The sequence below is a fragment of the Riemerella anatipestifer genome (assembly GCF_009663465.1).
Classification (GTDB): Bacteria; Bacteroidota; Bacteroidia; order Flavobacteriales; family Weeksellaceae; genus Riemerella; species Riemerella anatipestifer_C.
Window position 1 is genome coordinate 389296 of the sequence record NZ_QXHU01000002.1, and the last position, 57671, is coordinate 446966.

49 protein-coding genes, 1 tRNA gene and 1 pseudogene (2 of these 51 only partly in view) are annotated in these 57671 nt (G+C 35.0%); 28 read left to right on the plus strand and 23 right to left on the minus strand.

Annotation, left to right across the window (positions count from 1 at the left end; all coding sequences use genetic code 11):
* The 10 genes from D1003_RS04190 to rpsO form a co-directional block, all read right to left on the minus strand.
* Nucleotides 1-267, minus strand: the 5' end (the start) of a protein-coding gene (locus D1003_RS04190) for a hypothetical protein (protein ID WP_153935838.1). It extends 366 nt beyond the left edge of the window; the window shows 267 of its 633 coding nt (coding positions 1-267); its start codon is at nucleotides 265-267; the stop codon falls past the left edge of the window.
* A 40-nt stretch (nucleotides 268-307) separates the two neighbouring features.
* Nucleotides 308-937 (minus strand): hypothetical protein, encoded by a 630-nt coding sequence (locus tag D1003_RS04195; RefSeq protein ID WP_153935839.1) that lies wholly within the window; start codon nucleotides 935-937, stop codon nucleotides 308-310.
* Entirely contained in the window at nucleotides 934-1347 is a 414-nt protein-coding gene (locus tag D1003_RS04200) for a hypothetical protein (protein WP_153935840.1), read from the minus strand. The genes D1003_RS04195 and D1003_RS04200 overlap by 4 nt, the downstream gene beginning before the upstream one ends.
* A gap of 64 nt (nucleotides 1348-1411) precedes the next feature.
* Nucleotides 1412-2227: a glutamate racemase gene (gene murI / locus D1003_RS04205; protein WP_153935890.1), complete on the minus strand. Its 816-nt coding sequence runs from the start codon at nucleotides 2225-2227 to the stop codon at nucleotides 1412-1414.
* 81 nt (nucleotides 2228-2308) lie between these two features.
* Nucleotides 2309-3262: a methionyl-tRNA formyltransferase gene (gene fmt / locus D1003_RS04210; protein ID WP_153935841.1), complete on the minus strand. Its 954-nt coding sequence runs from the start codon at nucleotides 3260-3262 to the stop codon at nucleotides 2309-2311.
* Nucleotides 3259-5163: an ATP-dependent DNA helicase RecQ gene (locus D1003_RS04215; RefSeq protein WP_153935842.1), complete on the minus strand. Its 1905-nt coding sequence runs from the start codon at nucleotides 5161-5163 to the stop codon at nucleotides 3259-3261. The genes fmt and D1003_RS04215 overlap by 4 nt, the downstream gene beginning before the upstream one ends.
* A 115-nt stretch (nucleotides 5164-5278) precedes the next feature.
* Entirely contained in the window at nucleotides 5279-6205 is a 927-nt protein-coding gene (locus D1003_RS04220) for a malate dehydrogenase (protein ID WP_153935843.1), read from the minus strand.
* Between the two features lie 89 nt (nucleotides 6206-6294).
* Entirely contained in the window at nucleotides 6295-7311 is a 1017-nt protein-coding gene (locus tag D1003_RS04225) for a nucleoid-associated protein (RefSeq protein ID WP_107046061.1), read from the minus strand.
* A 500-nt stretch (nucleotides 7312-7811) separates the two neighbouring features.
* Nucleotides 7812-9947 carry a polyribonucleotide nucleotidyltransferase gene (locus tag D1003_RS04230; RefSeq protein ID WP_014938187.1) on the minus strand — a complete coding sequence of 712 codons (2136 nt, stop codon included), beginning with the start codon at nucleotides 9945-9947 and terminating at the stop codon, nucleotides 7812-7814.
* A 211-nt stretch (nucleotides 9948-10158) separates the two neighbouring features.
* Nucleotides 10159-10428, minus strand: a complete 270-nt coding sequence (gene rpsO / locus D1003_RS04235) for a 30S ribosomal protein S15 (RefSeq protein WP_004918697.1) — start codon at nucleotides 10426-10428, stop codon at nucleotides 10159-10161.
* 180 nt (nucleotides 10429-10608) lie between these two features.
* Between rpsO and dnaE the strand changes: the two genes are divergently transcribed.
* Both dnaE and D1003_RS04245 read left to right on the plus strand, forming a co-directional pair.
* The gene (gene dnaE / locus D1003_RS04240) at nucleotides 10609-15261 is read left to right on the plus strand and encodes a DNA polymerase III subunit alpha (RefSeq protein WP_153935844.1); all 4653 of its coding nucleotides are present in this window, start codon (nucleotides 10609-10611) and stop codon (nucleotides 15259-15261) included.
* 63 nt (nucleotides 15262-15324) lie between these two features.
* Nucleotides 15325-15681, plus strand: coding sequence for a hypothetical protein (locus tag D1003_RS04245; RefSeq protein ID WP_014938189.1), 357 nt, complete (start codon nucleotides 15325-15327; stop codon nucleotides 15679-15681).
* A 70-nt stretch (nucleotides 15682-15751) separates the two neighbouring features.
* Here the strand turns inward: D1003_RS04245 and D1003_RS04250 are convergent, their stop codons facing one another.
* Both D1003_RS04250 and D1003_RS04255 read right to left on the minus strand, forming a co-directional pair.
* Complete coding sequence (locus D1003_RS04250; protein ID WP_153935845.1) at nucleotides 15752-15961, minus strand: hypothetical protein; 210 nt, start codon at nucleotides 15959-15961, stop codon at nucleotides 15752-15754.
* A gap of 4 nt (nucleotides 15962-15965) precedes the next feature.
* A complete protein-coding gene (locus D1003_RS04255; protein WP_153935846.1) occupies nucleotides 15966-16571 on the minus strand; it encodes a DUF3575 domain-containing protein in 606 nt (201 codons plus the stop codon).
* Nucleotides 16572-17399: 828 nt separating this feature from the next.
* Between D1003_RS04255 and D1003_RS04260 the strand changes: the two genes are divergently transcribed.
* From D1003_RS04260 to D1003_RS04305, 10 genes are all read left to right on the plus strand, one after another.
* Entirely contained in the window at nucleotides 17400-19556 is a 2157-nt protein-coding gene (locus tag D1003_RS04260; RefSeq protein ID WP_153935847.1) for a TonB-dependent receptor, read from the plus strand.
* A gap of 102 nt (nucleotides 19557-19658) precedes the next feature.
* On the plus strand, nucleotides 19659-21536 hold the full coding sequence (locus tag D1003_RS04265) for an ABC-F family ATP-binding cassette domain-containing protein (protein ID WP_153935848.1): 1878 nt from the start codon (nucleotides 19659-19661) through the stop codon (nucleotides 21534-21536).
* A 128-nt stretch (nucleotides 21537-21664) separates the two neighbouring features.
* A complete protein-coding gene (gene upp, locus D1003_RS04270; RefSeq protein ID WP_153935849.1) occupies nucleotides 21665-22315 on the plus strand; it encodes a uracil phosphoribosyltransferase in 651 nt (216 codons plus the stop codon).
* 103 nt (nucleotides 22316-22418) lie between these two features.
* Nucleotides 22419-23219 carry an enoyl-CoA hydratase/isomerase family protein gene (locus tag D1003_RS04275; protein WP_153935850.1) on the plus strand — a complete coding sequence of 267 codons (801 nt, stop codon included), beginning with the start codon at nucleotides 22419-22421 and terminating at the stop codon, nucleotides 23217-23219.
* Nucleotides 23220-23262: 43 nt separating this feature from the next.
* Nucleotides 23263-24111, plus strand: a complete 849-nt coding sequence (locus tag D1003_RS04280) for a YicC/YloC family endoribonuclease (protein WP_153935891.1) — start codon at nucleotides 23263-23265, stop codon at nucleotides 24109-24111.
* A gap of 22 nt (nucleotides 24112-24133) precedes the next feature.
* Complete coding sequence (gmk, locus tag D1003_RS04285; protein WP_153935851.1) at nucleotides 24134-24694, plus strand: guanylate kinase; 561 nt, start codon at nucleotides 24134-24136, stop codon at nucleotides 24692-24694.
* The gene (gene nadA, locus D1003_RS04290; RefSeq protein ID WP_052911669.1) at nucleotides 24694-25143 is read left to right on the plus strand and encodes a quinolinate synthase NadA; all 450 of its coding nucleotides are present in this window, start codon (nucleotides 24694-24696) and stop codon (nucleotides 25141-25143) included. Before gmk ends, nadA begins: the two co-directional genes overlap by 1 nt.
* 9 nt (nucleotides 25144-25152) lie before the next feature.
* Nucleotides 25153-25515 carry a dihydroneopterin aldolase gene (folB, locus tag D1003_RS04295; protein ID WP_052911670.1) on the plus strand — a complete coding sequence of 121 codons (363 nt, stop codon included), beginning with the start codon at nucleotides 25153-25155 and terminating at the stop codon, nucleotides 25513-25515.
* A 108-nt stretch (nucleotides 25516-25623) separates the two neighbouring features.
* Nucleotides 25624-26001 (plus strand): glycine cleavage system protein GcvH, encoded by a 378-nt coding sequence (gcvH, locus tag D1003_RS04300; protein WP_153935852.1) that lies wholly within the window; start codon nucleotides 25624-25626, stop codon nucleotides 25999-26001.
* Nucleotides 26002-26029: 28 nt separating this feature from the next.
* A complete protein-coding gene (locus tag D1003_RS04305; protein WP_153935853.1) occupies nucleotides 26030-26362 on the plus strand; it encodes a VanZ family protein in 333 nt (110 codons plus the stop codon).
* 172 nt (nucleotides 26363-26534) lie between these two features.
* Here the strand turns inward: D1003_RS04305 and ribB are convergent, their stop codons facing one another.
* Complete coding sequence (ribB, locus tag D1003_RS04310) at nucleotides 26535-27656, minus strand: 3,4-dihydroxy-2-butanone-4-phosphate synthase (protein WP_153935854.1); 1122 nt, start codon at nucleotides 27654-27656, stop codon at nucleotides 26535-26537.
* Between the two features lie 52 nt (nucleotides 27657-27708).
* Here ribB and D1003_RS04315 point away from each other — a divergent pair.
* Nucleotides 27709-28191, plus strand: a pseudogene (locus tag D1003_RS04315) (transposase); the annotation flags it as partial.
* A gap of 206 nt (nucleotides 28192-28397) precedes the next feature.
* Here the strand turns inward: D1003_RS04315 and D1003_RS04320 are convergent.
* The 3 genes from D1003_RS04320 to D1003_RS04330 form a co-directional block, all read right to left on the minus strand.
* Nucleotides 28398-28473: transfer RNA gene (locus D1003_RS04320), tRNA-Phe, on the minus strand.
* 116 nt (nucleotides 28474-28589) lie between these two features.
* A complete protein-coding gene (locus D1003_RS04325) occupies nucleotides 28590-30413 on the minus strand; it encodes a lysophospholipid acyltransferase family protein (RefSeq protein WP_153935855.1) in 1824 nt (607 codons plus the stop codon).
* 14 nt (nucleotides 30414-30427) lie between these two features.
* Nucleotides 30428-31672, minus strand: coding sequence for an aspartate kinase (locus D1003_RS04330; protein ID WP_153935856.1), 1245 nt, complete (start codon nucleotides 31670-31672; stop codon nucleotides 30428-30430).
* Between the two features lie 190 nt (nucleotides 31673-31862).
* On the opposite strand from D1003_RS04330, the gene fbp reads away from it, so the two are divergent.
* From fbp to D1003_RS04380, 10 genes are all read left to right on the plus strand, one after another.
* Nucleotides 31863-32879 (plus strand): class 1 fructose-bisphosphatase, encoded by a 1017-nt coding sequence (gene fbp, locus D1003_RS04335; protein WP_153935857.1) that lies wholly within the window; start codon nucleotides 31863-31865, stop codon nucleotides 32877-32879.
* Complete coding sequence (locus D1003_RS04340; protein WP_153935858.1) at nucleotides 32879-33886, plus strand: o-succinylbenzoate synthase; 1008 nt, start codon at nucleotides 32879-32881, stop codon at nucleotides 33884-33886. The genes fbp and D1003_RS04340 overlap by 1 nt, the downstream gene beginning before the upstream one ends.
* Before the next feature lie 53 nt (nucleotides 33887-33939).
* The gene (locus tag D1003_RS04345) at nucleotides 33940-35151 is read left to right on the plus strand and encodes an HD domain-containing protein (protein WP_153935859.1); all 1212 of its coding nucleotides are present in this window, start codon (nucleotides 33940-33942) and stop codon (nucleotides 35149-35151) included.
* 83 nt (nucleotides 35152-35234) lie between these two features.
* Nucleotides 35235-36269: a UDP-3-O-(3-hydroxymyristoyl)glucosamine N-acyltransferase gene (lpxD, locus tag D1003_RS04350; RefSeq protein ID WP_153935860.1), complete on the plus strand. Its 1035-nt coding sequence runs from the start codon at nucleotides 35235-35237 to the stop codon at nucleotides 36267-36269.
* Nucleotides 36262-37656 carry a bifunctional UDP-3-O-[3-hydroxymyristoyl] N-acetylglucosamine deacetylase/3-hydroxyacyl-ACP dehydratase gene (locus D1003_RS04355; protein ID WP_153935861.1) on the plus strand — a complete coding sequence of 465 codons (1395 nt, stop codon included), beginning with the start codon at nucleotides 36262-36264 and terminating at the stop codon, nucleotides 37654-37656. The genes lpxD and D1003_RS04355 overlap by 8 nt, the downstream gene beginning before the upstream one ends.
* A gap of 7 nt (nucleotides 37657-37663) precedes the next feature.
* Nucleotides 37664-38452, plus strand: a complete 789-nt coding sequence (gene lpxA / locus D1003_RS04360) for an acyl-ACP--UDP-N-acetylglucosamine O-acyltransferase (protein ID WP_153935862.1) — start codon at nucleotides 37664-37666, stop codon at nucleotides 38450-38452.
* A 27-nt stretch (nucleotides 38453-38479) separates the two neighbouring features.
* A complete protein-coding gene (efp, locus tag D1003_RS04365) occupies nucleotides 38480-39043 on the plus strand; it encodes an elongation factor P (RefSeq protein ID WP_004918666.1) in 564 nt (187 codons plus the stop codon).
* A 65-nt stretch (nucleotides 39044-39108) separates the two neighbouring features.
* The gene (locus tag D1003_RS04370) at nucleotides 39109-40011 is read left to right on the plus strand and encodes an LpxD N-terminal domain-containing protein (RefSeq protein WP_153935863.1); all 903 of its coding nucleotides are present in this window, start codon (nucleotides 39109-39111) and stop codon (nucleotides 40009-40011) included.
* 102 nt (nucleotides 40012-40113) lie between these two features.
* The gene (gene sucD / locus D1003_RS04375; RefSeq protein WP_004918657.1) at nucleotides 40114-40986 is read left to right on the plus strand and encodes a succinate--CoA ligase subunit alpha; all 873 of its coding nucleotides are present in this window, start codon (nucleotides 40114-40116) and stop codon (nucleotides 40984-40986) included.
* 95 nt (nucleotides 40987-41081) lie between these two features.
* Nucleotides 41082-41750: a PorT family protein gene (locus D1003_RS04380; protein ID WP_260393315.1), complete on the plus strand. Its 669-nt coding sequence runs from the start codon at nucleotides 41082-41084 to the stop codon at nucleotides 41748-41750.
* Nucleotides 41751-41809: 59 nt separating this feature from the next.
* On the opposite strand, the gene D1003_RS04385 is transcribed toward D1003_RS04380, so the two are convergent.
* The 5 genes from D1003_RS04385 to D1003_RS04410 form a co-directional block, all read right to left on the minus strand.
* The gene (locus D1003_RS04385; RefSeq protein ID WP_153935865.1) at nucleotides 41810-44320 is read right to left on the minus strand and encodes a M1 family metallopeptidase; all 2511 of its coding nucleotides are present in this window, start codon (nucleotides 44318-44320) and stop codon (nucleotides 41810-41812) included.
* A gap of 45 nt (nucleotides 44321-44365) precedes the next feature.
* Nucleotides 44366-45160 (minus strand): thymidylate synthase, encoded by a 795-nt coding sequence (locus D1003_RS04390; RefSeq protein WP_153935866.1) that lies wholly within the window; start codon nucleotides 45158-45160, stop codon nucleotides 44366-44368.
* A 145-nt stretch (nucleotides 45161-45305) separates the two neighbouring features.
* Nucleotides 45306-46868: a hypothetical protein gene (locus D1003_RS04395; protein ID WP_153935867.1), complete on the minus strand. Its 1563-nt coding sequence runs from the start codon at nucleotides 46866-46868 to the stop codon at nucleotides 45306-45308.
* A gap of 162 nt (nucleotides 46869-47030) precedes the next feature.
* Nucleotides 47031-47414, minus strand: coding sequence for an HU family DNA-binding protein (locus D1003_RS04400; RefSeq protein ID WP_153935868.1), 384 nt, complete (start codon nucleotides 47412-47414; stop codon nucleotides 47031-47033).
* 655 nt (nucleotides 47415-48069) lie between these two features.
* On the minus strand, nucleotides 48070-48912 hold the full coding sequence (locus D1003_RS04410) for a T9SS type A sorting domain-containing protein (RefSeq protein ID WP_260393317.1): 843 nt from the start codon (nucleotides 48910-48912) through the stop codon (nucleotides 48070-48072).
* A gap of 183 nt (nucleotides 48913-49095) precedes the next feature.
* Between D1003_RS04410 and D1003_RS04415 the strand changes: the two genes are divergently transcribed.
* Complete coding sequence (locus D1003_RS04415) at nucleotides 49096-52281, plus strand: hypothetical protein (RefSeq protein WP_153935869.1); 3186 nt, start codon at nucleotides 49096-49098, stop codon at nucleotides 52279-52281.
* 131 nt (nucleotides 52282-52412) lie between these two features.
* On the opposite strand, the gene D1003_RS04420 is transcribed toward D1003_RS04415, so the two are convergent.
* Nucleotides 52413-53069, minus strand: a complete 657-nt coding sequence (locus D1003_RS04420) for a hypothetical protein (RefSeq protein ID WP_153935870.1) — start codon at nucleotides 53067-53069, stop codon at nucleotides 52413-52415.
* 315 nt (nucleotides 53070-53384) lie between these two features.
* Between D1003_RS04420 and D1003_RS04425 the strand changes: the two genes are divergently transcribed.
* Nucleotides 53385-54245, plus strand: coding sequence for a hypothetical protein (locus D1003_RS04425; RefSeq protein WP_153935871.1), 861 nt, complete (start codon nucleotides 53385-53387; stop codon nucleotides 54243-54245).
* A 104-nt stretch (nucleotides 54246-54349) separates the two neighbouring features.
* Nucleotides 54350-55207 carry a hypothetical protein gene (locus tag D1003_RS04430; RefSeq protein ID WP_052910126.1) on the plus strand — a complete coding sequence of 286 codons (858 nt, stop codon included), beginning with the start codon at nucleotides 54350-54352 and terminating at the stop codon, nucleotides 55205-55207.
* Between the two features lie 56 nt (nucleotides 55208-55263).
* On the opposite strand, the gene D1003_RS04435 is transcribed toward D1003_RS04430, so the two are convergent.
* A complete protein-coding gene (locus tag D1003_RS04435; RefSeq protein WP_107046078.1) occupies nucleotides 55264-55833 on the minus strand; it encodes a hypothetical protein in 570 nt (189 codons plus the stop codon).
* A 199-nt stretch (nucleotides 55834-56032) separates the two neighbouring features.
* Here D1003_RS04435 and dusB point away from each other — a divergent pair, with 199 nt between their 5' ends.
* A complete protein-coding gene (gene dusB, locus D1003_RS04440; protein WP_153935872.1) occupies nucleotides 56033-57010 on the plus strand; it encodes a tRNA dihydrouridine synthase DusB in 978 nt (325 codons plus the stop codon).
* A 15-nt stretch (nucleotides 57011-57025) separates the two neighbouring features.
* Nucleotides 57026-57671: the 5' portion of an exodeoxyribonuclease III gene (locus D1003_RS04445; RefSeq protein WP_153935873.1), read on the plus strand. It continues 116 nt past the right edge of the window; only the first 646 of its 762 coding nucleotides appear in the window; it begins with the start codon at nucleotides 57026-57028; its stop codon lies off the right edge, out of view.

Here is a 57671-nt window from a genome sequence, read left to right on the forward strand (position 1 = left end):
TTTTTTCCACTTGTGTCGCCTTATTATACCAAAAATTCTTTTGGGTAAATTTTCATCCTCTTCTAAAGGTTCTACAATCGTATAAATGTAAGAACGAAAAGAGTCTATATCTTGTGGCTTGTTTCTAAAAAAACCATTATCATACTTATAATAATTATTTTTAGAAAATGGCTTGGTTTCGATAAATCCTAAATCTTGATTTTTCTTTCTCTCTTGACAGGAGATAACAAGAATAAAGATGCTGATATAATGGATAATGGTTTTCATTTTATCTCAATAGCTGGCTCTTTTGTATTAGATTTTTCATCTAAAAAAAAAGAGTTAAAGTATTTCGATATATATTAAAATTTACAGTATCTTTTTTGTCGTAAAAAAGGAAACTCTCACCTAATCTTTCATTCAAAATAACTTTGTAGAACTTTTTTTGAATTTCAATGTCAATTTCATCAGTATCAAGTACATTTATTGAATTTATTTTTCTAGATTTTATAACTTTATAATCTAGTTTTTTTGATTTTAAATATTTTGTAAAACTCTCTAAATTAGTAAATTTATCAAACTCAGAATCAAACATGTATTCAAAATAAAACCTTCTAACGACAATTTTATTATTCACTTCTAAGTAAGATAAATCTTTACCTTTTAACTCATTTTTAAAATAATTAAACCCTTCTTTCCATCTTCTATCAAACGAAAGAGCATAAATTTTCTTAGGTAGACTTTTATTTTTTTCTGAGGGCTCTACAGTTGTATAAATATAAGAACGAAAAGAGTCTATATCTTGTGGCTTGTTTCTAAAAAAAACATTATCATACTTATAATAATTATTTTTAGAAAATGGCTTGGTTTCGATAAATCCTAAATCTTGATTTTTCTTTCTCTCTTGACAGGAGATAACAAGAATAAAGATGCTGATGTAATAGATAATCGTTTTCATTTTATTTCAATAATTGGTTCTTTTATATTTTTAATATGCCCCGCTACAACTGTCTTTAACTCTAGAAAGTCTCTTAATGCAGAATCACCGCTATTACTATCATAACTAGAGTCTTTTACAGGTACTGGTATAATGTTATTATATAAATTAAGATGTTGATTTATATAAACTTCATCATGTACTTCGGAGATTACCACAGGACCTCTAAAGTCGAATAGTTTGTCCGTGAGCTTCATCACATCATCTGCCGTGCACAAATAGCTAATTAGAGAAATACTTTCTTGTAAAGCCTTTAACCAAGGATAGGCTTTTATAGCTATCGGAATAGATACAATCCCTACAATTTTTTTAAAATTATCCAACATAGCCTTTTCTCCCTGAGCGATAGAATACACAAAAGACATATCCATACTGCGATTGTAGATAGACACCGTTTGTAAAAGCTTATAAAATTCGGATTGGGTATTTATTATTTTAAAGTACTTTAAGTTCTAAATCTATACTCTTCCCAAAAAACTTTTTAGATATTTTTTCAAAGTTTTTAGTCAAATCCGAAAGATAAAACTTCATCTCTGTTGTTTTCTGTTCAGAATTAAGTAAATGATGTTTTTCTAAAGAAATTTTAATATAATTTGCTACAATACTAGGCGAATCAATCACTCTTACTCTACTGCCGTAATATTGCTTAATTTCCTCTAATAATAGCGGATAATGTGTGCACCCTAAAATCAGTGTTTCAATGTTCTTTAGCTTACTATTACTCAAATAATGATATAAAATAGAATGAGTAATAGGGTGATTTTTAAAACCTTCCTCTATTGCGGGAACTAAAAGTGGTGTGGCTAGCTCATCTACCTTTATAAATTTGTTAAAGCGTCTGATGCTTTTCTTATAAATTCCTGCATTTACGGTAGCTTTAGTTGCAATAACGCCTACATTGGTATGAATTTCATAAGCTATCTTTTCCGCAACAGGATTAACCACATCAAAAACAATCGCTCTATTTCCTACCAATTCTTTAACTTCTTTCAGTGCATTAGCCGTGGCAGAGTTACAAGCGATTACGATGGCTTTACAGTTTTGCTCTAGTAAAAACTCGGCTATTTTTTCTGAAAATCTAACAATGGCTTCTTTAGATTTATCTCCGTAAGGTAAATGTTTGGTATCCCCAAAATAGATGATGTTTTCGTGAGGCATTTGCCTTTTGATTTCTTTGGCTACGGTAAGTCCTCCCACACCAGAATCAAACACGCCTATAGGTTGCTGAGGAGAGAGGTTATCTACCAACATTAAATGATTCGTATGTTTCAATGCTAATTCTTTAGATTACAAAAATAAGGATTTTTGGGGTTGAATATTGTTTATTGAAAATTATGAGAAGAGTTTTATATTATCAAAATCTCTAAAACCGTTGAGAAAATCTTTCACAGGCATTCTTTTTTTACCTTGCAGTTGTAGTTCTTCGGGGAAATAGATGCCATCTTTAGTATAGATTTTAAAACTATTTTTAGTTATTTCAATCTCTCCGGCTTGGTGAGAATGTTCAGATGGTTGAAAGTAACCTTTGTAAATTTTAAGCGATTTTTCTTCTTCTCCAATTTTGATGTTGGTAAAAGCAGTAGGGTAGGGAGATAGACCTCGTACAAAGTTATGCAGATTCACTCCTGTGTCGTTCCAATTGATTCTGGTGTCTTCTTTAAAGATTTTGAAAGCATTTTTAGGTTCGGCTACAATGGGTTGAGGTTGCTCTGTAATACTATTAGCAGATAAGCCGTCTAGGGTTTCTACAATGAGTTCGCCACCTATGGTCATAAGTCTGTCGTGTAGGCTTCCTGCGTCTTCATCAGGAGCAATACTTAGTTCTTTTTGCAGGAGAATGTTACCCTCATCTATTTTTTCGTTGATGAAAAAAGTAGTAACACCTGTGGTGGTTTCTCCATTGATAATAGCGAAATTGATAGGAGCTGCACCTCTGTAATCAGGCAATAATGAAGCGTGCAGGTTAAAAGTACCCAAACGAGGAATTTCAAACAAAACTTTCGGCATCATACGGAACGCCACCACTACGAAAACATCGGCTTCTAGTTGTTTCATTGCTTCTAGAAAGTCAGGATTTCTAAGTTTTTCTGGCTGATAGATGGGCAGACCTTGCTCTAGTGCATATTCTTTAACAGGCGAAGCTGTTATTTTTTGACCTCTTCCGCTGGCTTTATCGGCTACTGTAACTACACCTACTACTTGATGTTGAGAGTGATGTATGGCTTCTAAGTTATGTTTAGCAAAATCTGGTGTTCCGAAGAATACTACTTTTAAAGGTTTTGTCATTGGTTTATTGTATAAGTTTTATAGTTAAGCATTTTAATTTTATCGGTATCTAGCAGAAGAATCACTTGTTCTAATAGCTTTTCTCTCGATAGATGTGGTATCTGTGCCGAGAGGTCTTCTAAAGTACAAGGTCTTATTGCTAAAACTTTAAGTATCGGGTTTTGGGCAGAAGATAGCGAGGTTTTACGAGACAAACAAACCGAGCATTGCCCACAATTTTGAGCCTTTTTCTCTCCGAAATAAGATAATATCATTTTCATTTTGCAATACTTTTCGGATTGAACAAAAAACTTCATTTCTTCCCATTTCTGAACTTTGTTTTTTTGTATTTCCAGAAAAAGATGCCACCATTTACCACCAAAACTTGCATTATCTCTAGGAATAAGAAATCTAATACTAGCTAAAGCCCCATCTATATAGTTAATATAGTCTTTGTCGGCAAGTTCTAGGAGGCGTTGCTTTAGTACGGTAGGGTTGGTGTTGATTTTATGAGCTAAATGCTCTTCTCTAAAGCTAACTTTATGATGCGAAAATCCAGATAGATGTCTTAACAACATTTCTATAAAATAGGCATCTTGAGAAGCTAGACTTTCAAAGTCTTCCACCTCTATGTTTAACTCTATGCTAGATTTAGATTTAAGGTTGTTATAATAGATGACTTCTTGATTATGCAGGAAGCTCAAAATATTTTTAAGCGAGGCTAAAGGTATTTTGGTAAGCCGTTGCCATTGTCTAATATTAAACTGAAAAGTCTGTTCAGGAAGTTCAAAATCAGCTATCTGAAATAAAGAATAGAGGTAAGATATAGCCTTTTTAAAACTCTCTTTGTTAGGAATTTGTTGTTTGAGTATTTCGTCAGAATTAGAAAGTTCATACTTGTTCCATAACAAATAAGCGAAGGCTGGTTCGCCATCTCTACCTCCTCTCCCGATTTCTTGGTAATAGTTTTCTACCGAACTAGGTGGAGATAGGTGTATCACATATCGTACATTATCTTTGTCTATGCCCATTCCAAAAGCGTTGGTAGCCACTAGAACTCCATTGTTAGAATGTAGCCACTGATTCTGTTTTTGGTGTTTTTCTTTAAGTGGCAGTCCAGCGTGGTAAAAATCAACATTAGGAATTCCATTATGTTGCAGGAACTCGGTGAGTTGTTGAGTTTCCTTTCTCGTAGAAGCATATATAATTCCCGAATAAGGGTGGTTTTTTACTAAATTTAAAATTCTAGAATACTTGTCGGAACATTCTTCTGTGTGTATTTTAATATTCGTCCGTTCAAAACTCTTTTGAAATATCTGTGGTGTTTTTAGATTGAGTTTAGACTTAATATCCTCTAATACCTTTGGAGTAGCCGTAGCTGTAAGAGCTAAAACGGGCAAATCTTTCAGTCGGTCTTTTCTAAATTTATAGATGTTTTGGTAGCTTGGGCGAAAGTCTTGTCCCCACTCGGAGATACAATGGGCTTCGTCCACCGCTAAAAAAGAGACTTTAATTTCTTCTATTTTTTGAAGAAAAACACTGTTGGTAAGCCTTTCGGGAGATACAAATAGTATTTTGGTAGTTCCCTCAATACAAAGTGAATAGATTTGTTCTGCTTGGGCTTCGTCTAATTCTGAACTTAGGTATTCGGCTTCTATCCCTTTGCTTTTTAGTTGATATACTTGGTCTTTCATTAGAGCCAAAAGTGGAGAAACCACAATGCAAGTACCTTCTAAAACTAATGCAGGGAGCTGATAACACAAAGATTTTCCGCCTCCTGTAGGCAAGAGAGCGAAAGTATCCTGCCCCATAATGATAGAGCTGATAATTTCTTCCTGTGGTTCTCTAAACTCTTGATAGCCCCAAAAATGGGCAAGTGTATCATAGAGTAGTTTAGTGATATGTTCGGGTAGGAGAGGCATTGTGTAATCTATTCTGCCTCAAAATTACGCTAAAATACCTACTCTTACAAAAAATATAAGGATTGAAATTACTAGAACTTCAATCCTTATATTAAGAAAATTTATACTATGAGATTTAGAACTTTAAATCACCATTGACTTCTCTTACTGCATTAGCTGCCGTAACGAATTTTTCTTTTTCAGCGTCTGTTAAAGATATTTCCACGATTTTTTCAACCCCATTTTTACCAATAATTACAGGTACGCCTAGGCAGATGTCGTTTTGTCCGTATTCTCCGTTAAGCATTACAGAACACGGAATCATTTTTTTCTGGTCGCAAGCAATAGCTTGAACAATGGTAGATACTGCCGCTCCTGGTGCATACCAAGCAGAAGTTCCTAATAATTTAGTAAGGGTAGCCCCACCTACTTTAGTTTCTTCTACTACATAGTTTTGTTTTTCTTCGTTTAAGAATTCAGAAACAGATACTCCGTTTCTTGTTGCTTTACTCATTAGAGGAAGCATACCTGTGTCAGAGTGAGCTGCGATAACCATACCATCTACATCAGAGATAGGGCATTCTAGGGCTTCTGCCAATCTGTATTTGAATCTAGCACTATCCAAAGCACCACCCATACCGATGATTCTCTCTTTAGGAAGACCAGAAGTTTTGTGAACAAGGTAAGCCATAGTATCCATAGGGTTAGATACTACGATAATAATTACATTAGGAGAGTGCTTAATTAAGTTTTCTGTAACTTCTTTAACAATACCAGCATTGATGCCGATAAGCTCCTCTCTCGTCATACCTGGCTTTCTAGGAATACCAGAAGTGATTACAGCCACTTGAGACCCTGCTGTTTTAGAATAATCAGAAGTAGAGCCTGTAATTTTAGTATCAAAACCATTAAGTGATGCGGTCTGCATCAAATCCATTGCTTTACCCTCTGCAAAACCTTCTTTGATGTCCACTAATACAACTTCTGAACAGAAGTTTTTCATTGCGATATACTCAGCACAGCTAGCTCCTACAGCTCCTGCTCCTACTACGGTAACTTTCATAATATTTTTATTTTTGATTTATAATTTGTTCTTTTTGATAGTTCCCAAATTTACAACTATTAGTTTTTATAGCCAAAAAATAAAGAGGCTTATTGTTCTTCCTCAAAGTAAAGGCGGTAGAATTTTCCTTTTTCATCTTGCCCTGTTTCTATCATTTTACGGTCGCCGTGTACATAGATATGGAAGTTTTTATCCAGTTTTATCACACTTTTAAAGTGTCTTTGTTGTTTTTTTACAGCGGTAGGATTGATAGGGAAAGCTTCGGAAATAGACATTTGGGTGTCTTGTTCATAGTCGGTTTTAAAGTTGATGAAACTCTCTACAATGTTTTCGTCTTGCAATACTTCTTGACTGAATTCTTCAAAATCAAATTGCTCCTTTTCTTTAAAGAAATTGATGGATTTGTTAAGGAAATCGGCTTGGTCTGCTTTAGTTACTTCAAACTCTTGAGGCAGTTGTTTAGTAATGTAATCTTTGTAGACGGAAAGCGTTTCTTGAGTATGAAAATAGTCGTCTTCTCTTTGTCTTACCTTTAAAAAATCTTCAAACCAATAGTACAAATCTCCATTTTTGTTGTTATCCACTACAGAAACTACATAGCCTAATTCTTTATTATTGTTGTAGATAATGGCTCCTTTGTCTAGTTTAGAAAGTCCGATGCCGTAGTCTTTTTCAATGAGGTAGTCATCGTCTTCGTTAGCATTTATTTTAAGGAAAGGCTCTTTTCGTTCTGTTTTAAAAATCCCTATGGAGTCTATTTTTCCTGCATCGGTTTCTTCGCCTTCAAAATAAACAATAAAGAGTTCGCCACTTTGTACACGAGGGTTTTCAGTAATTTCGTAGAGGTGTTTTGCTATATTTTCGGATTCCCACTGAAATTTTGCAGGGTCTTCAAAAATTTCCGAAATAGAACTGTATATAGGGTTGTTAGAAAGATAAGTATCACTATAAAACTGAAATTGCTCTTCGGATTTAAAAGCCTTTAAAAAAAACTCTTCTAATTGTTCTTTCATATCATCTTCTAGCTCCAAACACTGCGAAGATAAAAACAGATTTTCCTGATTGATTTTATTTCCTACTTTATGAACAATAATTTTTGAAAACATTCGCTCTAATTTTTAATGCAAATATACACTTATAGAATTAGAGTTTCTCAGCCCATTGCTTATTTTAAAATAGTTTAACTTTAATGAGATTGAGATATAGGTATAATATTTCCCTACTAATGACTTATTTTAAGATGGTTTTGGTAAAACCCAATGCTCTTTTGTACCGCTAAATAAGCCTGTATCAATTAAAATCGGCTTTATTTATATTAAAATCTCTTGGTGAGAAAGTTAAAATAAGACAGATTGTCCTAAACCACAATAGAGGGAAAGTTAAAACAACCTTGTGAGAACTAAATACCACTTGTGAAAAAGCTAAAACAAGACAGATTGTCCTAAACCACAATAGCGGGAAAGTTAAAACAACCTTTCGAGAACTAAATACTACTTGTGAAAAAGCTAAAACAAGATGATTTATTCTAAAAAAACTCTTGAGGTAACTTTTTTCTAACGAAAAAACGGCTACTCTAGAGCAGCCGTTCAGTATAGATGTATTATTATTATTTAGATTTCTCTTCTCTTGGAGGTTTTGGGAGGAGTACTTTTCTAGAAAGTTTCATTTTCTTACGGTCATCGTATCCCATAAATTTCACTTCTACCACATCTCCTTCTTTGTAAGGTACTTTGTCGGTTCTCTTCCAATCAATCTCCGAAATGTGTAAAAGTCCCTCTGTACCTTTGGCTAGCTGAACGAAAGCACCAAAATCCATCACTTTTACTACTTTACCCTGGTAAACTTCTCCAACTATTGGAATGAAAGTGATTTCGTTGATTTGAGCGATAGCTGCATTTATCTTTTCTCTATCAGTTCCAGATATTTCTATGTAGCCTATTTCACCCTTTTCCTCTATGGTAATTACAGTGCCTGTTTCTTTTTGCATCTGCTGGATTACCTTACCACCAGGTCCTATTACAGCACCAATGAAGTCTTTAGGGATTTCCATCATTACCATCTTAGGTGCGTGAGGCTTAACATCTGCTCTAGGTTCAGAAATTGTTTTAAGCATTTCCCCAAGGATATGAAGTCTTCCGTTTTTAGCCTGCATTAGAGCCTGCTCCATAATATCCATTGTAAGCCCTTGGATTTTAATGTCCATTTGACAAGCAGTAATACCGTTTTCTGTACCAGTTACTTTAAAGTCCATATCTCCTAGATGGTCTTCGTCGCCTAAAATATCAGATAGTACTGTCCATTTTCCAGACTCTTTATCGGTAATAAGCCCCATAGCGATACCAGAAACAGGTTTTCTCATCGGGATACCTGCATCCATAAGCGCTAGTGTGCCAGCACATACCGTAGCCATAGAAGACGAACCATTAGATTCTAAAATGTCCGAAACAATACGAATAGTATATGGCGTTTCCTCTGGAATCATCACTTTTAAAGCTCTTTGAGCCAAGTTACCGTGTCCAACTTCTCTTCTAGAAGTACCTCTAAGTGGTCTAGCTTCACCTGTTGAAAATGGTGGGAAGTTATAATGTAGATAAAATCTTTCGTCGTGTTGAGTGATAACGCTGTCAATTCTGTTAGCGTCCATAAGAGAGCCTAAAGTAACCGTAGTAAGCGATTGAGTTTCGCCTCTAGTAAATACAGAAGAACCGTGTGCGGCAGGAAGATAATCTACTTCACTCCAAATAGGACGAATTTGTTGGTTGTTTCTCCCATCTAAACGTATGTTCTCGTTTAAGATAAGTTGGCGTACAGCTTCTTTTTGTACATCGTGGAAGTAAACTTTAGCTAAATCTGCTTTTTCTTCTAATTCTTCTTCTGTATATTGTGCTAAAAATTCCTCTACTACTGCGGAGAATTTCTCTCCTCTTTCTTCTTTTGCACTAGGGTTTTTAGCAATGTCGTAATACTTTTGGTAAGCATAGTCCCAGATTTGTTTTTTTAATTCTTCATCGTGGGTTTCGTGGCAATATTCTCTTTTTGGGAAGGCTTTGCCCACTTTTTGAGCCAATCTTTCTTGAGCTTCTACTTGTGTTTTAATTTCTTGATGAGCAAAAGTAATAGCTTCTAGCATTTCCTGCTCGGTAATTTCGTCCATCTCACCTTCTACCATTACGATAGAGTCTTTAGTAGCTCCTACCATAATATCTAGTTCCACGCCACTTTGTAAAGTTTCCCAGCTAGGATTGATGCTAAGAACGCCGTCTTTTTTGATGACTCTAACTTCCGAAAATGGTCCGTTGAAAGGAATATCTGTAATCGCAATAGCGGCTGATGCAGCAAGACCAGCTAATGAGTCTGGCATTACTTTTTCGTCGTAAGAGATAAGAGAAATCATTACTTGAACTTCCGCATGGAAATCGCTAGGGAATAATGGTCTGATAACTCTGTCCACTAGACGCATTGTGAGGACTTCATCATCAGAAGGTTTTGCTTCTCTTCTGAAAAAGTTACCAGGGATTCTTCCTGCCGCTCCAAATTTTTCTCTATAATCTACAGTAAGAGGCAAGAAATCTACGCCAGGATTAGCTTCCTTAGCGGCTACTACCGTTGCTAGTAGCATAGTGCCTCCCATTTTTACAACTACGGCTCCATCAGCTTGTTTAGCTAATTTACCTGTTTCAATAGTGATTTCTCTGCCGTCTTTCAGCAGAATGGTTTCGGTGATTGCTTGTGGTGCATTCATAAAAATTAAAATGTTAATGTATTGGAGCGTTATCTCCAATGTTTATCTGCGTTACTTCTTTAGGCAGATATGGTTAATATTCTTTTAAACGTCTTGTTTGCAAAGTTAATACTTTTTTTACAGACTAATATTACAAGTTCTTAGAACTTTAGTTATACTAAAAACAAAAGCAACTCAAATAAGAGTTGCTTCTGATGTCTTTTTGGACTGATTATTTTCTTAATCCTAGTTCAGCAATAATTGCTCTATATCTTTCGATATCTTTGTTTTTAAGATAATCTAATAATCTTTTTCTTTTACCTACCATTTTAACAAGTGATTTCTCAGTAGCGAAGTCTTTGTGATTAGACTTTAAGTGCTGAGATAGGTGGTTAATTCTGTAAGTGAAAAGAGCGATTTGCCCTTCTGCACTACCTGTGTCCTGTGCAGATTTTCCGTGCTTTGCGAAGATTTCTGCCTTTTTTTCTTTAGTTAAATACATTCCAATATTATTTAATGATTATTATGTATGAAGTTGCAAATTTAGTATTTTTTTTTGTATCCCACAACAAGTATTTGTGGTAGTGCCCTTTTGATTTAATAAAATCCCTTTTCAGCCCTAAATTCTATACTCTATTTTTATTTTATTTTCTCTATTTTTACGCTCTAAAAACAAAGGTGTATGTATCTTATTTTTGACACGGAAACTACGGGATTACCAAAGAATTTTAATGCTCCATTATCAGATTCGGATAACTGGCCGAGAATGGTGCAGATAGCTTGGCAGCTGCACGATGAAGAGGGTAATTTAGTGGAAAATCAAGATTATATCATCAAGCCAGAGGGTTATGATATTCCGTTCAATGCTACTAGGATACACGGGATTTCTACTAAAATGGCTCACGAGCAAGGGCGAGATTTGGTGGAAGTTTTAGAAGAGTTTAGAGAAGTCCTAAAAAAAACAAAGATAGTCGCTGGACACAATATTGAGTTTGATTATAATATTGTGGGAGCGGAATTTTATAGAAAGTCTATAGAAAATGTGTTAGAAAAAATTCCATCTGCCGATACTATGGCACTTGGGACAGACTACTGTCAGCTTGGAGGAGGTAGGAACGGAAAGTATAAACCGCCCAAATTGGAGGAGCTTTACGAAAAACTCTATGGTGAAAAATTTGATGAAGCTCACAATGCTGCTGCCGATGTAAATGCCACGGCACAAGTCTTTTTTGAAATGATGCGTGTTGGGATTATTCCTGCGGAAACGCTTAAAATTTCGGAAGAGCAGCTTAAGGTTTATCAAGAAAACCACCCGAGTCCTATTCGTCCGTTTGCGATTGTTATCAGGAGGCAAGTAGAGGACTTTAATAAAAAGAAAAAAAGAACCGATTTTGGCGATATTAGTGAGATTGAACTTGGTGATTATTTCAATTTTCATAATCATAGTATCTTTTCATCTTTACAGTCTACCACTTCCATAGGAGATTTGATTGATAAGGCTAAAAATAATCAGTTTCCTGCTGTTGGTATGGTAGATTTAGGTAATATGATGGGGGCTTTCAAATTCGTTTCTGATGTAGAAAAATACAATTCTGGCGTTAAAAAAGCTCATCAAGAATATTTAGTTAATAAACAAAAAGCGGAAGAAGAGGGTGTAGATTTCAATGAAAATGCTCCAGAATCTAAAGAACTTATGGCGGTATTGGGCTGCGAATTCTATATTTCTGACCGTCCAGAGCAAAAACAATTTACCAAAGACGACCCTGACAGAAGAACTAATGTTGTACTTCTCGCTAAAAACTTTAATGGTTATAAAAATTTAGCGAAGTTGTCCAGTTTAGGATATGTTAATGGTTTTTATTTTGGTGTACCTAGGGTGTCTAGGGAGATGGTGGCACAGTACAAAGAAGATGTTATTGCGGTAACATCGGGTATTTATGGAGATATTCCAGATGCTATTTTGAATTTTGGTGAGCAAAAAGGAGAAGAACGATTTAAGTGGTGGAAGGAAACTTTCGGTGGGGATTTCTATGTTCAGCTTCAAAATCACGGTTTGCAAGAAGAGGAGCATTTGAATGAGGTTTTGCTAGATTTTGCAGATAGATACAATGTGAAAATTTTAGCCCAAAATGAAACTTTTTATACTGATAAATCTGATGCTAATATTCAAGATATTGTAAGTTGTATCAAAGATGGCGAAAAGCTATCCACACCAGTAGGGAAAGGCTTTGGCAAGAGAAAAGGATTGAGGTCTCAAGAGTTTTACATCAAAGATGCAGAGGAACTTAAGCAGTGCTTTAGACAGTATCCAGACGCTTTTGAGGCTTATACAGAATTGTTGTCAAAATTTGAACCTTATACTCTTAAAAGAGATGTTTTGTTGCCTAAATTTGATATTCCAGAAGAGTTTCAATCTGAGGAAGATTTGAAAGACGGTGGCAAAAGGGGAGAAAATGCCTATCTGCGACACCTTACCTATGAAGGAGCTAAGAAGCGTTATGATGAAATTACTGATGATATAAGAGAAAGGCTAGATTTTGAGCTAGAAATTATTGCTAATACAGGCTATCCAGGGTATTTCTTGATTGTTCAAGATTTTTGTAACGAAGCGAGAAAGATGGGCGTATGGGTAGGTCCTGGTAGGGGTTCGGCGGCAGGTTCGGCGGTGGCTTATTGTATTGGGATTACCAATGTAGACCCTATAAAATATGACCTCCTTTTTGAGCGTTTTTTAAATCCTGAAAGAATTTCAATGCCCGATATTGATATTGATTTTGATGATGAAGGAAGGGATAGAATCATTAAATGGGTTATTGATAAATACGGTAAATCTAATGTAGCACAGATTATTACCTACTCTGTTTTGGGTGGAAAGTCGGCGATTAAAGATGCGGGTAGGGTGCTAGATGTTCCTATTCCAGAAACCAATAATATTGCGAAACTTGTGCCTTCTGTACCAGGAATGAACATTGCTAAGGCTTTGTCTAAATACGATAAACTTAAAGATGAAGATAAAGTTTTGGTTGATGAAATGAAGGCGGTTTTAGACAATCCTAACGACCAGCGTTTCCCCGTGTTAGATTCGGCGAAAAAAATGGAAGGTTGCATTAGAAATACAGGAATCCATGCTTGTGGAGTGATTATTACACCTGAAGATATTTCTAATTTGGTGCCTATCTCGATAGCAGCTAAAGATGCCGATATTTTGGTCTCTCAGTTTGATAACTCGGTGGCAGAAAGTGCGGGGCTTTTAAAAATGGACTTTTTAGGGCTGAGGACTTTAACTATCATTAAAGATGCGCTTAAACTCGTAAAAGAAAGGCACGGTATAGACATCAATCCAGATGAAATTTCTTTAGATGATGCTAAGACTTATCAACTTTTTAAAGAGGGAAGAACCATAGGGATTTTCCAATACGAAAGCCCTGGTATGCAAAAATATATGAGGGAATTAAAGCCTACCGTTTTTGCGGATTTAATTGCGATGAATGCTTTGTATCGTCCAGGACCAATTAAGTATATTCCTAACTTTATCAATCGTAAACACGGCATTGAAGAAATTATTTACGACCTCCCAGAGACCGAAGAATACCTTAAAGAAACTTACGGAATTACTGTTTATCAGGAGCAGGTAATGCTTTTGTCTCAAAAATTGGCAAACTTTACCAAAGGTGAAGCAGATACTTTGAGAAAGGCTATGGGGAAAAAACAGATAGATGTTCTTAATAAGATGTACCCTAAGTTTATAGAAGGTGGTAAAAAGAATAATCTAGACGAAGAAAAACTCAATAAAATTTGGAACGATTGGAAGGCATTTGCAGAATATGCATTTAACAAATCTCACTCTACTTGTTATGCACTTATTGCTTATCAAACGGCGTTTTTAAAGGCAAATTATCCAGCCGAGTATATGGCGAGTGTGATGAGTAATAACATTAACAACACGGCACAAATCACAATGTTTATGGAAGATTGTAGAGCTATGGGTGTAGATGTTTTAGGACCAGATGTTAATGAAAGTCAGTATAAATTTTCGGTGAATGATAAAGGACAGATAAGGTTTGGTTTAGGGGCGATAAAGGGTATTGGTGAAGGTCCTAGTGAAGCAATTAGCCAAGAAAGAGCGAAAGGAAAATTTAAAAATATCTATGACTTCTTTGAAAGAGTAACCCCGTCACAAGTGAATAAAAGAGTGGTGGAGAGTTTGGTAATGGCAGGAGCGTTTGATGAGGTGGATACCTACCATAGAGCACAATATTTTGATATTGATAACTCTGGTAAAACTAATATAGAGAAACTCATTAGATATGGACAAAGTTTCCAGGAAAGTAAAAATGAGGTGGAAAACTCTCTTTTTGCGGATTTTGCAGAGGAAATACAAATAGAACAGCCTAAAATAGCACCAGCTATGGAGTGGCAAAATATGCATAAACTTAATAAGGAGAAAGAAATTATAGGATTCTACTTATCAGCTCACCCGTTAGATGAGTATAAATATCAGTTTCGCTTTATACAAGGTGAATTGAGTAAAAAAGAAGTCTTATCTCAAAAAGATGAAATCTTAGAAGAATTGCAATCTATCCCAAAAGAATCGGTTTTAATAGAAGATACGGAAGATGAACCAGATTTAGCGGTAGACTTGGATTTGGTAGAAGGTGAAGATGGAGAAATAGTGGAGGAGGAAGTTAAAAATGTAGAACCTAAGGGGAGTTTTAATTTTTTAAATTTAGATGAAGTAGAAGCCTTTAAAGATAATATTGCAAGTAGCATCAATCCTAATTTATTCTCGGAGAAAGAGGCTTGGAAAGAACTAAGAAAAATTAATGATGCGGCTAAAGAATATACCGTGGCAGGGCTAATTACAGAATATACCATAAGAGATGGTAAAAATAGTGGAGAAAAAATTGCATTTTTGACCTTGGAAGATTATAGTGGGTCGTATGGTTTTCGTTTAGGAGATAGAGATTATATGCGTCTTAGAGAAAAGTTAGCTTTACAAAGATTTGTGATTGTTAAGATAAAAATGGTAATTTCTAAGGACGGTAGAGTTTTTGTGAATATAAATGAAGTGATAGACCTTAAAGATGCCTTTGAAAAATATGCAAAATCACTATCTATTGTAGCAGATATTACTGATATTAGAAGAGCTGATATTGATTTCTTCCAAAACGATTTACTCTCTCATCACGGAGAGCATAAGTTAAGTTTCTATCTTAAAAATCCTAATGATGAAACGGAGCTAGAATTACCATCAATACAGAAGAAAATCAATATAAGTGCAGAACTTTTGTATAAAATTCAGCAGTATAATAAGTATCAGATATTTCTTAACTAAAATGATAGTTATAAATTCATTCGCTTGATGTTTATTTATTCAATGTTGTATTAAAAATAGAAGATGAAGAAAGTAAAAGAGAATGAAAAAATGGAGCCATTAAATTTACAAAATTGGAGAAATACTCCTTCAACTAACAATAGAGTTGCAACAATAGAAGATGTTGAAAAAGGAAGAGCAGTATTTGTTATTGAAAATGTAAGCCCAAGTAGCCTTAAGCCATATAAAATTGAATTACCAAAACTGGCGTATTGGAATGATGTTGAGTTAGGTCAAAGAAAATTGGTTGTAATAATTCAAGTAGAGGAAACACCAGATGGAATAATCACTGGTTATAAAGATTTTGAAGGGAAATATGGAGTGGGATTTTTTTATGAATTTGAAATTTTGAGCGAGTCGCAAGTTAAAACCCTACGATAGAAATACAAATACAGTCTTACCTGATTAGAGGACACTATATAGTCTTTTACTTTTATCTATATTTTAAATTCTAATCAAAATTGTGATGAGTATCATCGTTTTTATTTTTGTTCCAAATCCATAGACCTATGGTAATGCCTGCTGCTCCAGCAATCCCGTTCATTAAAGCTCTCTCTAGTTGGTCTGGAGCATTAGAGTTACCAAGATAGTTCATTAAAAATACAACAACAAATGTAATGATAACGATGAGGTAAAATTTAGGGTTTTTATTAAAATCCATATTTTTATCTTAATTTGTATGAAATCATAATACCACCTCTATAAGGAATCCATTCTCCACTTTTATTCCAATAGTCTGGATGGCTCTCATATCTTTTCAAGAAATGTGGTGGTTCTTCTGTTGGTTCGTAGCCGTGATAAAAACCTTGTGAAGTTCCTCCACCTAAGAAAAAGTCAATATTCCATTTATCTTTCCATTGGTACTGATATCCAACTACAGCCCCTATCATATAATTAAACCCTCTTTGAAATTTTTTTGTGTCAAGGTAATTCCATTTGGTCATATCAAAAACTCCGACTCCAGCGTTTGCTCCAATATACCAACCATTAAATGCTTCCTTAAAATAATATCTACCCTCTAAATGTCCCATATAAATTTGCATATGATTGCCGAACGCAGATTTCCAAGGTGAAATAAGGATATCCCCTTGTATGGTGTACTTGGGTGCTAATTGATACTCTAGCCCTCCATTGATAATAGATAAAGGTAAAGTAAGGAGGTTTCCTTTAATATATATGGATTTAGATCTTGGTAAGAGTTCTTCTTGTGTAGATTGGGCTGATGTTAGAGTCATCAAGCTCAAAAAGAATATAAAAACTATATTTTTCATAACGCAAATATATAATAAATAAAACAAAAACCACTCCGTATGAGAGTGGTTTTCTATAGTGGTGACTACCAGTACTTAGTGGGAGATGAAACTAAATATCTAGAAAAAATAAGAATAGACCGTTTATTCTCCGCTTTGCGGGGATTTGGCATTTAACCTATTATTTAGGGGCTTACATTTACTACAGACTATCCTAATATCATTATGTCAGGAGAGTATGATTGGATTTTGGATAGAGGGAAGGAAAATGAGTAGAAAGCAGATGAAATATCCTCTGCAAATATACTTGGACTGTAATTTTTTTATTTGTTCAAAAATAGTCATTTATGAAAATGAGCGTCGTGAATAGGAGTAAGGCGAATATAAATACTGAATAACGCTACTTAAAGAAGTAACCATATATAGTTTATAGTTTTAAGAAATGCATAATATTTACTATTAAGGGGAGAAAAATCAAGTTCTTTGTAAATTTTTGAACGAGAACGATGAGTATTTTGTATATTCTTATCAACTATTAAAAATACCTTAAAATTGACTGGATTCCTTTGTGATATGTTATTTAAGAGATTTTATATCAATGGGTGCAAATTTGTTTTATTTTTCTATAATGTTTTATATTTTGTTAACTAAAGAATTATACATAGTCCTAAATACTTGTAATTTATATCAATACTTAGAATATTAAAATTTATTAGCTCTAAATCATTCATTTTAGGCTTTTCTCTTTGATAATTTAAAATTTGAAGGTTAAGCAAAATGCCTAAAACTTCTAAAATTTTTCATACATTTGTCCCGAATTTACACGGATATTTCTACATTTAATCAAGGATGAATAAAATAACCATTTTTATTACTTTTATATCAGCAACAAATATCGTTGCACAGAATACAGAAAAAGAAAAATTAGTAGATAGCATTGTGATAAATGCTAGAGCTAAAGTAAAACAAGAAAGAAAGGAATTCTTTAAACAAGCTCAATCTACGGAGATTATATCCGCTTATGAGGTGGAAAGGAATAATCCTCACTTTATAGAGCAATCACTAGGAACAATGGCAGGAGTTCAGGTAGAAAAAAGAACTCAATTTGGTGGACAAAGAGTTGTTTTGAGAGGTTATGGTAACGACCAGAAATTCAATAACTGGGGAGTGAAGTTTTACCTCAATTCGGCACCAATTACTAATGCCGATGGTGTTACTATTTTAGAAGATATAGATTTTTCTCTTATCAATAATATTGAGGTCGTTAAAGGCCCTGCTTCTACACTTTATGGTGGAGGTACAGGTGGAGCTGTAAGGTTCTATATGCGTCCAGAAACTAAAAAAGGCACTCATTTGTCAGAATCTTTGGCTTTTGGTTCGTTTGGTTTGTTTCAGTCTAATACTAAGGTAGAAACAGTAACGGATAATGCAAATATTATGTTCAACTATGGGCATATAGGGAGTGATGGTTATCGTCCTAGAGGTAATACTAGGAAAAATAACTATGCTTTTATGGGAAACTTTAAATTGGCACAGGCTCATAGTTTGATGGTGTATGCGAGTCATAACAATTCTTATGAAGGCGTTACAGGACAGATTTCTCTTCAGGATTATTACGATGGAAAAGACCCTGGTAATGCAGCCTATGCTAGGAAGAACGCAGAAAACCATTTCATTGCAACCAGAACGATTATAGGTCATCAATGGAAAATCAATCCTAATATTACCTATAATACCTCTTTATTTTATCATCATTTAGATACTAAGCGAACGGCTGCAGGAGCGGCAGAAAACTCTCAACAACCAAGCTATGGTGCAAGGTCTGAGCTAAGATGGAGTTATCCTATTTCCGAAGATTTTAAAAATGAAATGGAAACAGGTGGAGAATATCTTATTTCTAGAGCTTTAATCTCTAATTATCGTTTTGACGGTAGTTTGGATAAACCAGATTTACAGACTCGACCGTTATCTAAAAGAGGTACTTATTTTAAGTATGATAATTATAATTTCTCGGTATTTCTTACCAATAGATTAACCTATCAACCTTTAGACTTATCTCTTCTTCTAGGTGTGAGTGGTAACAAGCAAGGTTATGATAGAACGGACTTGTTGGCTTACCCTGGACTGTTAGAAGGCTACAAACAAGATGCGTCATTCAAGAAAGATTTTTCTATGGTTTTAACCCCTCATATAGCATTACAAAAAAAATGGAAGAATCAATTATTTAATTTAAGTTATAGTGAGGGTTATAATGCACCTACGGCTTCTACGGCATTCGTTTCTGCTACGGGAAAAGCTAATGATTTACTCAAAGCAGAGCGTGCTAAAATGTGGGATTTTTCAGTACACGGATTGCTAGGAAAAACGAAATTTGATTATCAAATATCCTTATTTGACATCAGAGTTCAAGATAAGCTAACTCAACTTTGGGCTAGCGATGGTGCTGGAGATGTGTACTCTTATTGGGGGAATACAGGAAATCAGTTTAATAGAGGGATAGAGTTAAGTCTAGGTTATGCTTATACATCTAATAGTTTAATAAATAAAGTATTACCTTATTTCAATCTTTCTAAATATGATTTTAAATATCAGTCTTTTAGTATGTTAGGCGAAGATTACTCTGGTAAAAAGGTGGTAGGTATACCATCAGTAAAATATTCTTTTGGATTGGATTTTGATACGCGTTTTGGGCTTTATGTTAGAAATACATTTAATTATTTAAGTGATGTTTATACTGATTTTGCCAACGAAATCAATGTAAAAGGTTTTCATCAATACAATGCCAAGATAGGCTACAAAAAGGAGTTTGGTAAGTGGAGTTTAGACGCTTATGTAGCAGGGAATAATTTAACGAATAGAGTCAACTATGCCTTTCTATTTGTAGGGAATGCGGTAGGCGATACAGACTTAGGTAATGGTTATCCTGTTGGGGTAACTACCGATGTTAACCCTGGTCCAGCAAGAGCTTATTTCTTCGGAGGAACTACCATTAAGTATAGCTTTTAGTAGAATATTCCATACTATTTTTAGAACCGTTTTAGAAGGGAAATGCCCAACTGAAACGGTTTTTTTATGCTATCTTTGCACTCAATTTCAATTTTCTAGAGAATGAATTACATCACTGCTGAAAATCTTACCAAATCTTACGGAATTAAAACTCTATTTCAAGATATTTCTTTTAACATCAATGAAGGCGATAAAATTGCCATTGTTGCCAAAAATGGAAGTGGAAAATCTACTCTTCTTAAAATTATTTTAGGAAAAGAAATTCCAGATAGCGGTTCGGTATTGGTAAATAAAGATATACAAGTGGTGCTTTTTGACCAAGAAATTACTTTCGATGCGGAGGATACTGTGGAAGAATTTATGATGAAGTTAGATTCAGAATCTATAAATGCTGTTAGAAATTACCATCTGTCTTTACAATCTACAGATACAGCGTTTATTGAGAAGGCTCTCGCAGATATGGAAATTCATAAAGCGTGGGATTTAGAAAATGAAATGAAACAAATTCTCTTTCAGCTCAAAATTACAGACCTTAATGCCAAAATGGGAACACTGTCAGGAGGGCAAGTAAAGAGAGTTGCATTAGCGAAATTGCTTACAGAAACTAGGGCTGAGCATAAACATACGCTTTTAATTATGGACGAGCCTACCAACCATTTAGATGTGGATATGGTAGAATGGTTAGAAAATTACCTTTCCAAAGCGAGGATTACTCTTTTATTAGTAACACACGATAGATACTTTTTAGATAGTGTTTGCGATGTAATTTGGGAGATGGAAGACCAGCAACTATACATACATCAAGGGAGCTATGCTACTTATCTAGAAAACAAAATGATTAGGGAAGAAAACCTGCAATCTACCATAGATAAAGCCAATAATCTTTACCGTAAAGAATTGGAATGGATGAGGAGGCAGCCCAAAGCACGAACTACAAAATCAAAAAGTAGAATAGAGGCTTTCTACGAAACAGAAAAAGTTGCTAAGACAGATACTCGAAAAGATAGCTTGGAGCTAGACTTTAAAATGGAGCGTTTGGGCAAAAAGATTCTTGAGCTTAGAAATATCAACAAAAAGTATGATGATAAAGTGATATTAAAGGATTTTTCTTATCAGTTTCAGCGAGGTGAAAAGGTGGGGATTGTAGGGCAAAATGGAGCGGGTAAATCCACATTACTTAATATTATCCAAGGGTTAGAAAACTATGATAATGGAGAGATAGAAACAGGAGAAACCATAAAATTTGGCTATTTTTCTCAAAAAGGACTTACCTATAAGGAAGACGAAAGGGTAATTGATTTCATCAAAGAAATATCCGAAAACTTTCCATTAGCTAATGGAAGAACTATTTCTGCGTCGCAATTTCTACGATTATTTTTATTTGATGACCAAGCACAATATTCACCAATTTCTAAACTTTCTGGAGGAGAGAAGAGAAGGCTGCATTTGATGTATGTGTTGTATCAAAACCCTAATTTTTTAATTTTTGATGAACCTACCAATGATTTAGATTTACCTACCTTAAGCGTTTTGGAAAACTTTTTACAAAACTTTCAAGGTACATTAGCCATAGTGTCGCACGATAGATATTTTATGGATAGAGTGGTAGACCATATTTTGGCATTTGAGGGAGATGGTAAAGTAAGAGATTTCACAGGTAACTTTACAGAATATAGAGCCGCTAAAGATTTAGAGCTAAAACAAAATAATAAGGAAAAAGAAAAAGTTGAAATTCCTCAGACAGAAAGAAAAGAGCCTTTACCTAAGAAAAAACTATCTTTTAAAGAACAGAGAGAACTAGAAGAAATAGAAAAACAATTACCAAAGCTAGAAGAAGAAAGAGAAGTTATACTCACACAGCTCAACGGAGAAACAGATTATGAGAAAGTGGCTAGTCTATCAGGACTGTTAGAAAAAAACGCCCAAGAGTTAGAGAGAATAGAGATGAGGTGGCTAGAGTTACAAGAAATCTTATCATAGAGTTAAAGTGTGATTAAGGTGTAAGAACAAGGAGGAGAGAAATTTTATCTGCTAAATAAAAAAAGAAACTTACTAGGTCTATTATTAAAAAATACCGAAATTTGTATCAGAATAAAAGTAAGAATAAGATGTTCACAATATTATCAGAAGAGTTTTCATTAGTTACAGAATGGATTAACGATTTAAGAAATGTTTCCGTACAAACGGACAGAATGAAGTTTCGTAGAAATATGGAAAGAATAGGTGAGATAGCCGCTTTTGAAATTAGTAAGCATTTGCCTTTTAAAGAGGTAGAAGTTACTACTCCTTTAGATAAAGTCATTTCAAGAGAAATAGAAACTCAACCTGTTATTACAACCATATTGAGGGCTGGTGTGCCTTTGTTTCAAGGAGTGCTAAATTATTTTGATAAAGCAGATTGTGGTTTTGTAGCGGCATATAGAAAGCACGATGCTAACGATTATTTTAGCATAAAGCAAGATTACCTTACCTGCCCTAATATTGAGGGACGACCACTTATTGTGGCAGACCCAATGCTAGCCACAGGAGCTTCGCTAATCGAAGCTATTAAAGATTTGCTTACTAATGGTAACCCTTCACAAATTCATATAGTAGCGGCTATTGCGAGTAAAGAAGGAGTAGAAACCCTTCAAAAGGCGTATCCAGAAGCTTATGTTTGGGTAGGTGCGGTAGATGAAAAACTTACAGACAAAGGCTACATAACTCCAGGATTAGGAGATGCAGGAGATTTAAGTTACGGAGAAAAATTACAGCGATAGGGTCGAATACAAATTTTTTAAAAATCGTAATTGATAAAACTTCTGTATATGAGCTTTTTTCATATGTGGAAGTTTTTTATCTTTGGAGTGATAAATTTGCTTTATGTATAAGTTAATAGATATAGATAATTATTTTGAAGGGAAGCTTCAAATCGCATATATCAATCAGCCAGAATCGTTTAATAGCCTTAATAAATCAGTTTTAGAGGAATTATTACATTTTATAAAAGCTTGCGATGCAGACTCTAGTGTACGCTGTATTGCAATTAGCGGTAAAGGTAAGGCATTTTGTTCTGGACAGAATTTAAAGGAGGCTTTAGATTATAAAACGGAAGCCAACGAAGAACGCTTTATCCAGAGGATTGTGATAGATTATTATAATCCATTAGTGAAGGCTATTGTTTACGCTAAAAAACCAGTAATTGCATTGGTTAATGGCCCTGCGGTTGGTGCAGGAGCAATGTTGGCTCTTATTTGTGATTTTGCAGTGGCATCAGAGTCAGCGTATTTTTCCCTAGCTTTTTCTAATATAGGACTAGTGCCAGATACAGCGGGTACGTATTATTTACCTAAACTTTTAGGGCGTTCCTTAGCGAGTTATTTGGCATTTACAGGGAAGAAATTATCTGCTAAAGAGGCTTTAGAAAGAGGTTTGGTTGCTGATGTTTTTTCAGACGCTACTTTTTCGGAACAATCTTTACAAGTCTTAGAACATATTACTCATCAGCCTACTGTGGCATTGGGGCTTACAAAAAAAGCATTTAACAAATCTTATCAGAATAGTCTATCGGAGCAGTTAGATTTGGAGAGTATTCTCCAGCAAGATGCTGCGGAAACTTTGGATTTTCAGGAAGGAATAAGTGCCTTTTTGGAAAAAAGGAAGCCTCAATATAAAGGGAAATAAGCATTTAATTTAATTCATATTTTATAAGTCTATGGTATTATCTATGACGGGGTTCGGGAGAGCCGAAAGTACTTTTCAAAATAAAAAGATAAGTATAGATATTAAATCTGTTAATAGTAAAGGGTTAGATATTAGTCTTAGAATGCCCTCGATATATAGAGAAAAAGAATTTCTGATTAAAAAGATAATTTCGGAAACCATTTTGAGAGGGAAGGTTGATTGTTGCATTAGTATAGAAAGCTTGGTTCAAGAGAGCCAATTGGTACTAAATAAAGAGATAATTCAAAATTATATTACTCAATTTAAAGAGATTGTTTCGGAAGATACGCCAGACTTTGAACTTCTAAAAATGGCGATGAGGTTGCCTGATGCTACAACTTACAATACGGAGGAAATTTCGGATGAAGAATGGGTTTTTATAGAACAATTGTTGTTAGAAGCCATCAATAACTTTACAGAATTTAGAAAAACCGAAGGACAGTCTTTGCAAGAAGAATTACAAAAAAATATTACCAATATTGGTCTGAATTTAGAAAAAGTAATGCCTTTTGAAGCGGAGCGATTGGCTAATATCAAAGAAAAATATCAGAAAGCGTTGCAAGATTTCGAAAATGTAGATGAAACTAGATTCTACCAAGAGATGGCTTATTACACTGAAAAGTTAGATGTTTCAGAAGAAAAAGTAAGGTTGGCTCAGCATCTTAAATACTACCAAGATACGATGCTTCAAGATGAATTTAATGGTAAGAAATTAGGTTTTATAGCCCAAGAGATAGGGCGAGAAATCAACACATTAGGTTCTAAAGCTAACCATGCAGAAATTCAGAAATTGGTAGTATTGATGAAAGACGATTTGGAAAAAATTAAAGAACAAACGCTTAATGTATTGTAAACGATAATAAAAAGGTAAAACATTGGATAAAGTTATTATATTTTCGGCACCATCGGGGAGTGGTAAAACCACATTGGTAAAGTATTGTTTAGAGAAATTTTCCAATTTGGAGTTTTCTATATCTGCTACGACAAGACAGCCGAGAGGTGCAGAGCAAGATGGTAAAGATTATCATTTTTTAAGTTTAGAAAAGTTTAAACAACTGATTTCAGAAGAGGCTTTTGTCGAGTACGAAGAAGTCTATACGGATAAATTTTATGGCACATTAAAATCGGAAGTGGAGCGTATTTGGAAATTGGGCAATACCGTTATTTTTGATGTAGATGTAGTGGGAGGTGTTAATCTTAAAAATATTTTTGGAGAAAAAGCTCTTTCTATATTCATTGCACCGCCAAGCATTGAGGAGTTAAAAAACAGACTTATTTCTAGAGGAACTGATGATGAGGCGACTATTAAAATCAGAGTAGATAAAGCGGCAGAGGAACTTTCTTATCAAGATAAATTCGATAAAATTATCATTAACGATGATTTATCCGTAGCTCAGAAAGAAGTAGAACAAGTGATTCATCAATTTTTAAACTAATGGAAGAAAATAAAAAAAACACCAAAACTAATCTACCAGTTCCAGATTTTTTAAAATATCAAGAGTTTCAGATGCCAGCAGACGACCGTTTAGAAGAAGAAATATTGAAGCTGAAACAGGAAAAACAAATCCCAATATTAGCTCATAGTTTATACGGGGCAGTATTTTTAGAAAAAGTATCAGACGCTTCGGGCAATCTTTTAGAAATAGCAAAAAAAATAGAAGAAAGAAAATGGACAAAAGTTCTATTTTCAGGGACGATGTTTCAAGCAGGGGTTCTTAAAGGTCTATTCCCAAATACTATTTTTTGGATTCCTAAGGAAGTGAGTAAAGGTACTTTGGAAGAAGATTTTTATGATACTCTAAGAGAAGTTTATCTTAGTCTTAAGTACGAATATCCAATCGTTGAATTAGAAGACGATTCTCTTTTGGTAAATTATCAAAAATAAAAATATTTTATGGCGTCAAAAATCATTTTAGAGGATATTAAAATCTATGCCTACCATGGGGTCTTGCCGGAAGAAAATATTGTAGGTACTTACTACTTAGTTAATTTGGAGTGCGATGTGGATTTATGGAGTGCGGCTCAAACAGATAATTTGGAAGATACCATCAGCTATGCGGAGCTTAATGACATAGTACATCAGGAGATGAATGTTAACTCCAAATTGTTGGAGCATGTGGCAGGACGAATTATTAAAACTGTTCTGACTAAATATCCTAAAATTACCTACATCAAGGTTAAAATTACCAAAAAATCACCACCTATGAGAGGCGAAGTTCAGGGAGCAAGTGTGGTGTTAGAGAAAAATAATCAATAATAAAGTTCTTTAAATCATAGGATTAAAATACTTTATTTGAAAAAAACTATAAAATTTTGAACATATAATATAATTAAGTTATTTTTGGAGGAAAATAAAATATATAAAATGAATACACCAGCAGAACTAAAGTACACTAAAGACCATGAATGGGTAAAAGTTGAAGGTAATATAGCAACAGTTGGCATTACAGATTTTGCACAGTCTGAGCTAGGAGATATTGTTTTCGTAGATGTAGATACTGTAGATGAAACTTTGAATTCAGGTGAAGTTTTCGGTAGTGTAGAAGCCGTTAAAACGGTTTCAGACCTTTACTTACCATTAGCAGGAAAAGTTGTGGAGTTCAACGAAGCGTTAGAAGATGAGCCAGAATTGGTAAATACAGATCCTTACGGAAAAGGTTGGATTATAAAGTTAGAAATTTCAGAAGGCGTAGACCAATCGGAATTATTATCTTCTGAACAATACCTAGAAGTCATTGGTTAAAAAATACCATCATATTGTAAAAATAGTAATGCCCATTTATTGGGCATTACTTACTTATGTTCTTCTCAAACCTGTGGGAGAACACAAGGACTATTGGTTCCTATTTCAAGGGATAGATAAAGTAGTTCATTTTAGTATGTTTTTTGTGTTAGGCTTTTTATTTCGTTGGGCATATCCCAAAGCTAGTGTGTATGCCTACTATTTTATCCTTGTTGCTTACGCTATTCTTACCGAAATTTTTCAGCAAGTTATGGCACTTGGGCGTTCTGCTGAGTGGCTAGACCTTTTAGCAGATACCATAGGTTTGATACTAGCCTATTATGTATATACTAAAGTGTTGTTGCTTTTTACAAGAAAGTAAAATTTTAAATTTATAAATGGAGAAATTTAAGTTTGGATGATAGGTCCTCTCTTATTAACACAATATAGAAATAGAAATAAATAAAAAAGCCGAAGGTGCGTGATATATACACCTTCAGCTTTTACTAAACCAATTAAAACCTTATTATTATGAACAATTATTTTATCATAGTCTAAAGCTGTACCATTTCGGTAACTTCTACATCATAGCCTGAAATCACAGGCTTCTGATTTGGGTTTTGAGTAATTACTCTAAATTTAGTTATGCCTAAATGTTTTAAAATCTGTGTACCTACTCCATACTCCATATAGTTTGCAGATAGTGTAGGGCGCTGTACTTGCCCATCTTGATAATCTAAAAACTGCTGGAGTTTCCTCATCGTATTTTCTGCATTAGAAACATTATTGATAAATATAACTGCCCCTCTACCTTCTTCATTTATCATTTTGGTCACTTTTTCCAAAAGATTTTGCTCTCCAGAAATAAACCTACTCAATACATCAAAATACGAACTAGAACTTTGTACTCTTACCAAAATAGGCTCGTCTTCTGCCCATTCTCCTTTTGTAAAGGCGAAGTGAATTTGCTCGGTATGCTTTTCTTGAAACGCATAGAACTTAAATTCTCCGTAAAGCGTTTTTACAGTTCTCTCTTCTATTTTGTTTACTAGGTCTCCTTTTCTAAGACGGTATTCTATTAGGTCTTCTATGGAGACTATTTTAAGGTCGTGTTTCCTTGCTAATTCTACCAACTGTGGTAGTCTTGCCATCGTCCCATCATCATTCATAATTTCGCAGATAACTCCACCCTCTTTCAGCCCTGCTAGTTTGGTAAGATCTATTGCTGCTTCGGTGTGTCCTGCTCTTTTTAGAACCCCTCCTTTTTTAGCTCTAAGTGGGAATATATGCCCTGGGCGCATAAAATCTGTCGGTTTAGTAGAACTATTCATTAGTGCTTGAATAGTCTTGGCTCTATCACTCGCAGAAATGCCCGTAGAAACCCCTTCGCCCAACAAATCTATGGACACGGTAAAAGCAGTTTCTTTAGGGTCGCTGGTACGGGAGACCATAATATCTAGCCCCAGCTCATCGCATCTTTCCTCTGGTAGTGGTGTGCATATAAGCCCACGACCATAGATAGTCATAAAATTGATGATTTCTGGTGTGGTAAGCTCTGCCGCAGAAAGAAAATCGCCTTCGTTTTCTCTGTTTTCGTCATCTACAACGATGATGATTTTTCCGTTTCTAAGGTCTTCCAATGCCTCTGGAATGGTATTGAGTTTTATATCCGACATCTTTTAATTTTATATTGGAAACAAAGATAATAGGATTAAAGGGTTCTAGCAAATTTTTGGAAAATTAGTAAGGAACATTTTTTTTTATAAAAATATAATCAAGTATTTTTGTAGCGATATTGATGCAACGAAAACAGCAGAACTTTTTAGAATTCAACAGAAATACCATTAACCGATATTTTAGGACTTTTCGGAAAGCAATTTTTGAAAAAACAATAAGAAGATTTAAGTTTATTTTTATAGAGAAGTTGAATTAGATGGGGTTTATTTTGGAGCAAGACGATTACGAGGGATTAACAGACCCTAAAAACAAAGAAGAGGAACTTGGAAACAATCTATTTTTGGTGTTTTTGAAAGAAAAGACGGTTTATATCGAACTGATTCCAAATGCAAAAAGTGAAACCTTAAGAAAAGTTATTCAAGGAAAAATTTCATTGGAAAGTATTTTTTTATGGGTGGTTGGCGAGACTATAATGGGCTTTTGGATATGGAATACGAGAAGCATTTCAAGATTGATAAGAGTAAAAGTTTTTCAATAAAATTCATGGGAAGAGGTAGCGTTGAAATACTCCCTTTCAAATTTCTTATTCATAAATATTAGATTTTAATAAGAAACTGCCCCAGAGTACAGGTGTTGGGACAAAATTTAGGACAAAAATTAAAACGGATAGTAAATCTACCGTTAATCTAAGTTCCTATTATTAGCACTTAGTGGCTTATTTACTATCCGTTTTTTCTAAATGGTGGTGCCTCCAGGAATCGAACCAGGGACACAAGGATTTTCAGTCCTTTGCTCTACCAACTGAGCTAAGGCACCATAATTGCTTCTATCAGTTGTTTTTTAGTGGTGCAAAGATATATATATTATCAATACAAAACAAGTGTGTTTTGGAATTTTTATGAATTTTGTGGTTAATATTTTGATAATCAGATTTATTTTTTTTGCTCTTCGGAGCCTAGTTGTTCACTCATTTCCTCCAATACAGGTTTAATGGTGCTTTCAGGAAGATCGCTGATACGAATGTACATTAGTCCATCAATCGCATCATTAAAGTTTGGGTCTACATTAAAGGAGATAACTTTAGCATTTTGCTTAATGTACTTCTTTATCAATACAGGTAATCTCATTTCTGGTTCCAAATCGTCAATGAGTTTGTCTAATTTTCCTAAATCTGCTTCTATACCGTCAAAAAATAAGTTTTTATCCCTTTCTTTTAATTTGATTTTAAACTCATTTTTTGGGTGTATGTATTGAGCCACAGCAGAATCGTAGTAATGAGAGCGCATAAAATCTATCATAAGCGACTTAGAAAATTCCGAAAATTTATTGCTGATACTTACACCTCCCATTAAAAACTTGTGGTCTGGGTTTCTTAAACAAACATGAACGATGCCCTTCCAAAGAAGAAATAGAGGAAAAGGTTTCTGTTGGTATTCTATAGAAATATAGGCTCTTCCCATTTCTATTACTTTTCGGAAAAAAGGTTGTAGCTCTTGGTCAAACTCAAAAAGAGAACTCGTGTAAAAGCCTTTAATACCGTGTTTTTTTATGACCTCCCTCCCTAAAGCCATTCTGTAAGCGCCTGCGAGTTTTTGGGCTTCTTTATCCCATAAGAAAAGATGGTGATAGTGTTTGTCGTATTCATCTAAATCAAAGGGGAGATTGCTGCCTTCTCCCACTGCACGGAAGGTAAGTTCTCTTTGTCTGCCTATTTCTCTCATAATGGACGGTATCTCTTGGTAGGAACAGAAGAAGACTTCGTAATTTCCATTGTCAAAGAGCATTTTTCCTTTATTCCTCAAGGTTTTTGTTTCCTTAATCAAGTCTTCTTGGGGTGTTTCGTCTATTATGTTTTGGACTATATTTTCTGACTTACTTGGAATTCTTAAATTGAGATTAGGAAGTTTCATTAAATCTGCCAACGATTGCCTTTTGTCATAATAAGTTTTCATAAGGCAAATTTTCTTTTGTAGCAGATGCTCCATTTCCTCCACAGAGTCGCAGTCTTCTATGGTTTTTACAGAAACAGGTTTCCCAATTCTTACTCTAATAGGCTTTTCTCTTTTGTTCATCATTTCAGATGGAAGCATTAGAGTTTGTAAATCAGGGTGTATTTTAGACATTGCGTAAAACAGCTTACTATTTTTAGCATGAAAATACATTGGGACTATTGGGACTTTAGCCTTTTTCATAAGTTTAAGTGCTGGTTTTTCCCATTCTTTATCCATAATTTGGGCAAAAGCATTATTCTTGTTAGAAACCTCTCCCGCAGGGAATATACCTACGCAACCACCTTCTTCGAGATGTTTTAGGGTGGCTTTCATTCCTTGTAGGCTACTGCGAATTTCTTTTCTGTTTTCAAAAGGATTTACAGGGATTACAAAAGGTTTCATAGGTTCAATTTTCTCTAAGAGGAAATTGCCCATAATTTTAAAATCAGGTCTAATTTCAGTTAAAATTTTGCACATTAATATACCGTCTATTGCTCCTAGAGGGTGATTGGCAACTAATATAAAAGGTCCTGTTTTAGGTATTTTTTGTAAATCTTCTTCAAAGACAATATACTTTAAGTTTCTTTCTTTTACAAAGGCTTCAAAAAAGCCTTTGCCTTTTGTATGTTTTATTTTGTCATAAAGATTATTCACTTGGTTTATCCTTGTCAAGCGCATAATAAGGGAGGCAATAGGGAGTTTTAAAAATCCTATTTTATCCAAACCAGTTACCTTTATTAAATCTTTCTTAGAAATGAGACTCATTGGTTTTTAATTTTTTAATTCTGGAGAATTACAATTTGGACAGTATTTTTGGAAATTTGTTCCAATAAAATATTTTTACCTTCATAAAGTCTGTCCAGTTTATCCATATCAGCATTCCTTATGGTGAATAAAGAGGCATTCTTGTAAACTTCTGTTTTGAAATTAGCTTGTAGTACCTCATTAAGCTCGTCTAGTTTTCCGAATTTATCCTCTAAGCAAAGTGCCAATGATATGGCAGAATTTTGCATCAACGATACTTTTATCTTTAATTGGGATAAAATATTGAAAATGAAACTAATATGGTCTTCTGCTATGAAAGAAAAATCTCGGGAGGATATTTTAATTAGGTTTTGATTTTCCTTGAGAATGAAACTTTCTTCCTTTTGATTTTCTTCTGAAATACCAACTTTGGTTCCTGCTTTTTGTGGTTCTACAAAAGATTTTACAAAGAACGGAATATTTTTTTGCTTTAAAGGTTGTAAAGTTTTTGGGTGGATTACAGAGGCTCCGTAGTATGCCATTTCTATAGCTTCTTCGTAAGAAATGTTAGAAAGTAGTTTAACATCTTTAAATTTTCTAGGGTCTCCAGTCATAACACCTGGGACATCTTTCCAAATGGTCATTGCATTAGCATTAAGGCAGTATGCAAAAATCGCAGCGGAATAATCGGAGCCTTCACGCCCTAGTGTTACAGTGAAATTATTGGCATCAGAACCAATGAATCCTTGTGTTACATAGCATTTCTCTTTATTGAGTTGTGAGATGTTGGTTTCGGTTTCTGTCCAATCTACCACACCTTCACGGTAGGTATCATTGGTTTTAATGAAATCTCTAGCATCAATCCAATCATTACTAAAGTTTCTAGAATTGAGGTATTCGCTAAGGATTTTAGAAGAAATCATTTCTCCACAACTTACCACTTGGTCATAAACAAAGCTATAATTAGGTGATTTATTCCTTCTTAAGAAAGCTTGCACGTCATCAAAAAACAACGAAATTTCATCAAAAACAGGGTGATTTTCATCAAAAAGCCCAGAGGCTATTTCTATATGTGATGTTTTTATTTTCTGAATTTCTTCATTATAATTTCCTTTCTGGAAGTAGACTTCTACAACTTTTTCCAAAGCGTTAGTAGTTTTGCCCATAGCGGAAACTACGAGCAGACATTCTTTAAAACCTTGATTTTCTAGTACAAATGCTACATTTTTAACACTTTCGGAGTCTTTTACCGAGGCTCCTCCAAACTTAAATATTTTCATACAATGTGTTATTAAAAGCTAAATAATTCTTAGCGTTAAGGTCTTCCGACAGACTAAAACAATTTCCAAAAGTATTAAAATCAGTTGAAAAAAAGAAATACAAAAATTTAATTTGGATAAAAAAGTTTCCTTAGTTGTGAAAATTCAAACAAAATTACGAAATTTGTGGCTCTAACTAATAAATCTAAAAATGTCACAACAACCATTACAAACGTTAGGTGAGTTTATAATTGATAAACAAGATGATTTTCAGTATTCTACGGGAGAGCTTTCTAGGCTTTTAAGTGCTATAAGGTTAGCCTCTAAAGTAGTGAACAGAGAAGTGAATAAAGCTGGGATTGCGGATATCATTGGCAAGGCAGGGAATACCAATATACAAGGAGAAGACCAGCAAAAATTAGATGTCTTGGCTAATGATATTTTCATTAACGCTCTTTCTCAGAGAGAAGTGGTGTGTGGTATCGCTTCGGAAGAAAGTGATGATTTTATAGAAATAAAATCAGGTGAGAATGGGCATTTGAGCAAATATGTGGTATTGATAGATCCTTTAGATGGGTCGTCTAACATAGATGTTAATGTATCGGTAGGGACGATTTTCTCTATTTATAGAAGAGTTACGGAGCCAGGAACTCCTGTGCAGCTAGAAGACTTTTTGCAAAAAGGTGTTAATCAAATTGCGGCAGGGTATGTAGTGTATGGTTCTTCTACAATGATTGTTTATACCACAGGGAACGGAGTTAATGGCTTTACATTAGACCCAAGTTTGGGTACTTATTATCTTTCTCACCCTAATATGCAGTTTCCTAAAAAAGGGAAAATATATTCCATAAACGAAGGTAATTATATTAAATTTCCACAAGGGGTTAAAGATTATTTAAAATACTGCCAAATGGAAGAAGGGGACCGTCCTTACACTTCTCGTTATATAGGCTCTTTGGTTTCGGATTTTCATAGAAATATGATTAAAGGTGGAATTTACATCTATCCGTCTTATTCACAGGCTCCTAACGGAAAACTAAGACTTCTATATGAATGTAATCCGATGGCATTTTTAGCAGAACAAGCGGGAGGTAGAGCGTCTAATGGTTTTCAAAGAATTTTGGAAATAGAGCCTACAGAGTTGCACCAAAGAGTGCCGTTTTTCTGTGGAAGCGAAGAAATGGTAAAAAAAGCAGAGGAGTTTATGGATCAAGCTAAAGATGCTTAATGAGGGCTAATTATAATAAATATACACTCAAATTCAAAACACCCAGCGGTACTTCGCGGGGTGTTTTGGCTACTAAGGAAACTTATTTTCTAGAGGTTGCAGACGGTATAAACAAAGGGCAGGGAGAGTGTGGTTTGTTTAGAGGGTTGAGTTATGATGATGTTCCTGATTATGAAGAAAAATTGATTTGGTTGTGCGAAAATATACATTTAGCTCCTGAAGTTTTGAGAGAACATCTTCGTCATTACCCGTCTATATGGATAGGTTATGAACAGGCGATGATGAACTTGGTTCAGGATAAGTATGTTTATTTCCCGTCAGATTTTACAGAGAGTAAAGATTTTATCAAAATCAATGGGTTGATATGGATGGGGTCGGTAGAGTTTATGCAAAAACAAATAGAAGATAAACTTTCTCAAGGTTTTGATTGTATTAAACTAAAAATAGGAGTTGATTGGGCTTCCGAGAGGCAAATTATTTCCGAGTTAAGGCATATTTATCCTAAAAATCAATTAGAAATAAGAGTAGATGCCAATGGAGCTTTTACAATGGAGGAAGCGAAAACGGTATTACAACAACTTTCTGATTTAGAAATTCATTCCATTGAACAACCCATAAAGGCAGGGCAATTAGAAGAAATGTCAATGCTGTGTCAGAATACGCCTACACCTATAGCTTTGGATGAAGAACTGATAGGCGTGGTGCAGGTGGAAGAGAAACAAAAATTATTAGAAAAAATAAAACCTCAATACATTATTTTGAAACCTTCTCTAGTAGGCGGTTTTTCTGGGACTGATGAATGGATAAGTTTAGCAGAAACTTTAGGTATAGGCTGGTGGATAACCTCTGCTTTAGAAAGTAATATCGGTCTTAATGCTATTGCCCAATACACTTATACTAAACAAAGTAAGATGCCTCAAGGATTGGGTACTGGTGGCTTGTTTACCAATAATCTAGAAACACCTATTGTTCTTAACGGAGATAGGTTAGGGTTTGTTAAATTTTAGTTTATTGTCAATTAAGAAATTAGCTCTAAATTTGCTGAAATTTTAAAAAGATAATGAGTAAAACTAATAAACTCAAAATTATAAACGACCCAGTGCATGGGTTTATCAAAATACCTTACGAAATACTATTTGATGTTATAGAACACCCTTATTTTCAGCGTTTGAGGAGGATTTCGCAAACTGGGCTTCTTAATCTTGTTTTTCCAGGGGCTACACATACGAGGTTTCATCACGCATTGGGAGCGATGCACTTGATGTTTTTAGCCTTAGAAACGCTTAAGCTCAAGGGGGTGAAGATAAGTAAGGAAGAGGAACAGTCGGCAATGTTGGCTATTCTATTACATGATGTTGGGCACGGACCGTTCTCTCACGCATTAGAATCGGTTCTTATGGAGGATTGGCATCATGAAAAACTGTCATTGCTGATTATGAGCCGATTGAATAATGAATTTTCAGGAGCATTATCGGTAGCGATAGAGATGTTTCAGGGGAATTATCATCGTAAGTTTTTTAATCAATTAGTTTCATCTCAATTAGATGTAGATAGGTTAGATTATTTGAAAAGGGATAGCTTTTTTACAGGAGTTTCAGAAGGTAATATCAATGCTCAACGACTGATATCGATGATGAATGTGGCAGATGATGAATTGGTGATAGATGCTAAAGGGATTTATTCCGTAGAAAACTATCTCACAGCAAGGATGCTGATGTATTGGCAGGTGTATTACCATAAAACAGCGTCTTTGGCAGAATTTATGTTGGTTAAAATTTTGAAAAGAGCTAAATTTTTAATTTCTCAAGGAGTTAATTTGGAGGCATCGGAAAACCTAAAATATTTCCTTTATAAGAAAGATTTTAGTTCTATGTCGGAGGAAGACTTGAGCAGATTTATAAATCTAGATGATACTGATGTATTACAGGCAATAAAGCTTTGGCAAAATGAGGGAGATTTGGTTCTGTCTTATTATTGTAAGGCAGTTATAACGCGAAATTTTCCTCAAACTATTTGGTCTTCAGAAGGGTTTTCTCAAGGTTTTATAGATGATAAAGTAGAGACTGTTAATAAGCGAATGGATATAGATTTTGGGCTGGATTTTGTTGATGAAATTTCCCGATACTTATTGCCGTATGATAGTGAGAAACAGCCTATCTATTTACTAGAAAAAAAAGGGAATAAAGTGCCTTTAGATGAATCAGAACTATCTGTTTTATCCACGAGTCTTAAGCGTCCTACACAGAAATATATTTTAGCGTTTCCTAGGTAGATACAGTTATGGTGACGAGGTTTAATGATGTTTTGTAGCATAAATTGCGGGAGAAATATTATAAATTACTATCTTTGCACATTATGGAATTTACAGCTTCTCAGATTGCAAGTTTTATTGATGGAGAAATCATCGGTGATGAAAATGCTTTAATTACAGGGGTTTCGCCTATAGAAAGCGGTGAAGAGGGACATCTGTCTTTTGTTGCCCAAGAAAAATTCTCTCATTTTGTAGAGGAAACTAAATGCTCGGTTCTTATTGTATCCAAGAAATTGTTGGAAGAGAAAGAATATAAGACTACCATTATAGCCGTAGAAGATGCTTACTTATCTTTTCAAGTGCTAATGAACCTTTACAATGAGATGGTTCAAGATAAAAAATCGGGGGTAGAAGAAGGAGCATTTATTCATCAGACGGCTGTTTTAGGAGAGAATGTTTTCGTAGGAGCGTTTACCTATGTTTCAGAGAAAACTAAGGTGGGAGAAGGTTCTCAGATTGCGCCTCAGGTATATATAGGTAAGAGAGTCAAGATTGGTAAGAACTGTAAAATAGATAGTGGAGCTAGGATTTATGACGGTTGTGTGATAGGAGATAATTGCATCATACACTCTAATACAGTAATAGGAGGAGATGGTTTTGGTTTCCAACCAACAGCAGAAGGTTTTAAAAAAATTCCACAATTAGGAAATGTGATTATAGAGAACGATGTAGAGATTGGTTCTAATTGTAGTATAGATAGAGCTACGATAGGCTCTACCATTATAGGGGAAGGAACTAAGATAGATAACCTAATCCAAATTGCTCACAATGTTAAGATAGGCAAACACAATGTAATTGCGGCTCAAGCAGGTATTGCGGGTTCTACTACCATAGGCAATTGGAACCAAGTGGGCGGGCAAGTAGGTATTGTAGGGCATATTAACATTGGTAATCAAGTTAAAATACAAGCCCAAAGTGGCGTAAATAATAGTGTGTCTGATGGAGAAATTCTATATGGTTCTCCAGCAATTTCGGCAAGTGATTTTAGAAGAAATTATGTTCACTTCCGAAACTTTAATAAAATTGTTCAAAAGTTAAATCAACTAGAAAAAAACTCAAAAGATAATACTAATGAGTGATAAGCAAAAAACTTTAAAAGAAGAAGTTTCTCTTTCAGGGATAGGTCTTCATACAGGTAGACAAGTTAATCTTACTATAAAACCAGCTAAAGAAAACATAGGTTTTGTATTTGTAAGAACAGATTTGGAAGGAAATCCTCAAGTGGAAGCAGATGTAAACTATGTTACCACCACCGAAAGGGGAACTACATTAGAAAAGTTAGGGGTTAAAATACATACTTGTGAGCACCTTTTAGCAGCTTTAGTAGGTATGGATTTAGATAATGCAATATTAGAGTTAGATAGTGCAGAACCTCCAATTTTAGATGGCTCTTCTAAGTTTTTTGTAGAAGCAATAGAGAAAGCCGGTATTGTGGAGCAAGAGAAGGCAAGAGAGTACCTAGTGATAAAAGAGGTAATGAGTTATACCGACCCAAATTCGGGGTCTGATATTACGATTATCCCTTCTGATACTTATGAAATTACAACGATGGTAGATTTTGGTACTAAGGTATTAGGTACTCAAAATGCAACTATGAAGCATATTTCTGAGTTTAAAGAAGAATTTGCTAGTGCTAGAACTTTTAGCTTTCTACACGAATTGGAAATGCTTTTAGACCACGGACTTATCAAGGGTGGAGATATTAGTAATGCTATTGTTTATGTGGATAAAGAACTTACACCAGAAACCACAGAAAAACTCAAAAAAGCATTTGGTAGAGAAGAAATATCTATCCGTCCTAATGGAGTTTTAGATAATTTAACTTTAAACTATCCTAATGAAGCGGCTAGACACAAGTTACTAGATGTAATTGGGGATTTGGCATTGGTAGGAGTTAAGATAAAAGGTAAAGTTATTGCTAACAAACCTGGGCACTTTGTTAATACACAGTTTGCTAAAAAACTGAACCGCCAGTGGAAATTACAAAAGAAAAAAAATGTGCCTGACTTTGATTTAACCAAGGAGCCTGTTTACGATATCAATGGGATTATGGGGTTGCTTCCACACCGTCCACCATTTTTATTAGTAGATAAAATTTTGGAATTGTCTGATACTCACGTGGTAGGGCTTAAAAATGTATCAATGAACGAGCCATTCTTTACAGGACATTTCCCAAAAGAACCTGTAATGCCAGGGGTTCTACAGATAGAAGCAATGGCACAAACAGGAGGTATTTTGGTATTAGCTAATGTGCCTGACCCAGAAAACTATTCTACTTATTTTGTTAAAATAGACAAGGTTAAGTTTAAGAAAAAGGTAGTTCCTGGAGATACGCTTATTTTCAAAATAGACCTTATAGAGCCTATTAGAAGAGGTATTGTACATATGCAAGGATATGGCTATGTAGGAGATAGTGTGGTGGTAGAAGCCGAACTTATGGCTCAAGTAGCAAAAACTAAAATCTAGATTAAAGATGATTCATCAGTTAGCAGCCGTAGATAGACGGGCTAAGATAGATAAAAATGTGGTAGTAGAGCCATTTACCACCATAGCTGCAGATGTGGAAATTGGAGAAGGTACTTGGATAGGTCCTAATGTGACGATTATGAATGGGGCTAGGATTGGTAAAAATTGCAGAATTTTCCCAGGTACAGTAATTTCAGCAATACCACAAGATTTAAAATTTGAAGGGGAAGATACTCAAGTCATTATAGGTGATAATACTACAATTAGAGAGTCGGTTACTATCAATAGAGGGACGAAGGCTTTGGGATATACTAAAGTAGGAAGTAACTGTTTAATAATGGCAACCTCACATATTGCTCATGATTGTATCTTAGGAGACCATGTAATTATTGTAAATGGGTGTGGTATTGCAGGGCATGTAGAAATAGGAGATTTTACCGTTATGGGAGGACTCTCTGCTGTTCATCAGTTTGGTAAAATAGGTAAACATGTAATGATATCTGGGGGGACATTAGTAAGAAAGGATATTCCACCGTATGTAAAAGTGGCCAGAGAGCCTATGAGCTATGCAGGTATCAACTCTGTAGGGTTGAGAAGAAGAGGTTTCTCTAATGAAAAAATATTTGAGATACAAAAAATCTACCGTATCATTTTTCAAATGAAAATGAATGTTTCTCAAGCCGTTTCTTACATAGAAAAAGAAATGCTTCCTACGGCAGAACGAGATGAAATCTTACAATTCATACAGAATTCGCCTAGAGGTATTGTAAAAGGTTACGGTACAGGTAAAGATTAAATAAAAAATAAATAACATATTATATAGATGGCAACAACAGCTGATATTAAAAAAGGTCTTTGCATCAATTACAGCAACGACATTTACAAGGTGATTGAGTTTCTACACGTAAAACCAGGGAAAGGACCTGCTTTTGTAAGAACTAAACTTAAGTCTGTGACGAATGGTAAAGTGATTGATAACACTTTTTCAGCAGGGCATAAAATAGATGAGGTAAAGGTAATTACTCGTAAATTTCAGTACCTTTATGATGATGATAATGGGTTCCACTTTATGAATAATGATGATTTTTCTCAAATCTATATTGGTAAAGAAATGATTGAGAATGCTCAGTTTATGAAGGCTGGAGAAGAAGTTACTATCATTATGAAGGAGGAAGACGAAACGCCTCTTTCGGCGGAGATTCCACCTACGGTTTATCTAGAAGTGGTAGAAGCTGACCCAGGTGTAAAGGGTAACACTGCAACTAATGCTCTTAAGAACGCTATTGTGGAAACAGGAGCTAGAGTAATGGTGCCTTTATTTATAGAACCAGGAGATAAAATAAAAGTAAATACAGAAGACGGCTCTTACTTAGAGAGAGTTAAATAAATTTAGTCCAATAAATTCGGAGGGAGTTGTTCTCTCCGAATTTCATTTTTTAATTCTATTCAATTATGACATTTTCAGAGCCTCAAACGCTTAAAGCAATTGCCGATATTATAGGAGCTCAATTTGTTGGAGATGAGAGTTTTCCTGTTTTGGGAACTAACGAGATTCATATGGTACGTTCAGGTGATATTGTATTTGTAAATCACCCAAAATACTACGATAAAGCATTAAACTCGGCTGCTACTATTATTTTAATAGATAAAGAAGTGGCTTGTCCAGAGGGAAAAGCATTACTAATTTCTGATGACCCTTTCAGAGATTTTAATAAAATAAATACTCACTTTACGCAGATTTATAATTTTAAAAAGGATTTAAATGATGCTCAGATAGGAGAGGGAACTTTTATCCACCCTTCTGTAGTATTAGGAAATCAAGTTAAAATTGGGAAAAATTGCCACATTTTTCCCAATGTGGTTATTGGAGATAGAACAGAAATAGGAGATAATGTTATCATTCAGTCTAATACCGTTTTAGGTGGAGATGCCTTCTATTATAGAAAACTTAATGGGAACTTTGATAGGTTGATTTCAGTGGGTAATGTAGTGATAGAAAATAATGTAGAAATAGGCAATGGATGTACTATAGATAGAGGGGTTACTGCTTCTACGGTGATAGGCGAAGGCTCTGTATTGGATAATCAAATTCAGATAGGGCATGATACCATTATCGGTAAAAAGTGTCTTATTGCTTCTCAAACAGGCATTGCGGGATGTTGCGTGATTGAAGATGAGGTTACCATTTGGGGACAAGTAGGTATGGCTTCTGGAGTTAGAGTAGAAAAAGGCACGGTACTACTCGCTAAATGTGGTGTAAATAGAGATTTAAAGAAAGGAACTTATTTTGGCGCTATAGCAGAAGAATTCCGTGATTATTTAAGGAAAGAAGTCAGGTTGAAAAATTTGAAATAAAATAATTTTTTCATCAATTTAAAAATTCTTAAATTTACCGAAAAATAAGAATCCTTTAGTGAAGGGTAGTTATAATCAAAAAGAAAAATAAATAAATTTAATATGTCAGTATTAGTTAACAAAGATTCTAGAGTAATAGTGCAAGGGTTTACAGGAAACGAAGGAACTTTCCATGCAGGTCAAATGATAGACTACGGAACAAATGTAGTGGGAGGTGTAACTCCAGGAAAAGGAGGTACAGAGCATTTAGGTAAGCCTGTATTTAATACCGTAGCAGACGCTGTGGAAAAGGCAGGTGCTAATGTAAGTATCATTTTTGTACCGCCAGCATTTGCTGCAGATGCTATTATGGAAGCTGCAGATGCAGGGATTAAAGTGATTGTTTGTATCACAGAAGGAATTCCAGTAGCTGATATGACTAAAGTGAAAAATTATATTGCTGATAAAGATTGCCGTCTAATTGGACCTAACTGTCCAGGTATCATCACTTCTGATGAAGCTAAGATTGGTATTATGCCAGGGTTTGTATTCAAGAAAGGTAAAGTAGGTATTGTGTCTAAATCAGGAACACTTACTTATGAAGCTGCAGACCAAGTGGTAAGAGCAGGTTATGGTATTTCTACGGCAATAGGTATTGGTGGAGATCCTATCATTGGGACTACTACTAAAGAGGCTTTAGAAATGTTTATTAACGATCCAGAAACTGAAGCTGTAGTAATGATTGGTGAAATTGGTGGTAACCTTGAAGCGGAAGCCGCTAAATGGTATAAAGCTAGTGGTTCTAAAAAACCAGTAGTTGGTTTTATTGCAGGGCAAACAGCGCCTAAAGGAAGAACTATGGGACATGCTGGTGCTATTGTAGGTGGTGCTGAAGATACTGCTCAGGCAAAAATGGCTATTATGAGAGAAAACGGAATCAATGTGGTAGATTCTCCAGCTGATATAGGAGTTACTATTGCAAAGGTTTTGGGATAGTATTTTTGAAAAATAAATATTGAAATTTTAATTACAATGGTAAAACTCTGATGATAGAAAGGTATCATTGGAGTTTTATTCTTAAAAATATGATTATGAAAAAAATAGTTTTAGCAGGATTAGTTTTGGTCTCGAGTTTGTCTTTTGCACAAATCAATATTCAGTTTGAGAACACTCGTTTTGGGGTGAGTGGTGGGGTTAATTATTCTGGAGTAAAGCATGCGCATAACCCATCGGGTAAAAGACTTGGTTTTCAAGTAGGAGCTTTAGCGTTAATCCCTGCTGATAACGAGGATCAGTTTTATTTGCAACCAGAAGTACAGTATTATCAAGCAGGAGAAACTGGTTATAATAAGCAGGTAGGTGACAAGAATACCAAATATTATAATGACTACATTAGTGTGCCTATTTATGTAAAAGGTTATTTTTCAGAGGCAGAATCTGAATTTTTTGGGCTATTTGGACCTAGATTTAACTTCCTGATCAAGCAAACTGTAGAAAGCCCATCTAGACAAGTTTATACAATAGAGGGAAACGATCCTAGATATCCTAATCTTAATGGGAAGGCAAGTAGTTTCAATTTTGGTTTAGGCTTTGGCTTTGGCTTTAGTTATAAAAGACAATTAGAAATAGCGGTAAAGTATGACATAGGTTTGTCCAATACTTATCCTCGTATGGTGGAATCGTATACTAAAGATTTATATACAGAGAAGAAAAAATCAGAACAAGTACTAAGTCTAACACTTAATTATATTTTTGAATAATTCAAAAAATAGTTTATAATAAAAAAGAGAGATGAATTTCATCTCTCTTTTTTGTTGCCTTAGTTTTTATAAAGCTCAATGATTTTATTTATTTTGTCTATTTGTTTATGAAGACTATCACTACTAGGTTGAGTTTTTAGCAGTTCCATTTTTTTTGAAACTCCGTTTTGAAGCATTTGTATAATCATCATTTTAACTTGAGGATTGTCAGGAATTTCAGACTTGGCTTGACCTAAAATTTTGGTGATAGATTCTGTGGCTTTTAAATTATCAGAAGTCATAATCCAGTTGAAACCTTCTTCCGCTACACTACCTAGTTCAGGATTTTGAAATTTTAAGAAAGGATAAAAAGCGACCAATCCACCTATGTGTGGCATCTGAGATTCTATCTTATTTTTAACGATTGTAGGTAGTAATGTGGTAATTAATTCCTCTGAAGCACCAGAAAGGTCTATTTTGTCTGCTAGACTTTTAACACGTTCAGGCTCGGTCTGTGCAATGGCAGCCAATGCACTTCCTTTGATGGCGTTAGATACTACATCAATATTCTTCTCATATAGAGGTAGATATTTTTTGTTTTTTGTTTTAGATAAAGCTAATATTGCGGCTGCTCTTACTAAAGTTTTAGGATCATTGTTAGCGATTTTTTCAACTTCAGCTAGTGCTACCTTTGTGTGTGCAGGATTAGATAAGTCTAAGGCATTAAGTGCTTGAATTCTCAATCTGAAGAAATCATCTTTTAGTGCAGCTACTATTGTTTTTACTGATTCAGGATAAGTTGTAGATTCAGAAGCACTCTTTAGTGCTAAATATCTACTTTTATACTCTTTAGACTTAGTATATTGTAAGTAGAGTTGTTCGGGAGTTTTGCTGTTATTTATTTCAGCTAAAAGGACTCCAGCAGGATCTACATTTATTAAATCAGGATTTTTGCTCACACTAAAAGTAAAATCGTTTTTAGCTTTGGCATTTACCCATACATCTTGGCGTTTTATAGAGTTTCCTTCGTGTAAATCTATAGTAAGCGGAAATTGAAAAGGCTTTTCTTGACTTTGTAAAACAGATACCGTTACTTCTTTTTTTATAGGTTCGTAGCTGTATTGTATGTTTAATTTCGGATTTCCACTGTTAAAGTACCATTGATTGAAGAACCAATTTAGGTCTTTGCCAGAAACTTTTTCAAACGAAAGTCTTAGCTGGTGAGCTTCTCCAGTACCATACTCGTGAGTTTTGAGGTAGTCTGTTACACCCGCAAAAAATGCATCATCTCCCAAGTAATTTCTTAGCATATGTAGGATAGCTCCCCCTTTATTATAGGATACTAAATCGAACATATCCTCTCTATTTTCGTAATCAAACCTTACGAGGTCTTTGTTGAAGTCAGAAGGATTGTGTATGTACCTATTTTTATCGTTATTGAGGTGATAATCTGCAGCATCTTTTCCATACTTGTATTCTTCCCAAAGGTATTCGGAATAGTTGGCAAAACTTTCATTTACGGTAAGATTGCTCCAGCTTTCTGTGGTTACCAAATCCCCAAACCAATGATGGAACAGTTCGTGTGCGATAGTACTTTCCCAATGGTTGTCGTCTATCAAATCTCCTGGTTTTTGGTGGGCGTGTTCGGCGTGGATAACGGCAGTTGTGTTCTCCATTGCACCGCTTACAAAATCTCTTCCCACTAATTGAGCGTATTTTGCCCAAGGATAATCGTAGCCTAGCTTTTTAGAGAAAAATTCCATCATTTCAGGGGTATTTCCAAAGATTTGTTTGGCGTAATCTGCATATTCTTTTTCTACATAGTAGTCCACAGGGATATCTCTCCATTTGTCCTTAATTACGGCATATTCTCCAACGCCCATAAAGAAAAGGTACGGAGCGTGTTTTTTATCCATTACCCAATGGTCGGTTCTTAGATTATTAGCCTCTTTGGTGGAAGATTTTAGAAGCCCATTAGAAAGAGTAACAAATTTATCAGGAACGGTCATATAAATTTCCTGAGTAGTTTTTTGATTAGGCTTATCAATGGTAGGGAACCAAGCCGAATTAGACTCGGTTTCTCCTTGAGTCCATATTTGAGTAGGTTTGTCAGGGTCTTTGCCTTGGGCATTGATGAAGTAAAGCCCTTTAGCATCATTTATAGCTTTTTTTCCTTTTTGTTTTACTTCGTTGGGTCTAGAGGTATATTTAATATAGACTGTATAATCTTGATTTTTACGATAAGTTTTATCTAAAGAAATGTGCAGAATATCGTCTTTGTAACTGTATTTTAGAGGGGCTTTATTTCCATTTTTATCTAAAGCCACTTCGTGTATGAGCATTGCTTTAGCGTTAAGAACTAAAGAGTCTGATGGATAGAAATAAGGCGAAGCAGTAAGCCATTCTTCTCCGTGAAGCTGCTCTTTTTCAAAGTCAAAACTTACTTTTAGTTTGGTGTGTTTAAGTTCGGTAGTTTTAGTATGGGTGGCACGATAGACGGCTTCTCTCCCAGAAGTTTCGGTTTGAGCGAAGCTGTATTGGGTAGAAATAATACAGCCTAAAGCTAAAGCGGTGATGATAATTTTTTTCATATATCTTTAATTTAGATTTTAAAAATTTTACTAATTGATTGTTGGTTATACGGCAACAGGTGCTTTAATACCCGAATGTGGGTGATAATTTTCTAGTGTAAAATCCTCAAATTTAAAGTCAAAAAGGTCTTTTACGCTAGGGGTTAGTTTCATAGTAGGAAGTGGTTTAGGCTCTCTGGAGAGTTGTTTTTGTACTTGCTCAAAATGATTGTTATAGATATGCACATCTCCAAACGAGTGAATGTACTCGCCTACTTCTAAGCCACACACTTGGGCTACCATCATCGTTAGTAATGCATAGCTAGCGATATTGAAAGGAACGCCTAAAAAAACATCGGCACTTCTCTGATAAAGTTGTAGTGATAACTTACCGTCAGCAACATAAAACTGAAACAAAGCGTGGCAAGGGGCTAGTGCCATATTGGGGATTTCGGCGGTATTCCACGCGGATACGATGAGCCTTCTGCTATCAGGATTAGTTTTAATTTGGTGTATAACCTCCGAAATTTGGTCTATAACCCTACCATCAGCACCCTTCCAGCTTCGCCATTGGGCGCCATATACGGGACCTAGGTCGCCGTTCTCGTCTGCCCATTCGTCCCAGATGCTTACACCATTATCGTTAAGATATTTAATATTAGTATCTCCTTTTAGAAACCAAAGGAGTTCATAAATAATAGATTTAAGGTGTACCTTTTTTGTAGTAACTAGAGGGAAGCCCTTAGAAAGGTCGTACCTAAGTTGATAGCCAAAGACACTCCTTGTACCTGTGCCTGTTCTGTCGGTTTTGTCTGTTCCGTGGTCTAGTATATGTTGAAGTAAGTCTAGATAATTTTGCATTATAATCTTTTAAATCCCAAATTTAATGTTTTTTGGGAAGTATGAAAACATAAAATGAAGGTAAACTAAAAAAGGGGCTCCTCTTATAAAGCGGATTACCCCAAAAAATCCCTATTGCATATTACAATAGGGAAGGAAGAAGTGCTTATTTAGCCAGTAAGTCTTTTACTAAAGATTTTAGCTCTGTAAGCTCTGCTTTGAGTGCTTTTACTTCTTTATCCTTTTCTAAAAGGTGCAGATAAAGCTCCTCTATTTTCTCTACATTGGTAAGCTGGGTAGCCATAAGGTCTATATAACCTTGCTTTTTAATTTCTGCGGCGGACTTATACCCTGGTAAATGCCCATTAGTCTTTACAAAATCTTCTACTTGGCTAAGGGTTTTAAAGTTATAATCTGCCTTGAGGCTAGAAGTACCTGTATAATACTTTTGGAATACATAATCTGGGAAGATAGTAGCCCCACTAGCTCCCGTAAAACCTGTGGCTTTTACAGTACCTGCTACTTCTAGCTTTTCTGTAGGAGCTGTAACGCCTATACCTGTTTTACCTTCTATATAATTTGTTTTTTCAGAACCATTGATATAAATACCATACTGATTGGTCGCATTTCTTACATTTCCAGTAGCATAAAAATCATACGAATTAGTTATTGTTCCTGAATAAGTTGAAGTATCACTTCTTGAAAAAAAGCCATAAGAATCAATTATATTGCCTGCCCCTTTAAGACTTCTAAATGAATAAACTCCTATAAGTTGCTCAATAGGTGCAATATTTTTTTCTAGAGTATAAAATATAGATAAACTCCCATAGGCATTTTTAATAGAACCTGCTGACTTTTGAATGCTCGTAGCACTGCCAACGCCACGAATATCCCTTGTATTTCCTTCTCCCGCATCAAAAGTTCTTGCTGCTATAGAGGTTAACTCAAAAGTGTTTCCATTATCTAGTTTCTCCGCAGTAAAACTACCAGTTCGTACAAGCCTTACAGGGAGAGAAGTATCTGTAGGAATGATAAGCCTGTGATTTTGTCCTATGAAATTCCCATTAGTTCCAGTGTTACCTTCAATCTTATCAATATTATATATGTAATTTTCTCCACTACCTGATATATCTCCATAAATATCATTAGATGTAGGAGAGGAAGAAGAATTTAAAAATCTGAAATTACCACCAAGTTCTGAAATATTTTTAGTCTGTATTTGATTTGTTACACTGTTATAATCCTGAAATATAGATTGAGTCTTAGGGTATTGCTGATAATCTCCAGTTGGAGTATATTGTACAATATCCTTAATCTCAGAATCTATAAGTCTAATGTTTCCGCTGTTTTGTTTTTGCCAAATATCATCATTGTTTCCTGCTATTTTTACCCACTCTGTGCCATTATAATAGTAGTAGCCTTTTTCTGTGATTTTGGCTACTTTGGTATCTGTACCTGTATAATCCGAAATTTTACTGTCGGCTTCGTCTGTGGCATACACCAAAGTTCCTTCTACAGGACTAGCAATAGAAGCAATACGTGTTTTAGAAAGTTTTGGAGCGATGAATCCCTCGTTAGTAGTTCCAGCTAAGTTAGTAGAAGTAGGTTGTACCTCTAGTGTAGCTGCAGGTTTATCAGTGTTAATCCCCACCTTACCACTTTGCCCATAAACCGCTAAACCTAAACCTAGAAAGGCGAGTACACTTAATTTTGTAGTCTTTGTTTTCATAAAATTTATTTTAAAGTTGTTAGTGATTTTGTTTAATTTTTTCTTTGTTATTCTTTGGGTTAAAAATTCCCTAGCGTGGCGTTTAGAATTTCCTAACTAGGGAATTAAGATTTCCTAGCTTGAGAATTACCATTCCCTAGCTAGGAAATTTTTTGTGGGTGGCTAGACTTTTTCAAACTTCAGCGTTTGTAGCATCTTTTTAAGGTCAGAACCTGGGGTAAACAGCACCTTTGCTGACTTTACTGCTGCCGAAGTTACTTCCTCCTCTTTGGCTTTGCCCTCGCTGCTAAGGCTTACTCTCATACTACCGAGTTCGCCTAGCCTTACAATTCGCCCTTCTGATAATGAGGTTTGCATCACATCTACGAGTGCGTAAAGCACCGCTCTGATGTCTGCCCCACTTACAGTAGAAATCTTCTCGATGTCTTTGGTAAGACCTTCTAGAGTTTTCTCTCCTTGATACACAGGCGATGCATAGAATTTTTTGTCGCCTCCGCCCGCCACACCTGGCTGGGCTTTCTGAATGGTTTTGTACTTAATTGACATAATTTATAATGTTTAAAGGGTTAGATTTTAGATATTGGATTTTAGATGTTAGACTTAAGGATTGAATTGAGGTGATACTAAGTTCTAATATCTCACCTCTAAATTCTAACATTAAAAAACGCCTTTCCCCTCTAAACACACACAAAACGAGAGGAAAGGCTAAGGCAGAAAGACAGCAAAAACTCCCTTTCTGAACGCTAAAAGCACCCAACAAGAACGACCAAGTTTTAAGACAAAACAATGGTGCTTTTAGCAAATATTGATGAAAGCTAAATTTAAAATGAGATAAACGAAAAAAGCCCCCAACAGAAATTGGAGGCACATTATTTATAATTAACGATAAAAATCTAGATAAAAAGTAGTATAATACGCGTACGCACGCAACTATTCTGTGTGTGTGTGTGTGTGTGTGTGTGTGTTTACAAAATTATTTGGAACAGTCAAATAATTTTGTAACTTTTTTACATTTTTTTGTATGTAGTTGATAGTGTACTGCATAAACTGGGGCAAACATATCACCTTTTGCGGAAGTGTGCAAATTTTTTTGGGAAAGAATCTAAAAAAAAGAGTTATTTATACTCACAATAAGATTTTTATAAACAAAAAAGTCTCGGATTATCCGAGACTTTAATAATGAATTAAAAGTAAATTTGACTTATTTCTTGATAATTTTCTGAGAAACTTTCTCACCGTTTACTTCTCCAGAAACAATGTAAACTCCTTTAGGTAGAGAAGATAGGTTAAGAGCCTCACCGTTATTTACTTTAGCAGATTTTACTAACTGCCCATTAACATTGTAAATTTTGATGTCAGCATCTGTTCCAAATAGTAGTTGGGTATCTACTACGGTGTTTTTAACTAAGTTTTTTAATTTATTTCCAGCTAAATCATATACATTCATCTTCTTATCATAAATTTTGATGTCATCAATATTCAAATCATATTTAGCACCTTTACCCACTTTAAGTGCAAAGAGGTCTTTGCTCGTATCGGTTAAGTTAATATCCGCTAGATTATCTATTTTCAAGGTGATTTCTCTCCACTCACCATTAGTATTGATAGTTCCAGTGTACTGGTTACTACCCGATGATTCTAAAGTTACATTGCTATCTCCAAAATCACCTAAATTAAACACATAATATTCTTGTCTCCCTTTACTATCTAATGTGGTCTTGTAAAGGTTAAATGAAAGCGATTTTGCCGAACTACCCTTAACCATAAGAGTAATTTTCTCAATAGAAGTAGGTAAGGCTGCTGCCGCTTTAGAGGTAAATACATAGTCGTTACCAGAGGCTCCCGAAGTACTGATGTTAAGAGAATTGGTATTATTATACCCTAAACCTACTCCTTGAGTAGCATAACTTTTAATTCCAAAAGAATTTAAACTGCTTTCAAAAGCAGCCCAATCCTCAAAATCGGCTCCATTAAAAACATTAATTTGTGCAGTAATTGTACCCGTAATAGCTAATGCGGCCACTAAAGAATAGAATTTTTTCATAATCTTTTAATTTTAGAGTTATTATTTGCTCCAAATTTAAAAACTTTATTACAGAATGGAAGAAAAAGATAAGATGATTTATATTAAGTTTTGTTAATATTCCGTTATGTAAATTTGCAATTTCTTGTTAGTCATATCTTGAAGTATATAGTCGCTTTGCTCATAGTTTGGTTTAACTCATATATGGTATATGGGCAGGTGTTTTCTTGGCATAACCCTTATCTTAAAGACTCTACAAAGAAGGATAGCCTTATTATAGCTAATATCAATAAAGAGGTTTTTACAAGAGATACATTGGATTTTATAAAGCTACCACAAAGGAATATAGTAGAGAAGCTAGAGCTTCCGTCTGCCAGTAAGCCTCAACTGGATTTAGGTAACCTTAATGCTCAAGGAGCTATTATAAGAGGGATTTCTTTTGGTAATGCCCAAGGCTCATCGGTGCAAAGTTCTATGGATTTACAGATTTCGGGTAAACTAAGCCAAGAGGTATCTATTTTAGCCAGTATCTCGGACCATAACCTTCCGATACAGGCGGACGGCTATACACAAACGTTAGACGAGTTTGATAAAATTTTTGTTCAACTTAATATCAAAAAAAAATCGTTCCTTCGAGCGGGACATTTGGATTTGAATGATGAAACGACTTACTTCGGAAGGTATCAAAGGCGTAGTCTAGGGCTAGAGTTTCAAACCAAAATGGGAAAGGAAAATCCAACTTCTATTCATTTGTCGGCGGGGGTGGCTCGTAGCGAATTTCATAGAATTAGGTTTCAGGGAGTGGAAGGCAACCAAGGTCCTTATAGGCTGTTAGGTAAGAATGGCGAAACCTTCATTACCATTATATCTGGCTCCGAACAAGTGTTTATTGATGGTGTTTTAATGAAGAGAGGGGAGAACTTAGATTATACCATCAACTACAATACGGGAGAGGTTACCTTTACGAGCTTTAGACCTATTTACAATCAAAACTTCATTACCATTTCATACAATTATACCAACCGAAACTATACACGTTTTTTAGTTACTGGAGGTGTGGAACATCAGCGAGAGAAATTGAAACTTGGGCTTAATTGGTTTCTTGAAAGTGATAACAAAAATGCACCTCTATCGCTTAATTTGAGCGAAGACGACCAAAAGGTATTGGCACAGGCAGGGAGTAATTCTGCTTTGATGGTGGCTCCGTCTGGGGTTGAAACGGCTTACGATGTTAATAAAATTCTTTACCGAAAAGTAAGCGATGCTAATGGGGACTACTATGAGTTTTCTACTGATGCTAATGAAAAACTTTACCAAGTTTCCTTTTCTTACACAGGGCAAAATGAGGGCGATTATATACTGAAACAAACCACGAATAACGGTCGGATTTTTGAGTATGTAGGGCAAGGTAGAGGCGACTATTCTGCGTTGCGAAAGTTACCAGCACCTCAAAAAACACAGGTGCTTTCGGCTAATGTTTCTTATTTGCTGAATCAAGGCTATGTAGGAGCTGATGTTTCGTTAAGTCATTACGATGTTAATTTATTCTCTTCCAAAAATAATGATGAAAATAAAGGCTACGCCGCTCGGATAGTAGGAGCAAAAAGCTTTACTAAAGGTCAATGGAAGGGAACACCAAGTTTTGAGTTTCAGCATATCAATAAGCGATTTCATATTTTGGATCGTCTTAATAATGTGGAGTTCGCTAGAGATTTTAATCTTTCTCAAGAGTTTAATCATAGAACACAAAACAGACTTACATTTGGTTTTTTAAATGAATGGAAGCAAGGCTCTGCACTCAACTATACGCTTAATTTCCTCAACGAAGCTGGTACTTATCAAGGGATTAAAAACGATTTGAATTTTAAATGGATACAAAACAAATGGCTTACAGAAGGTAATGTATCCTACCTTAATACCAATTCGGATTTTCAGGATACTCGTTTTGTAAGAGGTTTTGCTTCTACTTCATACTTAGGCGAAAAAGGAAGCTGGACATTGGGTGGGCAAATGGAACATAACCTTAAAAACTTCAATAATATCCAAAAAACAGATGCCACGAGTTTTGCGTGGCGAGAGTTATTTATACAGAAAAAAGTAGGTAATGAAAATAGAACTTTACTTTTAACGAAACTCTACCTAAGAGAGAACGACTCTGTGAGAAATGCAGGTTTAGAAAAGGTAAATCATATTTTGGGAGCAATGGTGGAGAGCCAAATCATTAAAAATGAAAAAACAACTCTTACGGCATTGGCTCATTATCGTAAGTTTTATTATACTTCGGAATCGTTGGTTCATAATCAAAATCAGGATTTTGTGGTGGGGAATATTTTATACCATCAGCAGTTGTTTAATAATGGAGTGAGGCTCCAAGCCTTTTATGAGTTGGGCAACGGGCAAGAGGCACAAAGGGAATTTCAGTATCTAAAAGTAACCGATGGACAAGGAATTTACAAATGGACAGACTACAACGGCGATGGGGTGCAACAGTTAGACGAGTTTGAGGTGGCTGAGTACACCGATTTAGCTCAATACATAAGGGTTTATACTAATACGATAAAATATTTGCCTTCTAATAAAAACAAACTTCAGCTGTCGTTATTCATTAGTCCAGCACAGATATTTAACTCTCAAAATCGTTTTGTGAAAAGGTGGAACTTTAATCTTTCGCTTTTATCTCAAAATTCTTTTTATAAAAAAGACCGTGTTTTGGTTTGGAATCCATTTGAAAAACAACAAAATCAAATTCTGAAAAATCAAAACTTCTTGGCAACAGCACAATTTTTACCTAATGAAGTTTCGGGGTGGAATGGCACTTACCGATTGATATTAAATGATAACTTAATAAATGCTAATTTCAGTTTAGAGTCTAAAAAGCAGTCTTCTCACTTTGTGAATATTGGCTATTGGTTCAATAAAAATCTTAGAGCGGATTGGGAAAATCAGTATCAGAGCTTAACCAACGCTTCGGAGATGTTTAAGTCTAGAGATTATCATTTAATTCATCTAGAAACACGCCCAAAATTAACCTATAAACTTACAGAGGCTATACAAGCAGAGCTATCTTCTGCTTTAAAGCAAAAGCAAAGGCTGGACGGAGAAGAGCATTTAAAAACCTTTGACCTTACAGGAAGTTTACAATGGGAGCGTTCTAAGACTTCGGTTAGGGGAAGTTTTTCGTTCATCAATAATGATTTTAAAGGTAATAGTTTTAGTTTGGTAGGTAATCAAATGTTGGAAGGACTTAAAGTGGGCAAAAATCAGGTATGGACGGTGTTTTTGCAACAGTCGATAAATTCGTTTATAAAACTTAACCTCAACTATGAGGGACGAAATTCTGGGGACAGAACCATACACATAGGAAGTGTACAAGTGAGGGCAGGGTTTTAGAGTATTTTGTGAATTTATAGTGAGATAAATTTATTAAAAATTTGATTTTTAAAGGGTAAATAAGAGGGTGGGGACAAAAAACAGTTCCTCTTTTTGGAAGAACTGTTTTTGATTGTGGGCGAAATTCTTTCCTAACTACGCACAAATTTGCCAATGCTTTCTAACAGTTGCAGGCGGTCTTCTAAGGCAATACGAGCAACGGCATAAAAGTCTTGTACCCAGTCAGAAAGTTCGGTAAAGGCTTTGTTTTTTTGTTTGGTGGCGTCTTGGCTTTCGCCTTTTTCTTTTTCGTAATTAGCTCTTAGGTGTTCTACTTGTTGTAGTGCGGCCTTTTGTTCATCTACGAGGGTTTTGGTGAGTTTAAACTGCTCTAAGAGTGGCTTTGCTTCGCTGTGGCTCTGGGCTTGGGTGTAGAAGGTTTTTATCTCTTCCATATTTTTGAGGTAAGCGGCAGAGGCACTACCATCTATGGCGAGGGTTTTCCAGAGTTCGGGCTTTTTCATTAGGGCTACTTTTGCTATTTTGCGGTGCTTGTTGTAGTTTTTCTTGAGCTCGTTGTAAGCGTTGGCAAAATGGGCATAGGCTTCTTTTTCTTCGGCAGTTTCTTGCTTGTTTTGGTCGTAGAGCTGCTGTGTTTTGCTAAAGAGAGCTTTACCTTGTTGGATTTTAGCATCGTTGTAGCCATAGGCTTCAAGTTCGGTTTTGAGGTCTTGAACTTCGTCTAGGTTGGCGAATAGTAGTCGGTAGTTTTCTAGGCACTGAAGTTCGGTTGTTCTTAGCTTGTTCATCGTAATATATTTAAATTGGGTTAGTTTATTTTCAATTTTATGGATAAAAACTGTTCATTCTTCTATTCCTCAATGCTATTCTTTAGTTCCTCATTAAAATAATGGGTTCCTCATTGCTGTTCTTCTATTCCTCACGATTGTTTTTCTGTTCCTCAAAGCTGTTTTTGTATTCCTCACGGAGGTTCTTATGTTCCTCACATCTATTTTTGTATTCCTATGGAGTAAATATAGTAGTTTTTCTTCAAAATTTTATTAAAAATAATAAATAGTTATCTTTGCAACATCAAAATTTCGTACAATTTAAAATTTATTTCTATGAAAAAGGTATTTTATTTATTGTCTATGGCAATTTTGCCTGCATTTTTAGCGGTGTCTTGTAACCGAAATGATGATGAGCCTACGCCTACGCCTAAGGAGGAAGTGCTATTGCCTTCTAAAGAGGAAATAACTTACTATGATAATAATACATTGAGAACAACGGTTAATAGCTTTACTTATGATGGCACTAAACTTACCAAAGTAGTTAGTGTGAGTGATGATGAAGAGTATGCTACTACTTTTACTTACCAAGATAACCTTCTTGTTAAGGTAAAAAGTGATGAAGAGGATAGAGTTTTTGAATACGATAGTAAGGGGAATTTAGTTAAGGAAACTCAGGTGTTAAGTTATGATAACACTACCGTTACAGATATCTATACTTATGAACTTAATAAGAGCAGTGTAAATGTAACCTACAATAGGAAAAATGTGAATGGAGGGGAACTAAGGTTAGAGGAAGTGGGAACTTATACCTATACACTTACGACTAATAAGCAGGTTGCAAAGATTGTAGGAAAGAAGACCTCAACAAGCTATGATGGCTCCTCGACGTATGTTTATGAAACAGCCGTGGAAGAAAATTATACTTATGACGACAAAAATTTGGTTTATAAGAATATTAGCGGTTTTGATAAGTTGGGTTATTCTCAAGCTGCGGTAAAGGTAGCATTGGGGGGTATCAATAATGTATTGACTAAGAGCAGTAAATACAATATAATAGATGATACAGATGTCTACACTCATACAGATACCTATAAGTATATTTATAATGATAAAAACTTTCCTGTGGAAGTTGAAAGGGTGAGAGATGAGGAGAAAGTTGTTTCTAAGGTAGAATATAAGGCGGTTGCTAAATAATGTTTTAGCACAGTATCATAAAAAATCGGAGGGGCTTTTCTCTCCGATTTTTTATTAAAAATAATAAATAGTTATCTTTGCAGTATCAAATAAAGTTTATTTCTATGAAAAAGGTATTTTATTTATTATCTATGGCAGTTTTGCCTGTATTTTTAGCAGTATCTTGTAACCGAAATGATGATGAGCCTACACCTACGCCTAAGGAGGAATTGCTATTGCCTTCTAAGGTAGAGGAAACTTACTACGATAAAGATGGTAACCAGAAGAGAACATCAGTTTATGATTTAACTTATGATGGGACTAAATTTACTAAAATGGTTAGTCGTGATGGAGAGGGGAACACTACCTTTGCTTACCAAGATAACCTTCTTGTTAAGGTAAAAAGTGATGAAGAGGAGAGAGTTTTTGAATACGATAGTAAGGGGAATTTAGTTAAAGAAACTCTAGTGTCAAGTTATGGTGGTACTACTACTACAGATATCTATACTTATGAACTTAGTGAGAGCAGTGTAAATGTAACCTACAATAGGAAAAATGTGAGTGGAGGTGAACTAAAGTTAGAGGCTGTAGGAACTTATACCTACACACTTACGCCTAATAAGCAGGTTACAAAGATTGTAGGAAAAAAGACTTTAACAGGCTATGGTTATACTGATGAAGTGACTATAGAAGAAAATTATACTTACGATGATAAAAATTCAATTTTTAAGAATATCAGCGGTTTTGATAAGCTGGGCTATTCTCAATTTATGTTAGCTGTTTCATTGGGGAATTTCAATAATGTACTGACTAAAAGTAGTAAAGATGTGAGTAAAGATGTAAGTTACACGGATATCTATACTCAAACGGAAGCTTATAAGTACACTTATAATGACAAAAACTTTCCTACAGAGTTTGAGAATAGTGTAGATGGTAAAAAATACAGAGTCTCTAAGATAGAGTACAAAACTGTTACTAAGTAGTGTTTTAGCACAGTATCATAAAAAAATCGGAGGGGCTTTTCTCTCCGATTTTTTTGTTATTTAACTAGTGGTAAAATCTTTCTGGCAAGAATACCAGAGTCATCTCTCCAATCATCTTCTCCAAAGTCTTTGTAACTAGTTACCATTTCTACTTTTCCTAAATTATTAACTAGGATATATTTTGACATATCGTCTATATTTTCAAATTCTGGAGGTGTAATTTCGGTAAGGAATTTTTTGTTCTTGGCTCTAGGTCTAGAACTGTACTCATTGCTGACTAATAGTATATTGATGTTTTTGTCTATATCTTCCCAAAAGTCAATTGCTTTTAGTATTCTGTAATTTTTTTCTTTATCATTTTCAATAAGTACTACATAAAAGTTAAGATTGTGTTCTTTAGCAAAGTCATAAGCTCCTTTTGCGTGTAGTCTACAAGGGTAACACCAAATACCGAAGGTAAAAAATAGTGATGGTCTTGGGCGATTTTGAGCTATACATTTCACTTTTTCAGCATTTATTATTTTTAGATTTTGGTAATGAGGAGAGGTTCTAATTTGGCAGGTGTCTTGTGAAAATAGATTAGCGAAACACAATACAAAGATGGATGATATAATGATTTTTTGCATAATATATGGTTTTATATGTGAATAAAAGTCTATTAAGACACGAAAGTAGAACTATACTTTTAATTAAATATAGGAAGGGATGTTAAATTTAAGTTAAATCTTATATGGTTAATTATAAGTTTTCCCTAGTGTATTCAAAAACCTTTCTAGGGAGAGGTCGGTTAATACGAAATAATAAAAAAACACTTACTTTTGCAGAATGGTAAAAATAGGGAATATAGAATTGCCAGATTTTCCTTTATTGCTGGCTCCTATGGAAGATGTGAGCGACCCTCCGTTTCGTAGGCTTTGTAAAATGCACGGTGCAGATTTAATGTATTCGGAGTTTATCTCTTCGGAAGGGCTTATCAGAGATGCTATAAAGTCTAAAAAGAAGTTAGATATTTTTGATTACGAAAGACCTGTTGGTATTCAGATTTTTGGGGGAGATGAGGAAGCTATGGCGATGTCTGCCAAAATAGTGGAAACGGTACAACCTGATTTGGTAGATATTAACTTTGGGTGTCCTGTGAAGAAAGTAGTTTGCAAAGGGGCAGGAGCAGGGGTTTTGAAAGATATAGACCTAATGGTAAGGCTTACCAAAGCCGTAGTAAATTCTACCCATTTACCTGTAACGGTTAAGACAAGGTTGGGCTGGGATACTAGCAGTATCAATATAGATGAAGTAGCGGAACGACTGCAAGAGGCAGGCATTAAAGCCCTTACCATACACGCAAGAACGAGGGCTCAAATGTATAAAGGAGAAGCCGATTGGGAACATATTTCTCGCATTAAACAAAACTCTAATATTGAGATTCCTATTTTTGGTAACGGAGATATAGATTCGCCTCAAAAAGCCTTAGACTATAAAAATAAGTATGCTTGTGATGGAGTTATGATTGGTAGAGCTGCCATTGGTTATCCTTGGATTTTTAATGAAGTAAAACATTTTTTCCAAACAGGAGAGCTACTTCCAGAACCTACTTTGCAAGACCGTTTAACCGCAGTAAGGCAACACGCCGAATGGAGTGCTGAATGGAAAGGTGAACGCCTTGGATTGATAGAAATGAGGCAACATTACAGTAATTACTTCCGTGGGGTGCCACATTTTAAGGAGTATAGAAAAAGGTTTTTAGAAATACTTACTTTGGAGGAGATGGATAGCCTCATCAGTCAAATCATAGAGGCAAATAATTAAAGCTAAAACAAAATAATGAAGATAATATCTTATAATGTCAATGGTATTCGGGCAGCATTTAACAAGAATTTAATTGGTTGGTTAGGACACGCTGCTCCCGATGTTATTTGTTTTCAGGAAAGCAAGGCTCAAAAAGACCAAATAGATATAGCAAGTTTTGAGAAAGAGGGCTACCATACCTATTGGTTTTCTGCGGAAAAGAAAGGGTATAGCGGGGTAGGTATCGCTACTAAAATTCAGCCTAAGCACATAGAATATGGCTGTGATATGGAACCATACGATAAAGAAGGACGAGTGATAAGAGCTGATTTTGAAGATTTTTCGGTAATATCTGTATATGTGCCTTCTGCTACCAATATAGATAGACTGGATTTCAAAATGCAGTTTTGTTACGATTTTTTAGCTTATATAAAAGAGCTAAGAAAAACCATTCCTAATTTAATTATTTCGGGAGATTTTAATATCTGTCATCAAGCGATAGATATCCACGACCCTGTAAGATTAAAAAATGTATCTGGCTTCCTTCCTATAGAACGAGAATGGATGACAGAGTTTATAAAAGAATGTGGATTAATAGATAGTTTCCGTTATTTTAATACTGAACCCAACCAATACTCGTGGTGGAGTTATAGACAAAATGCACGAGCTAATAATAAGGGTT

What these genes read in the sequence shown, in the direction of transcription:
- D1003_RS04215 (WP_153935842.1), bottom strand. Translation starts at nt 5,163, where the DNA reads ATGCCTCTCCTACCCGAACATATCACTAAACTACTCTATGATACACTT.
- D1003_RS04200 (WP_153935840.1), bottom strand. Translation starts at nt 1,347, where the DNA reads ATGGATATGTCTTTTGTGTATTCTATCGCTCAGGGAGAAAAGGCTATG.
- D1003_RS04280 (WP_153935891.1), top strand. Translation starts at nt 23,263, where the DNA reads ATGACGGGGTTCGGGAGAGCCGAAAGTACTTTTCAAAATAAAAAGATA.
- D1003_RS04325 (WP_153935855.1), bottom strand. Translation starts at nt 30,413, where the DNA reads ATGAGTCTCATTTCTAAGAAAGATTTAATAAAGGTAACTGGTTTGGAT.
- D1003_RS04225 (WP_107046061.1), bottom strand. Translation starts at nt 7,311, where the DNA reads ATGTTTTCAAAAATTATTGTTCATAAAGTAGGAAATAAAATCAATCAG.
- D1003_RS04380 (WP_260393315.1), top strand. Translation starts at nt 41,082, where the DNA reads ATGAAAAAAATAGTTTTAGCAGGATTAGTTTTGGTCTCGAGTTTGTCT.
- D1003_RS04220 (WP_153935843.1), bottom strand. Translation starts at nt 6,205, where the DNA reads ATGAAAGTTACCGTAGTAGGAGCAGGAGCTGTAGGAGCTAGCTGTGCT.
- fbp (WP_153935857.1), top strand. Translation starts at nt 31,863, where the DNA reads ATGTCACAACAACCATTACAAACGTTAGGTGAGTTTATAATTGATAAA.
- D1003_RS04230 (WP_014938187.1), bottom strand. Translation starts at nt 9,947, where the DNA reads ATGAATGCACCACAAGCAATCACCGAAACCATTCTGCTGAAAGACGGC.
- ribB (WP_153935854.1), bottom strand. Translation starts at nt 27,656, where the DNA reads ATGTCGGATATAAAACTCAATACCATTCCAGAGGCATTGGAAGACCTT.
- D1003_RS04420 (WP_153935870.1), bottom strand. Translation starts at nt 53,069, where the DNA reads ATGAACAAGCTAAGAACAACCGAACTTCAGTGCCTAGAAAACTACCGA.
- D1003_RS04370 (WP_153935863.1), top strand. Translation starts at nt 39,109, where the DNA reads ATGACATTTTCAGAGCCTCAAACGCTTAAAGCAATTGCCGATATTATA.
- sucD (WP_004918657.1), top strand. Translation starts at nt 40,114, where the DNA reads ATGTCAGTATTAGTTAACAAAGATTCTAGAGTAATAGTGCAAGGGTTT.
- D1003_RS04435 (WP_107046078.1), bottom strand. Translation starts at nt 55,833, where the DNA reads ATGCAAAAAATCATTATATCATCCATCTTTGTATTGTGTTTCGCTAAT.
- D1003_RS04355 (WP_153935861.1), top strand. Translation starts at nt 36,262, where the DNA reads ATGAGTGATAAGCAAAAAACTTTAAAAGAAGAAGTTTCTCTTTCAGGG.
- D1003_RS04390 (WP_153935866.1), bottom strand. Translation starts at nt 45,160, where the DNA reads ATGCAAAATTATCTAGACTTACTTCAACATATACTAGACCACGGAACA.
- D1003_RS04275 (WP_153935850.1), top strand. Translation starts at nt 22,419, where the DNA reads ATGTATAAGTTAATAGATATAGATAATTATTTTGAAGGGAAGCTTCAA.
- D1003_RS04195 (WP_153935839.1), bottom strand. Translation starts at nt 937, where the DNA reads ATGAAAACGATTATCTATTACATCAGCATCTTTATTCTTGTTATCTCC.
- lpxD (WP_153935860.1), top strand. Translation starts at nt 35,235, where the DNA reads ATGGAATTTACAGCTTCTCAGATTGCAAGTTTTATTGATGGAGAAATC.
- D1003_RS04425 (WP_153935871.1), top strand. Translation starts at nt 53,385, where the DNA reads ATGAAAAAGGTATTTTATTTATTGTCTATGGCAATTTTGCCTGCATTT.
- D1003_RS04410 (WP_260393317.1), bottom strand. Translation starts at nt 48,912, where the DNA reads ATGAAAAAATTCTATTCTTTAGTGGCCGCATTAGCTATTACGGGTACA.
- gcvH (WP_153935852.1), top strand. Translation starts at nt 25,624, where the DNA reads ATGAATACACCAGCAGAACTAAAGTACACTAAAGACCATGAATGGGTA.
- folB (WP_052911670.1), top strand. Translation starts at nt 25,153, where the DNA reads ATGGCGTCAAAAATCATTTTAGAGGATATTAAAATCTATGCCTACCAT.
- D1003_RS04430 (WP_052910126.1), top strand. Translation starts at nt 54,350, where the DNA reads ATGAAAAAGGTATTTTATTTATTATCTATGGCAGTTTTGCCTGTATTT.
- D1003_RS04305 (WP_153935853.1), top strand. Translation starts at nt 26,030, where the DNA reads ATGCCCATTTATTGGGCATTACTTACTTATGTTCTTCTCAAACCTGTG.
- dnaE (WP_153935844.1), top strand. Translation starts at nt 10,609, where the DNA reads ATGTATCTTATTTTTGACACGGAAACTACGGGATTACCAAAGAATTTT.
- D1003_RS04255 (WP_153935846.1), bottom strand. Translation starts at nt 16,571, where the DNA reads ATGAAAAATATAGTTTTTATATTCTTTTTGAGCTTGATGACTCTAACA.
- D1003_RS04340 (WP_153935858.1), top strand. Translation starts at nt 32,879, where the DNA reads ATGAGGGCTAATTATAATAAATATACACTCAAATTCAAAACACCCAGC.
- D1003_RS04265 (WP_153935848.1), top strand. Translation starts at nt 19,659, where the DNA reads ATGAATTACATCACTGCTGAAAATCTTACCAAATCTTACGGAATTAAA.
- fmt (WP_153935841.1), bottom strand. Translation starts at nt 3,262, where the DNA reads ATGACAAAACCTTTAAAAGTAGTATTCTTCGGAACACCAGATTTTGCT.
- D1003_RS04400 (WP_153935868.1), bottom strand. Translation starts at nt 47,414, where the DNA reads ATGTCAATTAAGTACAAAACCATTCAGAAAGCCCAGCCAGGTGTGGCG.
- D1003_RS04415 (WP_153935869.1), top strand. Translation starts at nt 49,096, where the DNA reads ATGGTATATGGGCAGGTGTTTTCTTGGCATAACCCTTATCTTAAAGAC.
- efp (WP_004918666.1), top strand. Translation starts at nt 38,480, where the DNA reads ATGGCAACAACAGCTGATATTAAAAAAGGTCTTTGCATCAATTACAGC.
- D1003_RS04260 (WP_153935847.1), top strand. Translation starts at nt 17,400, where the DNA reads ATGAATAAAATAACCATTTTTATTACTTTTATATCAGCAACAAATATC.
- murI (WP_153935890.1), bottom strand. Translation starts at nt 2,227, where the DNA reads ATGTTGGTAGATAACCTCTCTCCTCAGCAACCTATAGGCGTGTTTGAT.
- nadA (WP_052911669.1), top strand. Translation starts at nt 24,694, where the DNA reads ATGGAAGAAAATAAAAAAAACACCAAAACTAATCTACCAGTTCCAGAT.
- D1003_RS04395 (WP_153935867.1), bottom strand. Translation starts at nt 46,868, where the DNA reads ATGAAAACAAAGACTACAAAATTAAGTGTACTCGCCTTTCTAGGTTTA.
- D1003_RS04385 (WP_153935865.1), bottom strand. Translation starts at nt 44,320, where the DNA reads ATGAAAAAAATTATCATCACCGCTTTAGCTTTAGGCTGTATTATTTCT.
- rpsO (WP_004918697.1), bottom strand. Translation starts at nt 10,428, where the DNA reads ATGTATTTAACTAAAGAAAAAAAGGCAGAAATCTTCGCAAAGCACGGA.
- lpxA (WP_153935862.1), top strand. Translation starts at nt 37,664, where the DNA reads ATGATTCATCAGTTAGCAGCCGTAGATAGACGGGCTAAGATAGATAAA.
- dusB (WP_153935872.1), top strand. Translation starts at nt 56,033, where the DNA reads ATGGTAAAAATAGGGAATATAGAATTGCCAGATTTTCCTTTATTGCTG.
- D1003_RS04250 (WP_153935845.1), bottom strand. Translation starts at nt 15,961, where the DNA reads ATGGATTTTAATAAAAACCCTAAATTTTACCTCATCGTTATCATTACA.
- upp (WP_153935849.1), top strand. Translation starts at nt 21,665, where the DNA reads ATGTTCACAATATTATCAGAAGAGTTTTCATTAGTTACAGAATGGATT.
- D1003_RS04330 (WP_153935856.1), bottom strand. Translation starts at nt 31,672, where the DNA reads ATGAAAATATTTAAGTTTGGAGGAGCCTCGGTAAAAGACTCCGAAAGT.
- D1003_RS04345 (WP_153935859.1), top strand. Translation starts at nt 33,940, where the DNA reads ATGAGTAAAACTAATAAACTCAAAATTATAAACGACCCAGTGCATGGG.
- D1003_RS04245 (WP_014938189.1), top strand. Translation starts at nt 15,325, where the DNA reads ATGAAGAAAGTAAAAGAGAATGAAAAAATGGAGCCATTAAATTTACAA.